This window comes from Pseudomonas sp. MWU12-2029 (genome assembly GCF_023242425.1).
GTDB classification, from domain to species: domain Bacteria; phylum Pseudomonadota; class Gammaproteobacteria; order Pseudomonadales; family Pseudomonadaceae; genus Aquipseudomonas; species Aquipseudomonas kribbensis.
The window spans coordinates 1-55,201 of the sequence record NZ_JALJDY010000018.1; the positions used below are offsets into that span (position 1 = coordinate 1).

General features: G+C 58.2%; 62 protein-coding genes, 1 tRNA gene and 2 pseudogenes (1 of these 65 cut by a window edge). 34 read left to right on the forward strand and 31 right to left on the reverse strand.

Annotated elements, in window-relative coordinates; all coding sequences use genetic code 11:
• A partial coding sequence (locus M5B44_RS28115) for an RHS repeat-associated core domain-containing protein (RefSeq protein ID WP_248741252.1) occupies positions 1-745 on the forward strand: 745 nt, incomplete at its 5' end.
• Positions 738-1,118 (forward strand): hypothetical protein, encoded by a 381-nt coding sequence (locus M5B44_RS28120; protein WP_248741253.1) that lies wholly within the window; start codon positions 738-740, stop codon positions 1,116-1,118. The genes M5B44_RS28115 and M5B44_RS28120, both read left to right, overlap by 8 nt.
• A 79-nt stretch (positions 1,119-1,197) precedes the next feature.
• On the opposite strand, the gene M5B44_RS28125 is transcribed toward M5B44_RS28120, so the two are convergent.
• From M5B44_RS28125 to M5B44_RS28140, 4 genes are all read right to left on the reverse strand, one after another.
• The gene (locus M5B44_RS28125) at positions 1,198-1,365 is read right to left on the reverse strand and encodes a hypothetical protein (RefSeq protein ID WP_248741254.1); all 168 of its coding nucleotides are present in this window, start codon (positions 1,363-1,365) and stop codon (positions 1,198-1,200) included.
• Between the two features lie 120 nt (positions 1,366-1,485).
• The gene (locus M5B44_RS28130) at positions 1,486-1,902 is read right to left on the reverse strand and encodes a hypothetical protein (RefSeq protein ID WP_085710667.1); all 417 of its coding nucleotides are present in this window, start codon (positions 1,900-1,902) and stop codon (positions 1,486-1,488) included.
• Positions 1,903-2,037: 135 nt separating this feature from the next.
• Positions 2,038-2,406 carry a bacteriocin gene (locus M5B44_RS28135; protein ID WP_085710666.1) on the reverse strand — a complete coding sequence of 123 codons (369 nt, stop codon included), beginning with the start codon at positions 2,404-2,406 and terminating at the stop codon, positions 2,038-2,040.
• Between the two features lie 310 nt (positions 2,407-2,716).
• A complete protein-coding gene (locus M5B44_RS28140) occupies positions 2,717-2,905 on the reverse strand; it encodes a hypothetical protein (RefSeq protein ID WP_085701198.1) in 189 nt (62 codons plus the stop codon).
• 243 nt (positions 2,906-3,148) lie between these two features.
• Between M5B44_RS28140 and M5B44_RS28145 the strand changes: the two genes are divergently transcribed.
• Positions 3,149-3,424, forward strand: coding sequence for a hypothetical protein (locus M5B44_RS28145; protein ID WP_169429541.1), 276 nt, complete (start codon positions 3,149-3,151; stop codon positions 3,422-3,424).
• 54 nt (positions 3,425-3,478) lie between these two features.
• Here M5B44_RS28145 and M5B44_RS28150 read toward each other — a convergent pair whose 3' ends face one another.
• From M5B44_RS28150 to M5B44_RS28870, 3 genes are all read right to left on the reverse strand, one after another.
• On the reverse strand, positions 3,479-3,799 hold the full coding sequence (locus M5B44_RS28150; protein WP_114882012.1) for a YbjQ family protein: 321 nt from the start codon (positions 3,797-3,799) through the stop codon (positions 3,479-3,481).
• A gap of 153 nt (positions 3,800-3,952) precedes the next feature.
• Positions 3,953-4,042 (reverse strand) — tRNA-Ser (locus M5B44_RS28155).
• A gap of 111 nt (positions 4,043-4,153) precedes the next feature.
• Positions 4,154-4,285, reverse strand: a complete 132-nt coding sequence (locus M5B44_RS28870) for a hypothetical protein (RefSeq protein ID WP_263860316.1) — start codon at positions 4,283-4,285, stop codon at positions 4,154-4,156.
• Between the two features lie 64 nt (positions 4,286-4,349).
• Here M5B44_RS28870 and M5B44_RS28160 point away from each other — a divergent pair, with 64 nt between their 5' ends.
• The 3 genes from M5B44_RS28160 to M5B44_RS28170 all read left to right on the forward strand — a co-directional run bounded on the left by M5B44_RS28160 (position 4,350) and on the right by M5B44_RS28170 (position 7,083).
• Complete coding sequence (locus M5B44_RS28160) at positions 4,350-5,039, forward strand: crotonase/enoyl-CoA hydratase family protein (RefSeq protein WP_085732367.1); 690 nt, start codon at positions 4,350-4,352, stop codon at positions 5,037-5,039.
• A gap of 215 nt (positions 5,040-5,254) precedes the next feature.
• Positions 5,255-5,977, forward strand: coding sequence for a 1-acylglycerol-3-phosphate O-acyltransferase (locus M5B44_RS28165; protein WP_085710663.1), 723 nt, complete (start codon positions 5,255-5,257; stop codon positions 5,975-5,977).
• Positions 5,978-6,111: 134 nt separating this feature from the next.
• Complete coding sequence (locus tag M5B44_RS28170) at positions 6,112-7,083, forward strand: magnesium and cobalt transport protein CorA (RefSeq protein WP_134825980.1); 972 nt, start codon at positions 6,112-6,114, stop codon at positions 7,081-7,083.
• A gap of 39 nt (positions 7,084-7,122) precedes the next feature.
• On the opposite strand, the gene M5B44_RS28175 is transcribed toward M5B44_RS28170, so the two are convergent.
• The 3 genes from M5B44_RS28175 to M5B44_RS28185 all read right to left on the reverse strand — a co-directional run bounded on the left by M5B44_RS28175 (position 7,123) and on the right by M5B44_RS28185 (position 11,308).
• Complete coding sequence (locus tag M5B44_RS28175) at positions 7,123-7,845, reverse strand: amidotransferase (RefSeq protein ID WP_248741255.1); 723 nt, start codon at positions 7,843-7,845, stop codon at positions 7,123-7,125.
• Between the two features lie 95 nt (positions 7,846-7,940).
• Positions 7,941-10,085: a 3-hydroxyacyl-CoA dehydrogenase NAD-binding domain-containing protein gene (locus M5B44_RS28180; RefSeq protein ID WP_248741256.1), complete on the reverse strand. Its 2,145-nt coding sequence runs from the start codon at positions 10,083-10,085 to the stop codon at positions 7,941-7,943.
• A gap of 17 nt (positions 10,086-10,102) precedes the next feature.
• Positions 10,103-11,308 (reverse strand): acetyl-CoA C-acetyltransferase, encoded by a 1,206-nt coding sequence (locus tag M5B44_RS28185; RefSeq protein ID WP_248741257.1) that lies wholly within the window; start codon positions 11,306-11,308, stop codon positions 10,103-10,105.
• 583 nt (positions 11,309-11,891) lie between these two features.
• Here M5B44_RS28185 and M5B44_RS28190 point away from each other — a divergent pair.
• On the forward strand, positions 11,892-12,719 hold the full coding sequence (locus tag M5B44_RS28190) for a c-type cytochrome (RefSeq protein WP_248741287.1): 828 nt from the start codon (positions 11,892-11,894) through the stop codon (positions 12,717-12,719).
• A gap of 14 nt (positions 12,720-12,733) precedes the next feature.
• Here M5B44_RS28190 and M5B44_RS28195 read toward each other — a convergent pair whose 3' ends face one another.
• The 10 genes from M5B44_RS28195 to M5B44_RS28240 all read right to left on the reverse strand — a co-directional run bounded on the left by M5B44_RS28195 (position 12,734) and on the right by M5B44_RS28240 (position 21,684).
• A complete protein-coding gene (locus M5B44_RS28195) occupies positions 12,734-13,543 on the reverse strand; it encodes a transglutaminase family protein (RefSeq protein ID WP_085705298.1) in 810 nt (269 codons plus the stop codon).
• The gene (locus M5B44_RS28200) at positions 13,540-14,490 is read right to left on the reverse strand and encodes an alpha-E domain-containing protein (protein WP_248741258.1); all 951 of its coding nucleotides are present in this window, start codon (positions 14,488-14,490) and stop codon (positions 13,540-13,542) included. The genes M5B44_RS28195 and M5B44_RS28200 overlap by 4 nt, the downstream gene beginning before the upstream one ends.
• 12 nt (positions 14,491-14,502) lie before the next feature.
• Positions 14,503-15,912 carry a circularly permuted type 2 ATP-grasp protein gene (locus M5B44_RS28205; RefSeq protein ID WP_025113343.1) on the reverse strand — a complete coding sequence of 470 codons (1,410 nt, stop codon included), beginning with the start codon at positions 15,910-15,912 and terminating at the stop codon, positions 14,503-14,505.
• Between the two features lie 476 nt (positions 15,913-16,388).
• Positions 16,389-16,736, reverse strand: a complete 348-nt coding sequence (locus M5B44_RS28210) for a ribonuclease E inhibitor RraB (RefSeq protein ID WP_007960698.1) — start codon at positions 16,734-16,736, stop codon at positions 16,389-16,391.
• A gap of 210 nt (positions 16,737-16,946) precedes the next feature.
• Positions 16,947-17,180 (reverse strand): hypothetical protein, encoded by a 234-nt coding sequence (locus tag M5B44_RS28215; protein ID WP_085710655.1) that lies wholly within the window; start codon positions 17,178-17,180, stop codon positions 16,947-16,949.
• A gap of 154 nt (positions 17,181-17,334) precedes the next feature.
• Positions 17,335-18,210: a polyamine aminopropyltransferase gene (gene speE / locus M5B44_RS28220; protein ID WP_085608797.1), complete on the reverse strand. Its 876-nt coding sequence runs from the start codon at positions 18,208-18,210 to the stop codon at positions 17,335-17,337.
• Between the two features lie 135 nt (positions 18,211-18,345).
• On the reverse strand, positions 18,346-18,537 hold the full coding sequence (locus tag M5B44_RS28225) for a PLDc N-terminal domain-containing protein (RefSeq protein WP_003223221.1): 192 nt from the start codon (positions 18,535-18,537) through the stop codon (positions 18,346-18,348).
• A 71-nt stretch (positions 18,538-18,608) separates the two neighbouring features.
• The gene (locus M5B44_RS28230; RefSeq protein ID WP_248741259.1) at positions 18,609-19,139 is read right to left on the reverse strand and encodes a hypothetical protein; all 531 of its coding nucleotides are present in this window, start codon (positions 19,137-19,139) and stop codon (positions 18,609-18,611) included.
• A 90-nt stretch (positions 19,140-19,229) separates the two neighbouring features.
• The gene (locus M5B44_RS28235) at positions 19,230-19,748 is read right to left on the reverse strand and encodes an ankyrin repeat domain-containing protein (RefSeq protein WP_248741260.1); all 519 of its coding nucleotides are present in this window, start codon (positions 19,746-19,748) and stop codon (positions 19,230-19,232) included.
• A gap of 97 nt (positions 19,749-19,845) precedes the next feature.
• Positions 19,846-21,684, reverse strand: coding sequence for a long-chain-acyl-CoA synthetase (locus M5B44_RS28240; RefSeq protein ID WP_248741261.1), 1,839 nt, complete (start codon positions 21,682-21,684; stop codon positions 19,846-19,848).
• 388 nt (positions 21,685-22,072) lie between these two features.
• Between M5B44_RS28240 and M5B44_RS28245 the strand changes: the two genes are divergently transcribed.
• The gene (locus M5B44_RS28245; RefSeq protein WP_085710651.1) at positions 22,073-22,351 is read left to right on the forward strand and encodes a DUF3509 domain-containing protein; all 279 of its coding nucleotides are present in this window, start codon (positions 22,073-22,075) and stop codon (positions 22,349-22,351) included.
• 77 nt (positions 22,352-22,428) lie between these two features.
• On the opposite strand, the gene mtnC is transcribed toward M5B44_RS28245, so the two are convergent.
• From mtnC to aroC, 5 genes are all read right to left on the reverse strand, one after another.
• A complete protein-coding gene (gene mtnC / locus M5B44_RS28250; RefSeq protein WP_248741262.1) occupies positions 22,429-23,112 on the reverse strand; it encodes an acireductone synthase in 684 nt (227 codons plus the stop codon).
• Between the two features lie 4 nt (positions 23,113-23,116).
• A complete protein-coding gene (locus tag M5B44_RS28255) occupies positions 23,117-23,662 on the reverse strand; it encodes a 1,2-dihydroxy-3-keto-5-methylthiopentene dioxygenase (RefSeq protein ID WP_085710649.1) in 546 nt (181 codons plus the stop codon).
• Between the two features lie 92 nt (positions 23,663-23,754).
• Positions 23,755-24,381, reverse strand: a complete 627-nt coding sequence (locus M5B44_RS28260; RefSeq protein ID WP_085710648.1) for a methylthioribulose 1-phosphate dehydratase — start codon at positions 24,379-24,381, stop codon at positions 23,755-23,757.
• Positions 24,378-25,523: an MFS transporter gene (locus M5B44_RS28265; RefSeq protein ID WP_248741263.1), complete on the reverse strand. Its 1,146-nt coding sequence runs from the start codon at positions 25,521-25,523 to the stop codon at positions 24,378-24,380. The genes M5B44_RS28260 and M5B44_RS28265 overlap by 4 nt, the downstream gene beginning before the upstream one ends.
• Before the next feature lie 31 nt (positions 25,524-25,554).
• Complete coding sequence (gene aroC / locus M5B44_RS28270) at positions 25,555-26,646, reverse strand: chorismate synthase (RefSeq protein ID WP_248741264.1); 1,092 nt, start codon at positions 26,644-26,646, stop codon at positions 25,555-25,557.
• 130 nt (positions 26,647-26,776) lie between these two features.
• Between aroC and M5B44_RS28275 the strand changes: the two genes are divergently transcribed.
• Both M5B44_RS28275 and M5B44_RS28280 read left to right on the forward strand, forming a co-directional pair.
• Positions 26,777-27,730 carry an alpha/beta hydrolase gene (locus tag M5B44_RS28275; RefSeq protein ID WP_248741265.1) on the forward strand — a complete coding sequence of 318 codons (954 nt, stop codon included), beginning with the start codon at positions 26,777-26,779 and terminating at the stop codon, positions 27,728-27,730.
• Positions 27,731-27,827: 97 nt separating this feature from the next.
• Positions 27,828-28,619: a hypothetical protein gene (locus tag M5B44_RS28280; protein ID WP_248741266.1), complete on the forward strand. Its 792-nt coding sequence runs from the start codon at positions 27,828-27,830 to the stop codon at positions 28,617-28,619.
• A gap of 42 nt (positions 28,620-28,661) precedes the next feature.
• Here the strand turns inward: M5B44_RS28280 and prmB are convergent, their stop codons facing one another.
• Entirely contained in the window at positions 28,662-29,570 is a 909-nt protein-coding gene (prmB, locus tag M5B44_RS28285; RefSeq protein ID WP_085710643.1) for a 50S ribosomal protein L3 N(5)-glutamine methyltransferase, read from the reverse strand.
• A 239-nt stretch (positions 29,571-29,809) separates the two neighbouring features.
• On the opposite strand from prmB, the gene M5B44_RS28290 reads away from it, so the two are divergent.
• The 6 genes from M5B44_RS28290 (at position 29,810) to M5B44_RS28315 (ending at position 35,099) form a co-directional block, all read left to right on the forward strand.
• On the forward strand, positions 29,810-30,400 hold the full coding sequence (locus M5B44_RS28290; RefSeq protein ID WP_248741267.1) for a cysteine hydrolase family protein: 591 nt from the start codon (positions 29,810-29,812) through the stop codon (positions 30,398-30,400).
• Positions 30,401-30,531: 131 nt separating this feature from the next.
• Positions 30,532-30,852 (forward strand): hypothetical protein, encoded by a 321-nt coding sequence (locus M5B44_RS28295; protein ID WP_085732350.1) that lies wholly within the window; start codon positions 30,532-30,534, stop codon positions 30,850-30,852.
• Between the two features lie 74 nt (positions 30,853-30,926).
• Positions 30,927-31,484, forward strand: a complete 558-nt coding sequence (locus M5B44_RS28300) for a Smr/MutS family protein (protein WP_248741268.1) — start codon at positions 30,927-30,929, stop codon at positions 31,482-31,484.
• A 366-nt stretch (positions 31,485-31,850) separates the two neighbouring features.
• The gene (locus tag M5B44_RS28305) at positions 31,851-33,530 is read left to right on the forward strand and encodes a tetratricopeptide repeat protein (RefSeq protein ID WP_248741269.1); all 1,680 of its coding nucleotides are present in this window, start codon (positions 31,851-31,853) and stop codon (positions 33,528-33,530) included.
• A 225-nt stretch (positions 33,531-33,755) separates the two neighbouring features.
• Positions 33,756-34,004 (forward strand): hypothetical protein, encoded by a 249-nt coding sequence (locus tag M5B44_RS28310; protein ID WP_248741270.1) that lies wholly within the window; start codon positions 33,756-33,758, stop codon positions 34,002-34,004.
• 510 nt (positions 34,005-34,514) lie between these two features.
• Positions 34,515-35,099 carry a LexA family protein gene (locus tag M5B44_RS28315; RefSeq protein WP_248741271.1) on the forward strand — a complete coding sequence of 195 codons (585 nt, stop codon included), beginning with the start codon at positions 34,515-34,517 and terminating at the stop codon, positions 35,097-35,099.
• On the opposite strand, the gene M5B44_RS28320 is transcribed toward M5B44_RS28315, so the two are convergent.
• Together M5B44_RS28320 and M5B44_RS28325 are read right to left on the reverse strand one after the other, a co-directional pair.
• A complete protein-coding gene (locus M5B44_RS28320; protein WP_248741272.1) occupies positions 35,094-35,561 on the reverse strand; it encodes an adenylyltransferase/cytidyltransferase family protein in 468 nt (155 codons plus the stop codon). The two genes, M5B44_RS28315 and M5B44_RS28320, sit on opposite strands and share 6 nt — an antisense overlap.
• Positions 35,552-36,496, reverse strand: a complete 945-nt coding sequence (locus tag M5B44_RS28325) for a hypothetical protein (protein ID WP_248741273.1) — start codon at positions 36,494-36,496, stop codon at positions 35,552-35,554. The genes M5B44_RS28320 and M5B44_RS28325 overlap by 10 nt, the downstream gene beginning before the upstream one ends.
• On the opposite strand from M5B44_RS28325, the gene M5B44_RS28330 reads away from it, so the two are divergent.
• The 6 genes and pseudogenes from M5B44_RS28330 (at position 36,495) to M5B44_RS28360 (ending at position 39,528) form a co-directional block, all read left to right on the forward strand.
• Positions 36,495-37,061: a hypothetical protein gene (locus M5B44_RS28330; RefSeq protein ID WP_248741274.1), complete on the forward strand. Its 567-nt coding sequence runs from the start codon at positions 36,495-36,497 to the stop codon at positions 37,059-37,061. The genes M5B44_RS28325 and M5B44_RS28330 overlap by 2 nt on opposite strands.
• 261 nt (positions 37,062-37,322) lie before the next feature.
• Positions 37,323-37,914 (forward strand): annotated as a pseudogene (locus M5B44_RS28335) (hypothetical protein).
• 9 nt (positions 37,915-37,923) lie between these two features.
• A pseudogene (locus M5B44_RS28340) lies at positions 37,924-38,070 on the forward strand (DNA-binding protein); the annotation flags it as partial.
• 4 nt (positions 38,071-38,074) lie between these two features.
• A complete protein-coding gene (locus M5B44_RS28345) occupies positions 38,075-38,326 on the forward strand; it encodes a hypothetical protein (protein WP_248741275.1) in 252 nt (83 codons plus the stop codon).
• 183 nt (positions 38,327-38,509) lie between these two features.
• Complete coding sequence (gene folE / locus M5B44_RS28355; RefSeq protein WP_010456659.1) at positions 38,510-39,055, forward strand: GTP cyclohydrolase I FolE; 546 nt, start codon at positions 38,510-38,512, stop codon at positions 39,053-39,055.
• 101 nt (positions 39,056-39,156) lie between these two features.
• Positions 39,157-39,528, forward strand: a complete 372-nt coding sequence (locus M5B44_RS28360; protein ID WP_007960011.1) for a glutathione S-transferase N-terminal domain-containing protein — start codon at positions 39,157-39,159, stop codon at positions 39,526-39,528.
• A gap of 32 nt (positions 39,529-39,560) precedes the next feature.
• On the opposite strand, the gene M5B44_RS28365 is transcribed toward M5B44_RS28360, so the two are convergent.
• Complete coding sequence (locus M5B44_RS28365) at positions 39,561-40,727, reverse strand: PLP-dependent aminotransferase family protein (RefSeq protein ID WP_248741276.1); 1,167 nt, start codon at positions 40,725-40,727, stop codon at positions 39,561-39,563.
• 82 nt (positions 40,728-40,809) lie between these two features.
• Here M5B44_RS28365 and M5B44_RS28370 point away from each other — a divergent pair, with 82 nt between their 5' ends.
• From M5B44_RS28370 to M5B44_RS28385, 4 genes are all read left to right on the forward strand, one after another.
• A complete protein-coding gene (locus M5B44_RS28370; RefSeq protein ID WP_114881998.1) occupies positions 40,810-41,253 on the forward strand; it encodes a MarR family transcriptional regulator in 444 nt (147 codons plus the stop codon).
• Positions 41,254-41,451: 198 nt separating this feature from the next.
• Positions 41,452-42,801, forward strand: coding sequence for an NCS2 family permease (locus M5B44_RS28375; RefSeq protein ID WP_248741277.1), 1,350 nt, complete (start codon positions 41,452-41,454; stop codon positions 42,799-42,801).
• Between the two features lie 87 nt (positions 42,802-42,888).
• Positions 42,889-43,518, forward strand: a complete 630-nt coding sequence (locus M5B44_RS28380) for a LysE family translocator (protein ID WP_134825967.1) — start codon at positions 42,889-42,891, stop codon at positions 43,516-43,518.
• A 140-nt stretch (positions 43,519-43,658) separates the two neighbouring features.
• Positions 43,659-45,251: a hypothetical protein gene (locus M5B44_RS28385; RefSeq protein ID WP_248741278.1), complete on the forward strand. Its 1,593-nt coding sequence runs from the start codon at positions 43,659-43,661 to the stop codon at positions 45,249-45,251.
• A gap of 107 nt (positions 45,252-45,358) precedes the next feature.
• Here M5B44_RS28385 and uraH read toward each other — a convergent pair whose 3' ends face one another.
• Complete coding sequence (uraH, locus tag M5B44_RS28390; RefSeq protein ID WP_011333195.1) at positions 45,359-45,712, reverse strand: hydroxyisourate hydrolase; 354 nt, start codon at positions 45,710-45,712, stop codon at positions 45,359-45,361.
• A 429-nt stretch (positions 45,713-46,141) separates the two neighbouring features.
• Here uraH and puuE point away from each other — a divergent pair, with 429 nt between their 5' ends.
• The 8 genes from puuE (at position 46,142) to M5B44_RS28430 (ending at position 54,171) form a co-directional block, all read left to right on the forward strand.
• Complete coding sequence (gene puuE / locus M5B44_RS28395) at positions 46,142-47,068, forward strand: allantoinase PuuE (protein WP_007960032.1); 927 nt, start codon at positions 46,142-46,144, stop codon at positions 47,066-47,068.
• Positions 47,065-47,580 (forward strand): 2-oxo-4-hydroxy-4-carboxy-5-ureidoimidazoline decarboxylase, encoded by a 516-nt coding sequence (gene uraD, locus M5B44_RS28400; RefSeq protein WP_085710634.1) that lies wholly within the window; start codon positions 47,065-47,067, stop codon positions 47,578-47,580. Before puuE ends, uraD begins: the two co-directional genes overlap by 4 nt.
• 87 nt (positions 47,581-47,667) lie before the next feature.
• Complete coding sequence (gene alc / locus M5B44_RS28405) at positions 47,668-48,663, forward strand: allantoicase (protein ID WP_085710633.1); 996 nt, start codon at positions 47,668-47,670, stop codon at positions 48,661-48,663.
• An 81-nt stretch (positions 48,664-48,744) separates the two neighbouring features.
• Complete coding sequence (locus M5B44_RS28410) at positions 48,745-49,248, forward strand: ureidoglycolate lyase (protein ID WP_027613342.1); 504 nt, start codon at positions 48,745-48,747, stop codon at positions 49,246-49,248.
• Between the two features lie 51 nt (positions 49,249-49,299).
• The gene (locus M5B44_RS28415) at positions 49,300-50,613 is read left to right on the forward strand and encodes a urate hydroxylase PuuD (RefSeq protein ID WP_248741279.1); all 1,314 of its coding nucleotides are present in this window, start codon (positions 49,300-49,302) and stop codon (positions 50,611-50,613) included.
• A 169-nt stretch (positions 50,614-50,782) separates the two neighbouring features.
• A complete protein-coding gene (locus tag M5B44_RS28420) occupies positions 50,783-52,141 on the forward strand; it encodes a nucleobase:cation symporter-2 family protein (protein ID WP_085608811.1) in 1,359 nt (452 codons plus the stop codon).
• A gap of 86 nt (positions 52,142-52,227) precedes the next feature.
• Positions 52,228-53,013, forward strand: coding sequence for an outer membrane protein OmpK (locus M5B44_RS28425; RefSeq protein WP_134825963.1), 786 nt, complete (start codon positions 52,228-52,230; stop codon positions 53,011-53,013).
• Between the two features lie 372 nt (positions 53,014-53,385).
• Positions 53,386-54,171 (forward strand): outer membrane protein OmpK, encoded by a 786-nt coding sequence (locus M5B44_RS28430; RefSeq protein WP_085710630.1) that lies wholly within the window; start codon positions 53,386-53,388, stop codon positions 54,169-54,171.
• A gap of 130 nt (positions 54,172-54,301) precedes the next feature.
• On the opposite strand, the gene M5B44_RS28435 is transcribed toward M5B44_RS28430, so the two are convergent.
• Positions 54,302-55,201: the 3' portion of a patatin-like phospholipase family protein gene (locus M5B44_RS28435; protein ID WP_134825962.1), read on the reverse strand. Its footprint extends 273 nt past the window's final position; the window shows 900 of its 1,173 coding nt (coding positions 274-1,173); its start codon lies off the right edge, out of view; it ends in the stop codon at positions 54,302-54,304.

A 55,201-nucleotide genomic window follows, 5' to 3' on the forward strand; every position in this document is an offset into this window, starting at 1 on the left:
GCTCGACCACCTCGGCACCCCACAGGAACTGACCGATTACAGCGGCGAGATCGTCTGGTCAGCCAAATACAGCGCCTACGGCAAGGTCACCTCGCTGCAGCTGGCGACCGACGATTACCTCGACCAGCCGCTGCGCTTTCAGGGGCAGTACTTCGATGCGGAAAGCGGACTGCACTACAACCGGCACCGGTACTACGACCCGGACGTTGGACGGTACCTGACGCCGGATCCGGTGAAGCTGGCGGGTGGGTTGAATCAGTACCGGTACGTGCCGAATCCGACGGGGTGGGTGGATCCGTTGGGGTTGATGTCCAATTGTCCGCCGCCGAACAGGCCGGGGTGTTCGGTTCCGGATGGGGTGGGTGGTTCGATTGTTGACGAAGGTGAACCGCTGACTCCAAAGCCCAAATCTCGACCGGAAAATTTTGGTAATGACGAAAAGCTTGCCGGGCATTTTGAAAAGCATGGCGCCGAATTCAAGGCGATGACCAACGAGGAGTACTTGCTCATCGCACGAGGAGTAGTGAATCAAGGCACACGTGTGGAGTATTTATACAAAGGAGAGATGCGAGCAGGGTATATCCAATTGATGGGGAATAACCGGAAAGGTGAAGCGAAATTTGCTTTCGTGGGCACCAACACAAATGATGAAATTACGACTCTACACACCAAAAGTGGAAAAGAGTTTTGGCGGACAATCAACGGTAATGCACAAGATAAAACAGTGAGGCCTGCTCATGACTAAGACACACAAAGCATTGGTCGTCGAAATAGACCCGTTTGTAGAAGACGCTATTTTGCTGGTTGTTGAGGGAGTTGAGGTCAGGTGCTTCGCAAGCTACAGCCCCTCGAAAATTGAGGTCGGAAAAACTTACGAAGCTGAGTTCGAAATGGTGTTGTCTGATGAGGAATTTGTATCACCTACACAATGCGAAAAAATGCAGATCAAGATGCTCGGTAGTGGATTCCACTGTGAAGTTTATGGCTACCTGGATGGCGAGGTTTTCCGGTCGTTTGTTGATTTTATGGATCAGGATATCCACTACGAATACCCACATCTGAATGGGCAGTTCGTCAAAATTAACGCGGACAGGATTGACGTCTCGTTTGTTCAATAGCGAATGGAGGGGTTAGCCCGCTGCTCACTCCCTTAACGCTCTACATAGAATTTCCAATATTCAAAGAAACAAGTGCCCATCACTCATCATCATCAAAATCCTCATACTCAAGCTCCTCCCCCTCATCCTCCCAAAGCGGAACCGTCGCATCATCCATCAACGACCCCGGGTCTTCATTCCCCGGATCATTGATAAACGGCAACCCGCTCGGGCCTTTTTCTTCCTTGCCTTCGGTTTCGGGAGTCATGGTGCACCTCGGAAGCTCAGCGTGTAGACGTTCGAAAAGTATGGTCGCTAAACGTTCCGGCGCATTACGTGCGAACACAAAAAACCCGGCACAAGGCCGGGTTTCAGTAACTCCGCTTGCTCAGCGGTGACGATATTTGTGTTTGTGCTTGTGGCCGCCACCGGAATGCGATTTTCCGCCATCGCCTCCCAGGCTGTTGCCCACTGCACCACCTGCCGCGCCGCCGAGTCCGGCACCGACAGCCGAGCCGGTAGATCCACCGACGCTGTTGCCCAGCACTGAACCACCCGCTGCGCCAAGACCGCCGCCAATCGCGGCCTCCGTACGATTACGCTTGTTCGCTCCGACGGCACTGCCAGCCGCACCGCCAACGCCCGCCCCCACTGCGGCGCCGGTGCTGCCGCCGAGTTGTCCGCCGACTACGTTCCCCAGCACACCACCCAGACCACCGCCAACCGCCGCGGAACCATCGCCGGCAGCCATGGCGCCTTGCGCCACAAGCAACCCTAAAACCAACGCAGTTAAAGTCGATCGCATACAGACCTCGCAGGTCCCGGATCGGGACGGTACGCCCGGAAGGGGCTATACGGAATTGGAGGCGCATTCGGGAAAAACGTTCAGCAACGAAAAGGCCCGGCATAAAGCCGGGCCTTTTCAGACATGCATTCGCAATCAGTGACGCTTGTGACCTTTGGACAGGTTGCTGCCCACCGCGCCGCCCGCTGCGCCGCCCAGGCCGGCGCCGATGGTCGCGCCGTTCTTGCCACCCAGGCTATTGCCGATGATCGAACCGCCTGCCGCGCCTACACCGCCGCCAATGGCCGCTTTGGTGCGAGCACCTTTCTTCGCTGCCAACGCACCGCCAGCCGCACCGGCCAGGCCAGCGCCGATGGCCGCACCGCTGCTGCCGCCCATTTTCTGGCCGACCACATTACCCAGCGCGCCACCCAGGCCACCACCCAGTGCGGCGGTGCCATCACCGGCCATTGCACCTTGAGCGACCAGAAGCCCCAGAACCAGAGCAGGCAGAGTTAAACGCATGACGAAAACCTCAAAAGAAGGAAGAAAAAGGGCGCAGATTGAATGCTGTTACCGCGGCAATGTCCAGTGCCACAGCGCACTTGGCGCCGATTGGACAGCGATTTTGGAAAAGGTTTTATCGCAGGCAAAAAAAAGCCCGCTGGGGAGACGGGCTGGAGACTTGCTTTCTAACGGATGGCTTCACCCTACGTAGACCGGTGTGAAAAGTTTGTGAAAGAAACCGGACGATTCCGCAATTTTCGTAGGACGCTTCTCTAGAAAATCAGCAATCAAAAACCCCGCTCAATGGCGGGGTTCTGTGGCATCCGGATTACTTCCTGGAACGTGTCGTCACCTTGGGCAGAAATTTTGCTTTCGGCCCCTTGGGTGCTGTCGACTTGATCTTGCCGGTCTGCACCGGATCTTCGCCAAAGCCCGCCTGATACTCGGTCTGGCCACAGCGCACGCAATTGTTGAATGGAAATTCAGCCCCGTCGTCTTCGATGTACGGATCAGTCATCTCTTCACCCCTTTCAAAAGCGGGCCGATACCGGCAAGACCCTATTGCCTGAAAAAATATCGACCTCCAAGGCTTTTGAGACTAGCCGGTCATTCCTGGACTTGTGATTCATATCGCCCGAAGCCCGACGAATGGCCTACAGAAATTAAACACAATGTTCAGACCACTGGTCCTACGGAGCTAAAGATTCCCAACCACAGGCCGTTGTCCTTTTTCCTACGCAATGAATCTCAAGGAGAGAACATGGAAATCAAAGGATTCCCACCGATGCCTGTTGTAAAGCTCACGGACGAGCAGATCGCCGCTGGTAAAGCCGGGGCGGAAAAATTCAAGGAGAAGCTTGCCTCAGGCGAGATCGTCATCAAGCCGCTCGACGGACCTAGTCCTGTACAGCCTGGTAAACCTGGCGTCATCTACCATCCAGACCCGGTCCAGCCTGGCGGTACGCCGATGGTTGCAATCGATACCCCCCTGACCTACGACTCTAAAGGCACTGTCGTACTCAAACCACAGGGCTGATTGTCAGCAACGAGCCCATTCCGTTGAATGGGCTCACACACGCTAAACCAACGATCAACGCAACTTGACCGCCGTGCCGGTCGCGAACACTACAACCATGCCGCCCTTCCCCGCCGGCATGCTGATCTCGAAATCCACCCCGACCACCGCATCCGCCTGCAAGGCCCGCGCACGCTCCTTGATCTCGTCGGTCGCCTGAACACGCGCCTCCTTCAACGCCCGCTCCAGCGTCTGCGAACGTCCACCGAAAAAGTCCCGCATCCCGGCGAACATATCGCGAATCACATTCACGCCCTGCACCGACTCGGCACTGACAACGTCCAGATACGCCGTGATTTGTCGGCCTTCGATGGAGTGAGTGGTGGAAATGATCATGGAAGTCGTCCTTTTACATACAGATAAAACCGCGATTGTACTGCCCCGGCAAAGTGAAGCCGAACCCAACTCTGTGAGCAAAAAAATCCGGACACCAGAATGCACAAAACCCCTGGCTTCTCTCGAAACCAGGGGTTCTGTTTACATCGAATTTGGCGGTGAAGGAGAGATTCGAACTCTCGATACAGTTTCCTGTATACACACTTTCCAGGCGTGCTCCTTAAGCCACTCGGACACTTCACCGTATCTCTTCAAACATGTTCTGTCTGTCGAGGCGCGCTAATGTAGTCGAAAGCTTTTCTGATGGCAAACTTTTTTTCAGAATTTTCATGCGGTTAAGAGAAAAAGTCGTTTCTACTGTCGATGGGCCATGGCGATCCGGCCAATCTCGGGTGGGCGCAGCCCTTCTATATAGGCGCGCAGGCGTTTGTCGTGGGGCACGTTGCAGCGGATCAGCCGGTCAAGGGTGACCGGCGGGTCAGTCACAGTGCTTTACCTGACCGACGACGGTGGGTAACGTCTGCCCATCTTTCTTATAAGGAATTGCGCCATGAGCGACCTGATTGCCTACCACCTCGAAGACGGTATCGCGACCCTGACCCTGAGCAACGGCAAGGTCAACGCCATTTCCCCGGACGTGATCGCGGCCTTCAACGCGGCGCTGGATCAGGCGGTGGCGGATCGTGCAATCGTGATCATTACCGGCCAGCCGGGCATTCTGTCCGGCGGCTACGATTTGAAAGTGATGACCGCCGGCCCTAAAGAAGCCGTGTCCCTGGTGACTGCCGGCTCTACCCTGGCCCGCCGTCTGCTGTCGCACCCGTTCCCGGTGATCGTGGCCTGCCCGGGTCATGCCGTGGCCAAAGGTGCGTTCATTCTGTTGTCTGCCGACTATCGTATCGGCGTCGACGGCCCGTTCAGCATTGGTCTGAACGAAGTGCAGATCGGCATGACCATGCACCACGCCGGCATCGAACTGGCTCGTGATCGTCTGCGCCGCTCGGCCTTTCACCGTTCGGTGATCAACGGCGAGATGTTCGATCCGCAAAGCGCTGTGGATGCCGGTTTCCTCGACAAGGTGGTTTCTGCCGAAGAACTGCAAGGTGCCGCCCTCGCCGCCGCGCGTCAGTTGAAGAAGATCAACATGACCGCGCACAAGAACACCAAGCTCAAAGTACGCAAGGCGCTGCTGGAAACCCTGGATAACGCGATCATTCAGGATCAGGAGCACCTGGGCTGAGTCCTCTTCGCTGCGAAACAGAAAAGCCCGACCGTCGTGTCGGGCTTTTTCTTACGCGCGCGGTTTAAAACTCTTCGGCAGCTCTAGGACGCCTCTGACCGACAAGTCGGAAACATGCGCTTAAACATCGCCCATCTCCTGACTCTATAGCGGCAATTGCCGAAAACAGTGCACATCCGTACACTGCGCCACCTTTTGTCCCGGTGGGCCTGAAAATGCTGTTCGTGTTTCGTATGTTATTGATGGGCCTGCACTTTATGCTGGCGGGTGTGCTCGGGGTGATTCTCGGGCTGTGCCGGCCATTCAATCCGGACAACAGTCGTCTGTGTGCCCGTCTCTATGCCCTGCCGGCCATGTGCATTCTGCGCCTGCGAGTGAAGGCCGACGTCGGTCAGCTGATGAACAAGCCCGATAGCTGCGTGATCATCGCCAACCACCAGTCCAACTATGACCTGTTCGTGTTCGGCAACGTAGTGCCGCGACGGACCGTGTGCATCGGCAAAAAAAGCCTGAAATGGGTGCCGCTGTTTGGCCAGTTGTTCTGGCTGGCGGGAAATGTGTTGATCGATCGTGGGAACGCGCACAAGGCGCGCCAGTCGATGCTGACAACCACCGACACCTTGCAGCACAAAGACACCTCGATCTGGGTCTTCCCGGAAGGCACCCGAAACCTGGGCGAAGAACTGCTACCGTTCAAGAAAGGCGCGTTCCAGATGGCCATTGCCGCCGGTGTGCCGATCGTTCCAGTCTGCGTCAGCAGCTACATCAAGCACATGCGCCTGAACCGCTGGCGCAGCGGGAAAATTCTCATACGCTCGCTGCCGGCGATTCCTACTGCCGGCCTGACCATGGACGACATGCCCATGCTTATCAGCCAGTGCCGCGAGCAGATGCGCGAGTGCATCGATGCGATGGATCGGCAGCTTCAAGCTGCGTGAAAAAGAAACCCGCCCTGTGCGGGTTTTCTTTTGCCCGGTGAACTGTGCAGATTTCACTGACTCTCAAGCAACGACACGGCTAAGCTGAAGCCATGTCTCCCCTGCCATCTGCCAAGAAGAAGTGAACCACCACCATGGGTCGAGTTGTTGCTGCTGCGGTTTACAGCGCCGGTAAGAAAGTCACCAATATTTCCCTCGATGAAGGCGCCGCCTGGGCCGCCAAGACCGGGCACTTTGTCTGGATCGGCCTCGAAGAGCCGAACGCCCAGGAGCTGGCCAACCTGCAGCGCCAGTTCAACCTGCACGAACTGGCCATCGAGGATGCCCTGGAAAAACACAGCCGTCCGAAACTGGAAACCTTCGGCGACGCTCTGTTCATCGTCACCTACTCCCCCGTTCGCGAACACGGCATCCTGCAGTTCATCGAAACTCATATCTTCGCCGGCAAGGGCTACATCATCACTGCCCGCAATGGTCATTCAGCGTCCTACGCCCATGTCCGTCAGCGCTGTGAGGCGCGGCCGCTGTTGCTGGAACACGGGGAAGATTTCGTACTGTATGCGCTGCTGGATTTCGTGATCGAAAACTATCAGCCGGTGGGTGAAGCGATCCACGCCGAGATCGATGAACTGGAGCGCAACGTGTTGTGCAGCGCGCTGAATGAGCACGACATCCAGAAGCTTCATGGCCTGCGCCGCGATGTATTGCGCTTGCGTCGATACGCGGCGCCGATGGTGGAGATCGGCGAAGAGTTGCAGAAGCTGAGCTTCCCTTTCATCGACAAGAACATGCGCCCTTACTTCCGCGATGTGCAGATCCATGTCACACGGCAGATGGAAGACCTGACCACCCTGGCCGACATCGCGAGCCAGACCATCGAGATCGGTGTACTGCTGGAGGCGTCACGGCAAAGCGTGGTGCAGCGCAAGTTTGCGGCATGGGCGGCGATTCTGGCGTTCCCGACGGCGGTCGCCGGGATCTACGGGATGAACTTCCAGAACATGCCGGAGCTGAGCTGGCATTACGGCTATTTCGCCGTGCTGGGCTTTATCACCGTGGGTTGCGTGGGGTTGTGGGCGAGCTTCAAGAAATCAGGCTGGCTGTAAGGGAAAAAGCCCCCGTGCAGGACACGGGGGCTTTCGGATTCAAGCGGCGTCTGGCTTGTGCGCCACAAAACGCATCATCCATTCCGCCACCGTGGTGCCGTGGTGATCACTCTCAAGGCTGGCCACGCCCTTGCTGTAGATCTGCTCGCCCAGCGCTTCCTGACGCAGATCCAGCAGCGCCCGCGAGTAATCGTGAATGAATTCCGGATGCCCCTGGAAGCACAGCACCTGATCATTGATGTGATACGCGGCGAACGGGCAGAAATCGCTGGAAGCAATCACCGTGGCGTTCTCCGGCAGCGCCGTGACCTGATCCTGGTGGCTGATCAACAGCGTCAGCTCTTCACGCACCGGGCTCATCCACGGAGCCTTGGCCGCCAGCTTGTAGTTGTGGGTGCCGACGCCCCAGCCCTGGGTTGCACGCTCGCTCTTGCCGCCCAGCAGCAGCGCCAGCAGTTGATGGCCGAAGCACACGCCAAGCAGTTTGTCGCCGCGCTCATAGCGGATCAGCAGGTATTGCTTGAGGGTCTGGATCCACGGGTCGGTGCCGAACGAGTCGGCCTTGCTGCCCGTGATCAGGTACGCATCGAAAGTCAGGTCATCACTCGGATAGTCGCCCTGCATCACGTTGTACACCGTGAACTCGGCGGCAATGGGCTGTTGCGAGAACAGGCGCTGGAACATCTGCCCGTATCCCTGATATTCATCGACCAGTTCCGGACGCAGGATGTCGGTTTCCAGAATGCAGATGCGTAGCGACATAAAAAATTCCTGACACGTGATGGGAATAATGCACACCCCAGAGCCTGCCCTGAAACCACCCGGCAAGGCAAGCCCCGGAATGCTTCCCCGACCCGCTAGAACAGCTCGCCGCTGGCAGCCTTTTGCAGTAGCAGCGCTGGCGGTGCGAAACGCTCGCCGTACTGTTCAGCCAGGTACTGCGCCCGCGCGACAAAGTCTTTCACGCCATATTGATTGATGAACTGCAACGCACCACCCGTCCACGCCGCGAAACCGATGCCGAAGATCGAGCCGACGTTGGCGTCTGCCGTCGATGTCAGTACGCCCTCCTCCACACAGCGCACGGTCTCGATGGCTTGCACGAACAGCAACCGGTCACGTACATCCTTCGGCGAAATCTGTCCGTCGGCTTTCTCGAAACGGGTTTTCAGCTCGGGCCACAGGTGTTTCTGGCCGCCCGCCGGGTACTCGTAAAAACCGCCTCCTGCCGCCTTGCCCGGCCGCTTGTATTCGTTGAGCAGCAAGTCAATCACGGCGAACGCCGGGTGCTCAATCAGCGGTTTCCCTTCTGCTTGCAGGTCTTTGGCCGTTTGTTGACGGATATGGCTCATCAGGCTGAGGGAAACTTCGTCGGAGATCGCCAGCGGCCCGATGGGCATGCCGGCCTTGCGCGCTTCGGTCTCGATCATCGGCGCGCTGACGCCCTCACCCAGCATGGCGATGCCTTCGTTGGTGAAAGTGCCGAACACCCGCGAGGTAAAAAAGCCACGGCTGTCGTTGACCACAATCGGGGTTTTCTTGATTTGCAGGACGAAATCGAACCCGCGCGCGAGGGTTTCGTCGCTGGTTTGCGCGCCTTTGATGATTTCTACCAACGGCATTTTTTCCACCGGACTGAAGAAGTGCAGGCCGATGAACTTGCTCTGATCCGGCACCGCAGCCGCCAGGCCGGTGATTGGCAAGGTCGAGGTGTTTGAAGCGATCACCGCTTCAGCGCCAACCACCTGCTGCGCCGCTGCCGAGACTTTCGCCTTGAGCTCACGATCCTCGAAGACCGCCTCGATGATCAGATCGCAACCCGCCAGATCGGCGTCGCTTTCAGTGGTCCGGATACGCGCCAGCACCGCTTCACGCTGCTGGGCGGTCATCTGCCCGCGAGCGACTTTCTTGTCCAGCAGTGCCGCCGAATGCGCCTTGCCCTTTTCGGCAGCCGCGAGGTTGATGTCCTTGAGCACCACGTCGATTCCGGCCACCGCGCTGACGTAGGCGATTCCCGCGCCCATCATCCCGGCGCCGAGGACGCCCACGCGCTTCGTCACGTAAGGCGCAAAACCCTGCGGGCGCGAACCGCCGGCATTGATTTCATTGAGCTGGAACCAGAACGTGCCGATCAGGTTTTTCGAGATCTGCCCGGTGGTCAATTCAGTGAAATAACGGGTTTCGATCAGGTGCGCGGTATCGAAATCGACCTGTGCGCCTTCCACCGCCGCACACAGAATCTTCTCCGGCGCCGGTAACGTGCCCTGGGTCTTGGTGCGCAGGATCGACGGCGCAATTGCCAGCATCTGCGCGACTTTCGGGTTCGACGGCGTGCCGCCGGGAATCTGATAGCCCTTCACGTCCCAACGCTGCACGGCCGCAGAGTTGGCCAGAATCCAGGCCCGGGCCTTGGCCAGCAAATCATCGCGATCCGCCGCCAGCTCATCGATCAGACCCGCCTGCAACGCCTGCTGCGGGCGGACTTTCTTGCCTTCGAGCAGATACGGCAGGGCCTTTTCGATGCCGAGCATGCGCACCATGCGCACCACTCCGCCGCCGCCCGGCAACAGACCAAGGGTCATTTCCGGCAGGCCGAGTTGCACCGACGCATCGTCCAGCGCCACGCGGTGGTGGCAGGCCAGGCAGATTTCCCAGCCGCCGCCAAGCGCCGCACCGTTGATCGCCGCGACCACCGGTTTGCCGAGGGTTTCCAAAGTGCGCAACTGGCCCTTGAGGGTCAGCACCATGTCGTAGAAGGCCTTGGCTTCGGGCTTGCCGACCTTGATCAGTTCATTCAGGTCGCCGCCGGCGAAGAAGGTCTTTTTGGCCGACGTGATGATCACCCCGGCGATGTCATCTTTTTCCGCGAGCAGTCGGGCGACGCTTTCGGCCATGGCCTCGCGGTACACCGCGTTCATGGTGTTGGCGCTCTGGCCCGGCATGTCGATGGTCAGGAGAACGATGCCGTCCTGGCCTTTTTCGTAACGAATGGCTTGGGTCATGACAGGTTTCCTTGAAATCAGAGGCGTTCGATGATGGTGGCGATACCCATGCCGCCGCCGACGCACAGCGTCGCCAGGCCGTAGCGCAGGCGCCGGGCTTCCAGTTCATCGAGCAAGGTGCCGAGGATCGCGCAACCGGTGGCGCCCAGCGGATGGCCCATCGCAATCGAACCGCCATTGACGTTGACCTTTTCGGGATCGACGGCCATGTCCTTGATGAATTTCAGCACCACCGAGGCAAACGCTTCGTTGACCTCGAACAGGTCAATGTCTTCGACCCGCAGCCCGGCCTTGGCCAATGCCTTGCGGGTGGCCGGCGCCGGGCCGGTGAGCATGATGGTCGGGTCGGTACTGGTGACCGCCGTGGCAACGATTCGCGCCCGGGGTTGCAGGCCCAGCTCGCGCCCCTTGGCTTCGGAGCCGATCAGCATCAGCGCCGCGCCATCAACGATTCCCGAACTGTTGCCCGGTGTGTGCACATGGTTGATGCGCTCGACATGGCTGTAGACCCGCAGCGCCGTGGCGTCGAAGCCCATCTGGCCGATCATTTCGAAACTCGGCTTGAGCTTGCCCAGACCTTCGAGGGTCGACTCGGCGCGAATGAACTCATCGTGATCGAGCAGGATGATGCCGTTCTGATCCTGCACCGGTACCAACGATTTGTTGAACGAACCGTCCGCCCGGGCCCGGGCAGCTTTCTGTTGCGAGTGCAGCGCGTAGGCATCGACGTCCTGCCGGCTGAAGCCTTCAAGGGTGGCGATCAGGTCGGCACCGACGCCTTGAGGGGTGAAATGGCTGTGCAGGTTGGTCTGCGGGTCCAGCGCCCAGGCGCCGCCGTCGCTTCCCATCGGTACACGGGACATGGATTCGACACCACCGACCACCACCAGCTCTTCGAACCCGGAACGCACTTTCATCGCCCCCAGGTTTACCGCTTCCAGCCCCGAAGCGCAGAAGCGGTTGATCTGCACGCCTGCGACGCTGACGTCCCAATCGGCCACCTGCACGGCGGTCTTGGCGATGTCCGAGCCTTGATCGCCAATCGGCGTGACACAACCGAGCACCACGTCATCGACCTGGCTGGTGTCCAGCGCCGTGCGAACCTGCAGCGCGGTCAGCAACCCGGCCACCAGGTTCACCGGTTTGACGCTGTGCAGCGAACCGTCGGCCTTGCCTCTGCCACGGGGCGTGCGTAATGCGTCGAAAATCAAAGCTTGGGTCATGGCGTTCTCGAACCTGTGCGGTGAGTGAAATTCGTGCCTCCACTCTTGGCCGGGACGGTCACGGATTCAATGACCACAGCGCTCAATGACGTTGACGTGCACGCTCAGACGGACGGTCATTCCCGGCCAGGTTAACCGGTTCAGGTCACCGAGCTGTCTAGCAAAAGGGCGGCAAAGAAGCTGGCAATGGGCCTCATGCCTTTTTAATCGCGACTGGTAGCAAATACATATGAAATGGATCTAAGCCAAGCGTGACGCGGGCCCTAAGGTGAACATGTACGTCGTTGTCGTCGGGTTTTGCCGAGGCAGGCGTTCTTCAACAGGAAGTGCAGCGCTTGCCGTCATGGATATGCAGGCAGGCATCAGGAAATAACAAAAAAGGCGGTCAAGCCATGTTCAAACAACCGAAAGTTCGTCAAGCAGGGCTCATTCTTTTCGCCACGACGCTGTTGTTGATTCTGCCGAATCTGACCAAGGTCATCGGCTGACTCAAGCGGCAGGTATTGCTCATCGCCACTGAAAATTTGACTGGCCCGCTACCCGGGCCAGCGTGGCTGTGCCAACCTTTGCGCACTTCCACGACATGGACGGCGATCACTTGAAAACGCTCATTCTGTTCGGGGCCATGCTGCTGAGCCTGCCCCTGTCTGCCGCACAGCTGAACCTGGAGCTGGGCACGAACAGCCGCACCTGGCAGACCGAGGAACTGCTCAAGCATCCTCAGGTGCAAACCCTCTCGATCAAGAACGATGTGTCCTACAAGAAGGACATGACTTATCGCGCCGTGCCGATTGCCGCGCTGTTGACCGGCATCAAACCGGAAGATCACCTGCAAGCCGTAGCGCTGGACGGTTTTGCCGCAGAACTGTCCGCCGCGCCGCTACTGAACAACAAAGGCTCACGCGCCTGGCTGGCCATTGAAGATCCGGCCCACCCCTGGCCGCCGCTGTCGGAAGGCAAGCACAGCGCCGGGCCGTTCTATCTGGTGTGGACCGATCCGCAGGCCGGCAATATCAGCCCGGAACAATGGCCATTCGAAGTCGCCAGCATCAAGCGTATGGCGCCGGTGGCCGAGCGTTTCCCTGCCCTGCTGCCGGACCCTGCGTTGAAGGCCGATGACCCGGTGAACCAGGGTTTTGCGCTGTTCCAGAAGAACTGCCTGGCCTGTCACCGCCTGAATGGCGCCGGGGATGCGCAGTTCGGGCCGGACCTGAATATTCCGTACAACCCGACCGAGTACTTCGGCGCGGACTTCCTCAAGCGCTACATCCGCGATCCGCAGAGTCTGCGTCAGTGGCCGCAGGCGAAAATGCCGGGATTCTCCGCCGAAGTGTTGCCGGACGCGGATCTGCAGAAGCTGATCGGGTATTTGCAGCACATGGCCGGGCGCAAGGTTGCGCCCGCCAAGTAACCCGACTACATCGTTTACTGCTGCTGCACCGAGATGACTGGCGCTGGTGTCGGCGACACCAGCACTTTCGCGTGCATCTGCTCACTCCCGCCGCCCCGGCGCATGCCCCGTACCGGGCAGGCGTCGAGGTAATCCAGTCCCACCGCCAGTTTCAAATGCCGCTCCGGCCGCGCCAGTTCATTGGTCACGTCGAAGCTGTACCAGGCGTCATCGATCCAGGCCTCGGCCCAGGCGTGACTGGCCAGGTGTTCGCAATCCTCGCTGTACAGATAACCCGACACATAGCGCGACGGCACCCCGAGACTGCGCGCGCAGGCCAGAAAAGCGTGGGCGTGATCCTGGCAAACACCCGCCCGCCCGGCGAAGGCTTCGGCGGCGCTGGTGTCCACTTCAGTGGAGCCCGGCGTATAGGTCATGTGCTGGTTCAAGCCGTGCATCAGATCGATCAGCGCATTGCGGTCCCGTCGTTGCTTGCAGGACTTCTCGGCAAACGCCCGCAATGCCTCGTCAGCCTCGGTCAGCCGGGTAAAACGCAGGAAAGGCAGCGCCGACTGGCTCTCATGCTCCGCTTCGCGCAATTCGTCGATATCGACCTGTCCACGGGCGCCGATGATGATCGCTTCGTGGGGCTCGTCCATGGTCAGCACATGCAGGATGTTGCCGAACGGATCGAGCTGGGCGCGTACCGGGCGCGGCAGGTCGAGCTGCCAGCTCAGCACATGCTGACGCTCGCTGTCGTGGGGTGTCAGGCGCAGGTACTGGATGCTCGCCCGCACCTGATCTTCATAGTGATAGGTGGTCTCGTGGCTGATGGAAAGTCTCATGCGGCCTCCAGGTAGGAACTGTGAATGGCGTTGCCCAGCTGGCGCACCAGCGGGATGAACTCGGTGAGCCAGGCGTGCAGCCCTTCCTCGAGGATTTCGTGGATGCCGGTGTAGCGCAGGCGTGCGTCCATTTCCGCCGCCAGCCGTTGCGCCGGACGACCGTTGGCCCCCGGCAGTTGCGCCAGGATCTGGTCGATCTCTTCGGTGCAGGCCCGCAGCGAACGCGGCACGTCGGCGCGCAAAAGCAGCAGTTCGGCCACATGCCGGGCGCCGGGCGCGTCGCGATAGATTTCGGTGTAGGCCTCGAACGAGGACAAGGCCCGCAACAAGGCGCTCCACTGGTAATAGGCGTGGGCGGTGCCGTCGCTGACCGCTTCCGCCTGATCGCCGGCCATTTCGTAACGGGCGTCGAGCAGGCGCAAGGTGTTGTCGGCCCGCTCGATGAACGTGCCCAGGCGAATGAAACGGAACGCGTCGTTGCGCATGATGGTGCCGTAGGACGCGCCCCGGAACAGGTGCGAACGCTCCTTGATCCACTCGCAGAATCGGCTCATGCCATAACGGCTGAGGCCCTGATTGGCGATCCCGCGAATCTCCAGCCAGGTGGCGTTGATGTTCTCCCACATGTCGGCGGTGATACGCCCGCGCACCGCATGGGCGCTGGCCCGCGCTGCGCCGAGGCAGCTGTAGATGCTCGCCGGGTTGGCGGCGTCGAGGGCGAAGAAATGCAGCAATCGCTCGGCATGCAGTTCGCCGTGGCGTTCAAGGTAATCATCCAGGGTGCCGGTGATCATCAGCGGCATCGCCAGTTCGTGCAGACCGTCGCCACGGCCGTCCTGCGGCATCAGCGACAGCGAATAGCTGACATCGAGCATGCGGGCGAGGTTTTCCGCCCGCTCCAGGTAACGCGACATCCAGTACAGATTCGAGGCAGTTCTACTTAACATGGCAGGCTTCCTTCAATCCTCGACCACCCAGGTGTCCTTGGTTCCGCCGCCCTGGGATGAATTCACCACCAGAGAGCCTTCACGCAGGGCGACACGGGTCAAACCGCCGGGCACGACCCGGGTTTCGCGGCCGGACAATACGAACGGGCGCAGGTCGATATGGCGCGGCGCAATGCCGTTTTCGACAAAGGTCGGACAGGTCGACAGCGACAGCGTCGGTTGCGCGATGTACGCGTGGGGCTTGGCCTTGATCCGCTCGCGGAACGCATCGATTTCCGCGGTCGTCGCTGCCGGCCCCACGAGCATTCCGTAACCGCCGGAGCCCTGGGTTTCCTTGACCACCAGATCCGGAAGATTGGCCAGCACATGGGAAAGTTCAGACGGATTGCGGCATTGCCAGGTCGGCACGTTCTTCAGGATCGGCTCTTCATCGAGGTAGAAACGGATCATCTCGGTGACGAACGGATACACCGACTTGTCGTCCGCCACCCCGGTGCCGATGGCATTGGCCAGCACCACGTTGCCGGAGCGATAGGACGACAGCAGCCCCGGCACGCCGAGCATCGAATCCGGGCGGAACGCCAATGGATCAAGAAACGCGTCGTCGAGTCGGCGGTAGATCACGTCCACCGCTTTCGGGCCGTCAGTGGTGCGCATGAAGACTTTGTCGTCGCGTACGAACAAGTCGGCGCCTTCGACCAGTTCCACGCCCATTTCCCGCGCAAGGAACGCATGCTCGAAAAACGCGCTGTTGAACCGCCCCGGAGTCAGCACCACGACACTCGGGTCGTCGATCGGGCTTGAGCTTTTCAGGGTGTCGAGCAACAGGTTCGGATAATGGTCGATGGGCGCGATGCGCTGGGCTGCGAACAGCTCGGGGAACAGACGCATCATCATCTTGCGGTCTTCGAGCATGTAGCTCACGCCGCTGGGCGTGCGCAGGTTGTCCTCGAGCACGTAATAGGTGCCGTCGCCGTCGCGCACCAGATCGACGCCGGAGATGTGCGAATAGATATCGCGGTGCAGATCCAGCCCCTGCATCGCCAACTGGTATTGCTCGTTGGCCAGCACCTGCTCGGCGGGAATGATCCCGGCCTTGATGATGCGCTGCTCGTGGTAAAGGTCGGCGAGGAACATGTTCAGCGCCTTGACCCGCTGGATGCAGCCGCGCTCGACGATCCGCCACTCGCTGGCGGGAATGCTGCGCGGAATGGTGTCGAAGGGAATCAGGCGTTCTGTCCCTTGCTCGTCCCCGTAGAGCGTGAAAGTGATCCCGGCACGATGGAACAGCAGATCGGCCTCGCGTCGCCGCTGGGCCAGCAGTTCGTCAGGCGTGTCCGCCAGCCAGCGGGCAAACTCCCGGTAATGCGGGCGGACCTGGCCGCCGGCATCGTACATTTCATCAAAATAGGTGCGGATCATGCCGTACTCCTTGTCACCCCGGACCTACAGGCCTTCGCAAGGCCCGTGCCATCGGCATAAACGCTTTGATTTCAATCGGTTGGATATTCACGCCACACGCACCGCACCATTCCTGTGCGGCAAATGCCCCAACCTGATCGCCCCCGCTTCATTGCGACGCAGTCCTGTCGCCTATCACCAGCATAGTCAGAGTTGATTTCACTGCCCGGCGGCGCCTGCGGATAATCCGCACATCCGCTGCAAAACGTCCCTGACGACGCACGCAGCCCAACTGACATGGCTTGCCCCGGCAGCCCTCCCGGCCGTAACCCTGACCGGTTTCCTCTCCTTCCGGTCTTCCCTTTCAGCCACCTCTCCTGGTGGCTTTTTTTTGCGCAGGATTCTTGTTTCAGGGTTTTGCCGTGCAATGTTCAAGGTGCAGAAACGACAACGGCCGACCCGAAGGTCAGCCGTTGCTCGACGTGTTGCGAGGGTGATCAGTTCAAACGATGGCGGTTGCGCACCTCCTGCTTCACGCCCCAGCCTTCGATGATGCCGCCCAGAGGCTCGACCACTGCCGAAAAGCCCTGTTCGAAATCGCCTATGTCGTCGTAGGTTGCGTACATCACCTTGCTCAATTCCAGGGACCACGCGCCGTCGTCGCGCGCACTGACCTGGGCATTGATGGATTCACCGCGAAACTTGCCTGCCGCCCTGCGCGCCCGCTCCTCGTCCGGGAAAATGGCGTAGAACTCGATGGGATGGAATCGGGAAAAATCAAAACCGCCTTCTTTCATGCGGCGCAGCACGTTGCTGCTGATGTCTTCTTGATAGGCTGTGCTCATGAACGTCCCCCTCGCATAGATGGATAGACTTTCCGTATTCCCTGCGCATGGCCGAACGGCTCAGGCGTTACGGCAACCGTGTTGCCGACGGGAAACAAGCATGTAGCTGACAAGACCAGACCTTAGCGATCCGTTCGCTGATCTCGCTTGCAGAGTAGCCCCAAGATAGAGCCGCTGCCAAGGCCTGGTGCGTTACTGACAAGAAGATTTTCAGATGGGTGTGATGCTGCGGATTTCGATGCTGTTCTGGGTTTTCAGGCTTTTGGCGCCTGCATCGGAGGTGCGCCCTTCCAGATCGTTCAGATCCAGTGCGGCGGCGACAGGAAGGAGTCGTTCCTTGATCAGTCGTGCGGCCTCATCATCGCTGGGGCATTCCGCACGCTCGAAGACTTCATCGACAATTTCACCGTGATCATCCACGAAAGTGACTTTCCACTTTTGCATTGGAGCCTCCTCGAACAAACCCGCAAATGGGCTTACATCTATCTCGACTTTTGTCAGGATTGATCGTTCAAAAGCTTTACACCGATGAAACATGAAAAACCTTTCATCTACGGGAGCGAATCGCCCCGCTCCCGCAGTGATGACGGCCGAGTGATCAGTCGTTGCTTGGCTTGTTCACTGCTTGCAGCACGTATTGCGGCAAGGCGAAGGCGCCGATGTGGATTTCCGGGTTGTAGTAACGGGTGACGATGCCGCTGCCGATGAAGCGCTGTTGCAGGACTTCACGGCTCAGCTTGCGGTAGGCCGGATTGGTCGAACCCCAGGCGAAAGTCATCGAGCCGCCGATGTAGGTCGGCACGGCCGCCTGGTAGAAGTGCCAGTCCGGGAACAGGCTGCGCAGGCGACCGGCGGTGGTCTTCACTTCGTCGATCTGCATGAACGGCGTGCCGTTCTGGGTCACGAGGATGCCGCCCTCGTTCAGGCAGCGGTGGCAGGCCTGGTAGAAATTTTCCGAGAACAGCACTTCGCCCGGGCCGATCGGGTCGGTGGAGTCGGAAATGATCACGTCGAACTTTTCAGTGGTGGTGGCGACGAAACGCATGCCGTCATCGATCACCAGGTTCAGGCGTGGATCGTCGTAGGCGCCCTTGGAGTGGTTCGGCAGGAATTCCTTGCACATGTCGACCACGGTGCCGTCGATCTCGACCATGGTGATGTGCTCGACGCTGGCGTGTTTGGTCACTTCGCGCAGCATGCCGCCGTCGCCGCCGCCGATGATCAGTACGCGCTTGGCAGTGCCGTGGGCGAGGATCGGCACGTGGGTGAGCATTTCGTGGTAGATGAATTCATCGGCTTCGGTGGTCTGGATCACGCCGTCCAGCGCCATCACCCGGCCCATGCGCGGGTTCTGGAAGATCACCAGGTGCTGGTGCTCGGTGCGCACTTCGTGCAGCAGTTTTTCCATGCGAAAACGCTGGCCGTAGCCTTCGTAGAGGGTTTCCAGGTATTCGCTGGTCTTGGTGACGGTCATGGTGAAGTGCTCCGATGAATGCGCGGGCGCCAATCGTCAGGTTCGATTGCCCGGGAAAGGCGCGCATTCTACGTTGCCGAAGATGACAGGTCGAACCTCAGTTCATCGGCCCCGCGCAATCCATAGTGCGAACGGTCAGATCCGCACATTGCCCCGCGGCCCGGCGATCGCCCAGATGATCAGGCCCAGCACCGGCAGGAGGATGATCAACAGCACCCAGAGGATTTTCATCCCGGTCTCGGCACCGCTTTTCAGCACGTTGATGATCGCCCAGATGTCGAGGGCAAGAATGATCAGGCCGATCAGGCCGTTGAACGTGGAACCCATGGTGTCGCTCCAGAATAGTGGCATGCACTTTTAGGATAGACGGTCGCGCGCAGGGTTCCCTTTTATTGCGTTCAGACGTGAACGGCGACCTTCAAGGCTTCCAGCGACGGCGCGGCGGCAATGCCGACTTTGGCGCACAGTTCCAGCACGCGCGGCACGTCGTTGCCGTAGACCAGCACCACTTGCAGCTCGTCGTCGAGCAACTGGCTGAAGTTCATCAGCGTGTAACCGCCGTTTTCCTTGTTCAGGCTGCTCATCTGCACCTGGATGCGGTTGAGCGCGGTCAGCGCTTCGGTCTTGGCCAGTTGCTTGGGCTTGAGGTTGAACTCCACGCCCGGGCCGAACGACGCCACGATCTGCGCGAACAGATCGACGTAGGTGTCAGCCTGGAACAGCACGGTCTCCGGCAGACTGCCGACCACCACCCATTCGCCCAGCGGAATCGGGAAGGTGTCGTCGTAGTTGATGTCCGGATTGGCGGTCAGAAAAGCGTCGGCATCGGCGTAGGCCTGCGCCGCTTCATCAGCGACCTTCTGAATCTCGTCGTCGCCCATGCAGCCGGAGCTGATTTTGCTGATGAGTTCGGCGAGTGCGGCTTTCATGGGGGCGGATCCTGTGGCGAAGAGAATTTTGAGGGCGCGAAGGATAGCGCATTCTCGCCTTCGCCACAGAGCGGGTTCCGGCCCGACGGTTCAGCCCAGCAGTTTTTCCAGCTGCGCGGTGGTGTCCACAGCGCCCATGGTGCGGGCCGCGTCCAGCGCGGTGATGCCGTTGGCGTCCTTGGCTTTCGGGTCGGCGCCCTGGTCGATCAGGAACTCGACGATTTCAACACGGTTGAACATCGCTGCCATCATCAGCGCCGTACGGCCATCGAAAGAGGCGCCTTCAATCTGCGCGCCGCCGGCCACCAACGCCTTGACCACCGCCAGATCACCCTTGAACGCCGCGCCGGCAATCGGGCTCTGACCGTTGCCATTGCGTTGTTCCGGATCGGCCTTGTGCTTGAGCAGCACTTGCACCGCGTCCACGTGCCCGTAGTAGCTGGCGAGCATCAGCAGGGTGTCGCCCTTGCTGTTGGTCAGGTTCACCGGCAGACCGGCGGTGATCAGGCGGTCCAGCATCACCGCATCGCCTTCGCGCGCCTTGTTGAATACCTGCTCGGTGAATTCGGCAGCTTCTTCGGGGGTCATCTGGCGGCTTTGGTCGGACATGGGGCAACTCCACTTTCGGTCAATCGGAAAGCCGCTAGTTTCCCGAGCGCGGCGATAGCTGTCATCCCCTTTTTTCCAAGCTTCGCGATAGCCAATATCAATAACGGAACTTGCCTGCCTGGATGTCCGCCAGGATTTCATCCGTGACTTGCACGTAGGTTTCGGTGCCCGGCAACCAGGCATAGATCGGGTCATCGCCTGTCTGGCCGGGGTCGAAACCTTCGTTTTTCAGGCGCGTCTTCTGGTATTTGAAGGTGCCGGTGGTTTCCATTTTCACCTTGACCCGCAAAAACAACGGCACCGCATAGGCCGGCATGCGTTGACGGGCGAAGGCCAGCAGCTCGGTGAAGTCCAGGGTCGCCAGAGACTCGGCCGGGGTGATCGCCGCCATGCCGGCGCGACCGTTGGTGTCGGGGATTTCCACGCCATAGGCCACGGCTTCGGAAATGTGCGGATGCTGGAGCAGCAGGTTCTCGACCTCGGTGGTCGAGACGTTCTCGCCCTTCCAGCGGTACGTATCTCCAAGGCGATCGACAAACTGCGCATGGCCGAAACCGATGTTGCGCAGCAGATCACCGGTATTGAAGAAGCGGTCGCCCTGGGTGAACACGTCTAGCAGCACGACTTTCGCGGTTTTCTGCGGGTCGGTGTAGCCGTCCAGCGGCGCCTTGTCGTCGATCCGCGCCAGCAACAGGCCGCGCTCGCCCCGGCCGACCTTGCGCATGAACCCGTCGTCACCGCGAATCGGTTCGCCGCTGTCCTGATCGTAGGCGACCAGTTCCCAGGCCATCAGCGAGAAGCCGATGGTGTTGTCGAAATTGAGAATGTTGGTGAAGCCGATGTTGCCGTCGCTGGCCGCATACAGTTCGCAGATGTGATCCACCGCAAACCGGGTCTTGAACTCGGCCCAGGCACCGGGCCGCAAACCGTTGCCGATCATCTTGCGCACGTCATGGCGGCTATCATCGCTGCTGACCGGTTGATCCACCAGATAACGGCACAACTCGCCGACGTAGCCGATGGTAGTGGCGCGGTAGCGACGCACATCGCTCCAGAACTGCCGGGCGCTGAACTTGCGGCGAATCGCGAAACCCGACGCGCCATTGACCGCCGAGCCCCAGCACACGCAAAGCCCGGTGGCGTGATACAGCGGCAAGGTGCAATAGACGATGTCGTCCGGGCGCATGTCGAGGGCGATCATGCCGAAGCTCGCCGAGCTGCGCATCCAGCGGCCGTGCTTGAACACCCCGGCCTTGGGCAAGCCGGTGGTGCCGGAGGTGTAGATGTAGAAGCACGGGTCATCGAAGAAAATCTGTCGGCTGCTGGCCGGGTTGTCGCTCGATGCATCGGCACTGGCGCTGATCAGGTTGGTGTAACCCTCCGGGGCGATGCCCGGATGGCTGAACGTATCCTGATCGGCCACGAACCAGGTACGGGCCGACGCAATCGTCACTTGTTCGCGCACCGCCGCGAAGGCTGGCAGCAGTTCCTCGCCGACGACAATCGCCACCGGCGCCACCAGATTGATGCTGTGAATCAGCGTGTCGCGGGTCTGTGAGGTATTGAGCAGCGCGCTGACGGCGCCGACCTTGGCCAGCGCCAGAATCGTCACCAGCAGTTCCGGACGGTTCTCGATGAACACCGCCACCACATCGCCTTTGCCGATGCCCTGCCCGATCAGATAGTGGGCGATGCGGTTGGCCCACTGGTTGACCTGTGAATAACTCAGCACCACCTCGCCCGACAGCAGCGCGGGGCCGTCCGGATTGCGCAGGGTCGCTTGCTCGAATGTCCAGCCCAGGCCACAGGTTTGGGTCGGATCCTTGACGTTGGCCACCTTCATGCCTTTCACCACCCGAGGGATGGCTTTGGCGATCATCGGCAGTTTGCGGAGCATCATGCCCCAGGTAATCGTGTCGCTAGGCGCGTGACTCATGGCAGCTCCCGTTCGACCTTGACGTGCAGGCCGGATTTTTATTGTCGGGCAATCGAGTGAGGCAACCGGCGCTTCTCGAGCGAGGGTCGAGGCCGAAAATACGTCAGGGCTTCTCGGGCTGTACACGCGGTTTTTGCAATGTTTTGTATCCGCCAGCGCTACAAGGCGAAAGGTGATTGCGGCCGCAGGGAATGGTTCCATCGGATCGACAGCGATCCCGCAAAATGCAGGATGCACGATGGCCATTCATGCAGAATGCACGACGAGCTGAATTTGCATAATTTATAACTTGTTGATTTATAAGGAATTTATAAAAACAAAATACTGGCACAATCGCTGCAACCTCCTCCGCATGCTTGCCATTCAAGTGCATACGGAGCTGAAAGACATGAGCCTGATCCAAGAAAAATTTACCTCCCTGTTCTCCAACTTCGCAGTTACCACCCAACCGCGTCCCGATGGCGGGATCCTGCTGACGCTGAAGAGCGCCGACGGCAAAGTGTTCAAACGTGCCCTCACCTATCAGCAATTGCATGCCGGCGACCAACTGTCGTGGGCGATCAGCGCGATTCGCCGTGACCTGGCGGAACAGGCCAGCGAGCTGCCGCAGATCGGCATGCTGCAAAGCCAGCAGCGTTTTGCCCTGCCGACTTATCACTCGATGTAATACGAACACCCCATAAACAAACAGGCCGTGGAGCTTTCGCTTCACGGCCTGTTTTTTTTGCGCGTCGATGGGTGGAATCAGAACGCTTCCGGTTCGATCCCGGTAAAGCTGTCGACGGTCACATGCCCTTCCAGCTCACCGCCCTCGCGGGCCAGACCGCAGGTTTGCAGGCCGGCGGTCTGAGCGGCGTCGAGTTCTTGCACGATGTCGGACAGGAACAGGATTTCCTGCGGCTCGACCCCGATGGCCTGCTGAATATTGCTGTAGGACTGCGCTTCGCGCTTGGGGCCCGACGTGGTGTCGAAGTAACCGCTGAACAGCGGCGTCAGATCCCCGGCTTCCGAGCAGCCGAAGATCAGCTTCTGGGCCTGGATCGAGCCGGACGAGTAAACAAACAGTTGATACCCGGCCTGATGCCAGTGCTGGAGCGCTTCGACAGCGTCCGGATAAACATGGCCTTTCAACTGCCCGGCCTGATATCCCTGTTCCCAGACCATGCCCTGCAACGCTTTCGGCGGCGTGGCTTTGCGGTCTTCGGCGATCCAGGCCAGCAAAATTTCCACGACCCGTTCAACGTCGGCCTGCGGTTCGTTGCTGTCGCGACGCACGGCGTCCAGTTGCTCGGCGACATCGGCGCGCGTGGCGTTCTGGCGAACGAAGTCTGGCAGGTGTTTCGCCGCATACGGGAACAGCACGTCAAACACAAAACTCACCGCGCTGGTGGTGCCTTCGATATCGGTGAGGATGACCTTGATCGACATCGGCTCAGTCCTCCAGACGCGGGAAGCGACCGGCAATGTCTTCGCCGGTGAAATTGGCAACCCAGCCTTCAGGGTTGTTGAACAGGCGGATTGCGACAAAGTGCGGGTTCTCGCCCATGTCGAACCAGTGTTTAGTGCCCGCCGGCACCGAAATCAGGTCGTTCTTCTCGCACAGCACGGCGTAGACGTAATCGTCGATGTGCAGGGTAAACAGGCCACGGCCGGCAACGAAAAAGCGTACTTCGTCTTCACCATGGCGATGTTCTTCGAGGAACTTGGCACGCAGCTCGGCTTTTTGCGGGTGATCGCTGTTGAGGCTGACCACATCGACGGTGATGTAACCGCGCTCGGTCATCAGTTTGTCGATCTGTTCTTTATAGGCGCCGATCACTTCTTCCTGGCTGGCACCGGGCTGGATCTTCGCGGCGGCTTGCCAGCGGTCGAAGCGCACGCCCTGCTCGGCCAGGGTCGAGGCGATGTCTTCGAAATGGGTCAGCACCTTGTTCGGAATTTCAGGGCTGGAAACGTGATAGACGGACAGGCTGCTCATGGGGCAATTCCTCGGTATCGGCCTTGCCGTCCGGTTCTTCGAGACCGGTCGGGCACTGCATTCATCAGGCAAATGGGCTGGTTCTGGTGAAGTCAGCCTTGGCGGTTCATGACGCTGCGGGTCTTCAACTCGCATTCAAACAGGAATTCAAAGGCTTCGATCTGGCGCAACGCGTCACTCATCTGTGCGCCCCAGGTGTAGAGGCCGTGGCCGCGAATCAGATAACCGACGCAATCGGGATGGGCGTCGAGCCAAGGCTGCACCTTGGCGGCGAGGCGTGCAATGTCCTGATCGTTGTCGAAGATCGGCACGCGCACCCGGGATTCGTGGGTCGAAATGCCGCTGAAGGCTTTTTGCAGTTCGTAGTCTTCGAACTCGATGAAGTCTTCCGGCGTCAGGCGTGACAGCACCGTGGCGTTCACCGAGTGGGTGTGCAGCACGGCGCCGATCTCCGGGCGCCAGCTATAAAGCTGGGTGTGCAGCAGGGTTTCGGCGGACGGCTTTTTGCCCGGCTCCAGGCTGTTGCCGGACAGGTCGGTGGCCAACACATCGTCCAGACCCAACTGGCCCTTGTGCTTGCCGGACACGGTCAGCAGCGCTTCGCTCGGCGACAGGCGCGTCGAATAGTTGCTGCTGGTGGCCGGCGACCAGCCGCGACCATAAAGAAAACGCCCGGCATCGACGATTTGCTGGGCAAGCTGTTCACGGGTAAGGCTCATGGCCTGTCCTCTTGCATTCGAATGGCAATGATAACGGCAGCGGCGAGCGCTGCGAGACTGGCAATACTAAAGGTCAATGTCGCGCCGAGGGCATTCCAGCTGTAGCCGGAATACAACGCGCCGAGCGCACCGCCGGTGCCGGCCAGCGCCGCGTACAACGCCTGGCCCTGCCCTTGCTGACGGGCGCCGAAGCTACGTTGCACGAACGCGATGGCAGATGCATGAAAGCTGCCGAATGTCGCGGCGTGCAGCACCTGGGCAAACAGCAGCACCCAGAGGAATTCGGCGAACGAACCTAGCAGCAACCAGCGCAGCGCCGCCAGCAGAAAACTCGCCATCAGCACGCGGCGCAGGGAAAACCGCGCAAGGATCCGGCTCATGGCAATGAACATCAGCACTTCCGCCACCACGCCAACGGCCCAGAGCATGCCGATCACGCCACGGCTGTAACCCAGTCGTTCGAGGTGCAAGGTCAGAAAGGTGTAATACGGCCCGTGGCTCATCTGCATCAGCGCCACGCAACCGTAGAACGCCAGCACTCCGGGACTGCGCAACTGCTTGAGAAACCCCTCCCCCGTCGGCCGGTTGCCCTGCGGCGGCTGCGCGTTCGGCACCCACAAACTGCTGAGCACGATTCCGGCCATGATCAACACCAGCGCCGCCGGGTAGATGTCGAGGCTCAGCCATTCGAACAATCGCCCGAGCGCGACCACGGTGATGATGAAACCGATGGAGCCCCATAGGCGGATCTGGCTGTAACGAGAGGTCTGGCCCTGCAAATGTGCAAGCGTGATGACTTCGAACTGCGGCAACACCGCGTGCCAGAAGAACGCATGCAGCGCCATGACCATCGCCAGCCAGGCGTAAGTCTTGCTGACGAAAATCAACGAGAAGGTCAGCAGCGTGCACACCGCGCCGAAGCGCACGATGGCCAGGCGTTTGCCGGTGTAGTCACCAAGCCAGCCCCAGATGTTCGGCGCCACGCAGCGCATCAGCATCGGAATCGCCACCAGCTCGCCGATGCGCGCGGCGCTGAATCCAAGGTGATCGAAGTACAGCGCCAGAAACGGCGCCGTCGAACCGAGCAAGGCGAAATAGAACAGATAGAAACTGGACAGCCGCCAGTACGGGAGCGCCGCCACGGTCAGACCGCAGCGGCTGTGAGTTGACCCATCAGAGCTGGCCCAGAACCGGGGTCTTCACGCGCACATCGGCGTTCTGGCCACGGTGACGCAGCAGGTGATCCATCAGCACGATGGCCATCATCGCCTCGGCAATCGGCGTGGCGCGGATGCCGACGCACGGATCGTGACGGCCCTTGGTGATCACTTCGACCGGGTTGCCGTCGATGTCGATCGAACGGCCCGGGGTGGTGATGCTCGAGGTCGGTTTCAGCGCCAGATGGGCGACGATCGGCTGACCGGACGAGATGCCGCCGAGGATGCCGCCGGCGTTGTTGCTGAGGAAACCTTCCGGGGTCATTTCATCGCGGTGTTCGGTGCCACGCTGGGCGACCGAAGCGAAACCGGCGCCGATTTCCACACCTTTGACCGCGTTGATGCTCATCAGCGCGTGGGCCAGTTCGGCGTCAAGACGGTCGAAGATCGGCTCGCCCAGCCCCGGCATCACGCCTTCGGCGACCACGGTGATCTTGGCCCCGACCGAGTCCTGATCGCGGCGCAACTGGTCCATGTAGGCTTCCAGCTCCGGAACCTTGTCCGGGTCCGGGCTGAAGAAGGCGTTCTGCTCGACCGAGTCCCAGGTCTTGAACGGGATTTCGATCGGGCCGAGCTGGCTCATGTAGCCGCGAATGACGATGCCCTGGGTCGCCAGGTATTTCTTGGCAATCGCACCGGCGGCCACGCGCATGGCGGTTTCTCGCGCGGAGCTGCGACCGCCGCCGCGGTAATCACGCTCGCCGTATTTGTGGTGGTAGGTGTAGTCGGCGTGGGCCGGACGGAACAGATCCTTGATCGCCGAGTAGTCCTTCGACTTCTGGTCGGTGTTGCGGATCAGCAGGCCGATGGAGCAGCCGGTGGTGCGGCCCTCGAACACGCCGGAGAGGATTTCGACTTCGTCGGCTTCCTGACGCTGGGTGGTGTGGCGGCTGGTGCCCGGCTTGCGGCGATCGAGGTCGCGCTGCAGGTCCTCAAGGGAGATCTCCAGGCCCGGCGGGCAGCCGTCGACAATGGCGACCAACGCCGGACCATGGCTTTCGCCCGCGGTGGTGACAGTGAACAACTTGCCGTAGGTATTGCCGGACATGCAGGACGCTCCGTGAAATCAAACCCAAATTCATGATGCGCGCCAGTATACGCAGGCTAACCGAGTAGTTCATCCTCGAACCTTGGCGGTGTTGGTGAGTCCAACCGGCACCTTTGCAAATGATGGCGTGATGATGCTGCGAGTTTTGATCTTGAGCCTTACCCTGTTTACTGGCTACGTCCAGGCAACTGTCCTGCAACGTCCGGTCACTCTGGACACCGGCAGCGGCGAACTTTTCGGCTCGCTGTTGCTGCCAAAGTCTGACAACCCGGTGCCGGTTGTCCTCATTCTTTCTGGCTCGGGTCCTACGGATCGTGACGGAAACAACCCCGACGGCGGGCGCAACGACAGCCTCAAGCGGCTGGCCTGGGTGCTGGCCAAACACAATATCGCCAGCGTGCGTTTCGACAAGCGCGGGGTGGCCGCGAGCCTGGCCGCGACACCGGATGAGCGCAATCTGTCGGTGGACGCCTACGTGGCGGACGCCGTGGCCTGGGGCCAGAAGCTCAAGGCTGATCCGCGTTTCGGCCCGTTGATCCTGCTCGGCCACAGCGAGGGCGCACTGATTGCCAGCCTGGCCGCACCGAAAGTCGACGCCGCCGCAGTCATTTCGCTGTCCGGCACCGCCCGACCGATCGATCAGGTCTTGCGCCGGCAACTGGCCCGCAGCCTGCCGCCACCGTTGATGCTGCGCAGCAATGAACTGCTCGACAGCCTCAAGGCCGGCCACACCGATGACAATGTTCCACCGCCGTTGCAGGCAATTTTCCGCCCGAGCGTGCAGCCGTATCTGATTTCGCTGTTCCGGCAGGATCCGTCCGCCGCCTTCGCTCACCTGAAAATGCCGGCCCTGATCGTCCAGGGCAGCAACGACATTCAGGTGCAGGTCGATGACGCCAACCTGCTCAAGGCGGCAAAACCCGACGCGACCCTGGCATTGATCGAAGGCATGAACCACGTGATGCGCATTGTGCCCAACGACGTGAAGCGGCAAATGGCCTCCTACAAGGACCCGAATTTGCCCCTGGCGGCGGAACTGGGGACCCGGATCCTCGAATTTATTGACGGACTTCGCACCCGTTAAGGTCTTTTCACCCTCCAGTCCTGAAAAAAACGGCCGATAAGCCTTTGTCGCCAGCGTACTGGCTGGCGACAAGCAGCTTGGACAGGATCTCGCCGTTATGACTGATACCCAGACTTCACCCGACACCACCGCTGAAAAAGACGCACCGCCAGCGGTCGAGCTGCCATGGGCGGATGTCCACGTCGAGCACCACAAGATGCTCCGCCTGGCGCCGTTGCAGACCGATCGCAACACCGGCGGGCGGCCGTTGCGCTTCGTCGAATTCGGTTACGCCGAGCGCAACAGCAAAGAACACAGCCTGATGCGCATGTCGATCAAACTACCCGCGCATCGTGTGCGCAAAGAGCAGAACCAGCTCGACGTATGGGTCGACCACAAGACCAAACGCGTGCACTTCGGCCCGGACAGCGGCTTGCAGATCGAACCGCTGAACCGTGGCATCGGCCGTTTCATGGCCGCCCAGGGCATCAACTGGGCGAAAAAACGCTGGCCCACCTACACCGTCGACGGCATGGACTTGAACAACAAGGACGCGCTGAACGAAGACACCCGCCTGCGCCGCGATCACTTTCTGCGCGTGCATGGCTTTGATGTGGTGTACGCCGACGCCCAGCATTTGAAGGGCAGCGTCAAGGAAGTCCAGGTCGGGGATTTGCTGGGCGACTGGAACAGTGAAAAGCTGCAGATCGTCGAGATTCTCGAAGCTGCGCAGATGTTGCAGCAGGCCGAGCAGAACCTGGCCGAGCAGGAAGTGAAGCTGAAGAAACAGGAAGACAAGGTCAGCAAGTTCAAGCGTGAAGACGCGGGTTTGCGCTTCACCATTACGTGTCTGGTGGCGTTTGCGGTGTTTCAGGCTGGGTTGCTGATCTGGATTGCCACGCACCGCTAAGCCAATGATCGTTCCCACCGAGGTGGGAACGATCGGTTCAGGTCAGACGCGGGAAGCGAACAGCGCCTGATGATCGCGGCACTGTTCAGCAGTCAGCATGAACACGCCATGCCCGCCACGCTGGAATTCCAGCCAGGCGAAATCGACTTCCGGGTACAGCGCTTCGACGTGTACCTGGCTGTTGCCCACCTCGACGATCAGCAAACCTTTCTCGGTCAGGTGATCTGCCGCTTCGGCGAGCATCCGGCGCACCAGATTCAAACCATCGTCCCCACAGGCCAGGCCCAGCTCGGGTTCGTGCTGGTATTCGTCCGGCATGTCGGCGAAATCTTCCGCATCGACGTAGGGCGGGTTCGACACGATCAGGTCGAAACGTTGACCCGGCAGGCCATCAAAACCATCGCCCTGCACAGTGAACACGCGCTCATCGACGCCATGGCGCTCGATGTTCTGGTTCGCCACTTCCAGGGCTTCGAACGACAGGTCCGCCAGCACCACTTCGGCGTTCTGGAACTCGTAGGCGCAGGCGATGCCGATGCAGCCGGAGCCGGTGCACAGGTCGAGAATCCGCGCCGGTTCGTCGCCGATCCACGGTGCAAAACGGTTTTCGATCAACTCGCCAATCGGCGAACGCGGGATCAGCACACGCTCATCGACGATGAACGACATGCCGCAGAACCACGCCTCACCCAACAGGTAAGCGGTCGGAATGCGTTCTTCGATGCGGCGCTTGAGCAGGCGTTGCAGGTTGACCAGTTCGTCGTCTTCCAGCGCGCAGTCCAGATAGCTGTCGGCGATTTCCCATGGCAGGTGCAAGGCGCCGAGCACTAGCTGCCGGGCTTCGTCCCAGGCATTGTCGGTGCCATGGCCGAAAAACAGATCCTCCCCATGGAAGCGGCTGACGGCCCAACGGATGTGGTCGCGCAGGGTACGAAGTCGGGAAGTGATCACGGGGCAGAACTCCAGAAAAAACGACTGGCGATTCTACCAGCCAAAACGCGCCACGACGACGCAGGAAAAATCCCGGGGCGACGGTAGGAGTGTTCCGAATTCCTTATCGGCTATTGAACAGAACGTGTAACTTGACGAGGCTGCAGGCCAGTAACGACGGTGCCTACGATGGTAGCGATTCACAGAACCGCTCAGCCAGAGGACAATGTCGCAAAAGCCCCACCCCAAGGAGCCCCAGAATGTCCGTTCCAAAAACGATGTTTCAACTCAGCGGTCGCGGTTACGCAGCGGCCACGTTGAGCCATGCCACCGTGGTCATCATCGATGCCCAGAAAGAGTACCTCAGCGGCCCGCTGGCCCTGAGCGGCATGGACGCGGCTGTCGCGAACATCAAACAACTGGTTGCCGCCGCCCGCGCAGCCGGCCGTCCGATCGTGCACGTACGCCACCTCGGCACCGTCGGCGGTCTGTTCGACCCGCAGGGCGAACGCGGCGAATTCATCCCCGGCCTGGAACCCCAGGGCGATGAAACCATCATCGGCAAACTGCTGCCGAGCGCTTTCCACGGCACCGAACTCTACGATCGTCTGCAAACCCTCGGCTCGCTCGACCTGATCGTCTGCGGTTTCATGAGCCACTCCAGCGTCAGCACCACCGTACGTGCCGCGAAAAACCTGGGTTTCCGTTGCACCCTGGTCGAAGACGCCTGCGCCACCCGTGATCTGCCGTTCAAGGGCCGCGTGCTCAATGCCGAACAGGTTCAGGAGGCGGAAATGGCGATCATGGCCGACAACTTCGCCACCCTCGCGCTGACCCAGGATCTGATCTGATCGAGCGTAAATGAGCGGCTCAACCCGCCGCTCATCCGCAAAAGCCTCGCATTTGCTTCAATTACCCTAGCCTCAGGAACAACCCGGTCAACTCCCGGTCGAAGGGCCGATACCCATTGAGGAAGGTCGGAATGAAGTTATCCGATGGATTTGACGCACGCCGCTTGCGGCCCAAAGGCCAAAGCAACTGGCGTTTTCGATTCGGCGCAGCGATCGCCGCCATTCTGGCGACGTTCGGTGTGCTGTTGGCGATGGCCGGGGCTGCCAGCCTGATCGGGCATCCGCCGGCACTCGGCGACTTGAATGCGACGCCGATGGGCTCGGCGATCATTCTGGCCGTCGGCCTGTTGTTCCTGTATTTCGGCGTGGCCCTGTGGCGTCGTTGCCGGCGGCGCGCACGGCAATCGCGGGAACTGAACATGTCCCCGCACCTGATGAAAAAACACGACTGAATCGACGGCCTGGCTTTTTGCCGGGCCGTTTTGTGTCTGTTTGGGTAAACTGGCCGCCCTTCGCGGAGGCTGATATGCAAGACGACGATTTTTCCCTGTTCAAAAGTGCGATCCAAGGCGTCAAGCCGATCAAGCACGACCGCGCCGACACCGGCAAACCCAAGACTGACCGCGCACAAATCGCCAAGCTGCGCCAGTCCGCGACCATCCGCACCGAAACCACCACCGTTGACGGTCTGTCCGATCAGTTCGTGATCGACGTCGGGCCGGAAGACGAACTGATGTGGGCCCGCGACGGCGTGCAGGAAAGCCAGATGCGCAAGCTCAAGGTCGGGCAGATCCCGTTCGAGGGCAGCCTCGACCTGCACGGCATGAGCGTCGAAAAGGCCCGGGAAACCCTCTGGGCGTTTCTGGCCGAAGCGACCAAGTTCGAAATCCGCTGCGTGCGCGTCACCCACGGCAAGGCTGTGCGACTGGATGGCAAGCGGCCGATGATCAAGAGCCACGTCAACACCTGGCTGCGCCAGCATCCGCAAGTGCTCGGTTTCTGCTCGTGCCAGGCCAGACACGGCGGTGCCGGCGCGGTTTACGTGATGCTCAAACGCACCATGATGGAAGGCCGCGACGAATAATCCCGTCACACCGAACTTGCAGGGTCGTGTCCGCCGCCGTACCCTTGCCCTTTGCGAAAATCCCCACAGGTAGTTTCATGTCCCTGGAACAGAATTACACCGCAATGTGAAGAAGGGTACAGTCGGTAGTTAGGGCTAATAAAATCTAATAGTTAGCCCCAAGCGTAACTCGGGATTAAGCGCTCCAACACAGCTATTGGTACAAGAATTGGTACGAGATGGACGTCAAAACCATAGTGAAATCCTCGCATCGCGCACGACGATTCGAGGATTTTTTATTGCTGAATGGCGGCGTGACTGTGTACATCTGACACAAGCAGCCAATAACATTACTAAGCTCATGTACTTGTTTTTCAGAAAATCATCATGGGGTTAAGAGCAATGCAGCTTAATTCATCTTCTACCATTAATCGATTTTCTTTAAGATTTTTTTTGATCTTAATTTTCTTTACAAGTTCATTTTCCACTTGCAGCAGCGCTGCAACAGAAAAAGAAAAACTAGAACTATCTAATTACAAAGAGATTACTCAGATCCGTCTAGACACCACTCGCGACCTTATTCAAAAAGACATCCAAGCTATTAACTCCCGCCTTGATATTCAAGATAAGAAACTTGACACCCAAAACTCGCATATAGACCAGAGTCTTAATCTCTTAGGAATAATTTTATCTGCATTAGGAGTAGCACTTCCATTAGCCGGCTTAGCTGGTTATTTTACGGTATCGCGAAAAGCTCAAAGGGAGGCGCAGGTGGAAGCTCAAAAAGAGGCTAAAGCTACGGCCAATCTTTGGTTTGGAAATAATGCCAATGAACTGCGAAATCGCTTGGATGAGTTGCAATTAAAACTGCAACAACTCGAAGGGCAGGCAGAGGCTGACATTAGCTCGCATATCCAGCGCGTACAAGATGGTGCAGATTTAGCGATCAAAGAAATACAAATTTCAGTTACTGCTCCACATAGTAACAAATCTAATATTTCTGAGAAAGCTTCGACAGCTCTCACTAAAGCGGCAATAGCGGCAAAAAACAAACCAGAATCGGAATACACTTTTAAAGACTGGAACAATCGTGCATTCGATGCATATAGGAAGGACGATAAAGAACGGGCCGCGCTATTTTGGCGCGACGCAGCGAACGATAGCTCTGCGTCTGCTGAAGAGGTGGCATTAGCCCTATTTAATGCCGGCTCGGCATTGTCTGACTTGAACCGTTACGAACAAGCAATTGAAATCTTTGACGAAGTTATTAGGCGCTTTGAAAAATCCAACAGCAAGTCATTGAAAGAACGAGTCGCAAGCGCACTAAACGGCAAAGCAAGCTGCCTTAGTTTTCTTGACCGAAACAATGAAGCCATTTTGCTTTTGGACAAAATCATTGAAAACCTAAAAGACAACGAAGAACTTTCAAATAGCGAAGATATGGCGCTTGCAATCACCAACAAAATCATCAACCTATCAATTAAAAAACAAAATTCGGAAGCGCTTAAACTATGCGATGATTTTATTAAACGATTTGATAAAACCACCGACGAGCGCATCGCGGGCCATCTCATCACTGTACGAAGCCGTAAAATCGCATTATTGTGGCCGCTCAATAAAATAGAAGAAGCAAAAACGCTCTACGAAAAGACGCTCGAACAATACGGCAACCTTGAAGATCTAGATATCAAGCAAGAAATTGCAAAGATGAAAAATACTATGGGCTTTGTTTTGCTATGCCAAGCAAAAGAAAAATGGCCCGACAGTCAATTTCGAAACAACAACCTAAAAAGAGCAATGGTTCTTTTTGAGGAAGCAATTCTCGAGTTCCCTGGAAAATACGTTATTTTGGGCAATCAAGCTTACTGTGGTTTTCTTTTAGGAGAAACTGATGATTCGGCTCTGGCGAAATTAAAATATGCATTAAGCTTAGGTGGGCAAGACTTATATACTGAAACTCAGAAAGACCTTAAAATAAACCCCGTACCTGAAAAAGATAATTTTTTCCAAACTTTATTAGATAAAGCATGGATTGAGGTCCAGTCTTTCAAAAAAACCAAAGAGTAAGCCGCGGGTAGACTTTTTTGATTGATGCCCGTCTTGGGCGAGAAGCAAGCATTGGGTAGTTCCGAAGATGGATTGGGCATAGCCGACGACATGCATCCCCGGACTACCTGGCTTAATGTTGTGTTTCACATTGCTCTGTAGCAATTTTTAAGCATTTCGTGATTACTGCCTACCAATAGCACTACCAGTACTATGCTTGTTCTTTTCTCGAAAGGAGTCGGCGCCATGGCAGACGAGTATTCTTTATCGGACGTGCTGGAAAGGATGTACGTGAATCAACTCGCGCTGAAGGCCGCCCTAATGGAGCTGACACTCAATGCCGAAGAGCAAGGTTTGTCCCGGCTTGGGGAAAACGTTCGCGGGGCATTGTGGGCTATTGGAGAGAACGCTGGCCATATTAAGCAAGGATTGGCCAGGTTGAAGGAAAAAAGACCGATTAGAGTCGAATCGGGAACTGTCACTTATAATCTGTAATGGATCGCGACAGCGGGGAGAGGGCGTTATGAGGCACTGCTCAAGCCCACAAGAGGTGATAGCTGCAATCTGCGAAATGAACGCTGTAAGGATCGACATTGATGGTATAGATGGTTCTGATAAGTCAACGCTCGCCGGAGAGATTTCGAAAGCTCTTGCTCTTCCCTGCATCAGTTTAGACGCCTTCCTCAAAGAGGACCCGGACAAGTAATTATGTGGAACTGAGAGCAGCGCTGGAAGGCCTGGATGACTATGTGGTGGAAGGAATTTACCTGATTCAGGTATTGCAAAAAATTCAGCTCACGCCAAGAGAGCGTCGGAATCAAGGGCGTTGATGTATTCGCGTAGTGTCATGGTTAGCTCCTTCTAACCAAATTAACCTATAAGGTTATTTTTCAACACCAAAGAGGGAATTCACCAATAAGGTTAATCGCGCCACAATCGATCGATGAAAATCTCAGAAACTCGCCTTCAAAATTTCCGAAGAGTCCTAGCTGAAAAAAGCTTAGGTTGACCGACATCGCGGATCTTTTGGGTAAAACGCCTGCCCAAGTGAGCGCGTTTGGAGGAAAGAACCCCACGAAGGGGATCGGTGATCAAATTGCCCGGGAAATTGAGAAAGCGCTTGATCTGCACAGCGGCTATCTGGATATGCCTTACGGATTAGGTGAGTTCAACAACGCTACGATACTCAGCCATACAGAACGTAAGCTACCGGTGATTAGCTCGATTGCAGCAGGAGTATGGTGTGAAGGTCACGGCAGTTTCGACTCAAGAGACGCGGAAGAGTGGATCGATGCTCCTGGCCCAGTAGGTCCACGCGCATTCATACTCCGGGTTGAAGGTGTGAGCATGGAGCCGAAATTTACAGAGGGAGATAAAATCGTTATAGACCCCTCGCTCGAAGCATTACCAGGGCACTTTGTCGCAGCTAAAAGAAGTAGAGATCAAGCAGCCACGTTGAAACAACTAAAACAGGAAGGAAACGAACAATATCTTTATGCACCTAATCCAGACTGGCCTGATCGAATAATTCAAATGAGTGAAGAGTGGAGCATTTGTGGAAGAGCTCGCTGGAAAATCACCGAGTTATAATTTCTCCTGATCTACCAACTCTTTAATCCGTAGCGTGGTAGAGACACCTGAAGTATATGCAATCTTCACAACCCCTATAAATCTCGAAATATCTGAAAGTCTGCGGCACTTCTGTCTATTGATATTTTTATTATCAGGAAAAAAATGATAATGAGGTTTAATCAAGGACGCATAAAATATCGAAGCATCTTTCTTTTCGAAGCAAAAATCCGCTCGCCGCCTTACCCTTGACATTCTTTTAGGAAAACTATCAATTGGTCTATTAACCCCCTTATTTATCTTTACCACCGCATCTGAGTCCACCCCCACAATCAAAATATCGCAAAATTCACGACATTTATTTAAGTAATTAGCATGCCCTTCGTGAAACAAATCAAACACACCAGAAGTATAGCCGATACGTAAACTCGGCCGCCTCTCAATTAGAGCCTCAACTTCTTCATAGATAGATTCTATTTCCATCTTCCGAGCATCGCCCCCAACTTTATAACATCCATCAAACGATGAACCCCAACATAAACCTCCAAACTTTCAGATCGACCTTTCAATTCATTACGGATTGCGCCCAAAGTATATTCTATAGCCTCAGCTCGAGCAGCGTTCCCCTTCCCCAACCCGAATACAGGAATAAATACTGTTTTAAATCCATGAGTTATGCAGTGATTCACTGAGAATTTAACTATATCTTGAATTGCTGTTTTTTCGATAAAAGCTATACCAGTATCATTTTTTTTAATCGCTATCGCGAAAATTATTTGCTTAATCCCATATCTTACCGCCTCAAAAGGCTCTTCACATACGATACACAGACCTAAATTAAAATCTCTCTTTTTGCCATTTTTATCCTTCCAAGCTCTCATCCATTCTTCGAGATTGTCATGAGAAACCGCATTTAAATTATCCCTGCTAGCAGCCATAGACCTTAGTCTTGCTGAAACGGAGACGTCCTTAAGTCCACCCAATTCAAAGTCAGTATTTTCCGACGTGACCACAACATCGACGCCACTGATAAAATTAATACTTCCACAATAACAATATACCCTTGATGCTGACACGTTCGCAGCAGTTGAAATCCATTTATCATTGATAAGCTTTTCTTGATCTGGCTGCTTAGATTCAAAACATGCCCAAACCCAAAATCCGACTCCGGCCAAAACTAAAAAACAACCAGCAATCACCGAAAAATCCAGACCACTATCCTGTGCCTTAGGACCTAGAATCGCCAAACCAAAAACATTATCCACGAGAATTTCTTGCCAAGAAACTGACAAGAGACTACCACCAATCAAAAGAGTTGAGGCAGCTGCCTTCGCTGGTGTACTCTTCTTCCTCCAGCGCTCGGCTAGTCTTACAAAATATTCAAACAGAACAAACACTAAAAACTCATTCTTGATCATGCTAAAACTCGATAAAAAAATAGTAATTACCGGCTTTCATGGCACCTCAAGCGAGTACGCAAGCCGGATAACTGATGAAAATTTCATAATCCAGTACGGGCCCGAGGACTGGCTAGGGCACGGTGCTTACTTCTTCATCGATGGTATATCCTGCCCCATACAGAGCGCTAACGAGTGGGCAAAAAACACGTATAAAAACCATGCCACAAGCGTTATCAGATCCACGATTGAAGTTAGCGAAAGCAGTATATTAGACCTGAGAAAAATAGAAAACCTAAAAAGATACAACCTTATTAGGGAGCAGAAAATTCAAGAATTTTATTCAACGCTCGCGTCTAGAAGAGATCTCGGTATAAAAAAAAGAAAGGACATAAGAGTTGATGATCGAATAATTACCAACCTGGTGGTTAGGCAACTAAACACGAGCGTTCTCATTCACAATGTATACATCAAAACTGGACAACAGAGAGAGCTTGTATTGGAGTCGAGCTACCCAAACGCGACTGTCTGCAGCGTCAATGACATTAATCTGATCGTCCGCAATGAACGCATAGAAGATGCATAGGCAAAAATTCTGTGCTTGCAAAGGACTGACAACTTAACCTTAAAGGTTAAGTTTACCTCACTCTTCACCACAGAGCGAGGCTAAACCATGCACACCACAGCTACCCTGCACGTTCACCCGGCCGCTGCTAACCCCTTTCAAATCTTCGAGATTCGCCGCCTAGCACCGCGAGTGCGGCTGTGTGTTTGTCACTACCGAAACGAAGCTGAAAGCAAGCGCCGCTCCCGTTCCGTTCGTTCCGAACGGCGGAGGGTACGCAGCATGGTCAAATACAAAATTGATAACCGCACCCTGGAGTTACTCAATGCCCAAGTAAACCTGACGGAGACTTTCAACCACGTTCTACGAACCGCGCCCACGCGCGAATGTCTGGCGTTTCGCCTCAAGGTCGAACGTGGCATCTTGGAAAGCACCTTCGTCGTGGAGCTGGGCAGCGAACGCCACACGCTGACCCTGCAGAACGACAAGAAGATGCACCTCAAGCTAACCGATTTCATCGAAGAGATCGCCAACGGTCCGTTCGACGCCAGCAATACCACCGACCTGCTGCCCCGTCCCCACGCCAGCCGCGAATACGGCCGCTTCGAGGTCTCGGACAAACAAGGCGTGCTGGAACTAGTACGCACCGGCATCGTGCTGAGCCTCGACATGGGCTTTCGACTACCCCCCACAGATTGCGCTGCACCGCACACAATCGCGCTCAGGTGTCACCACCATCCTGAGCATCGGCAACACAAGCCCGCGCACCCGCTGCTTCACCGTGTACGGCAGCGATTTCGAGATCTACGGCAAGGTCACCGAGTCCATCAACCACCTCGCTGCAGCGGCCACCCCAGCTGCACACGCGGCATGAGGGGGCGCCATGGAACGCACCCTCGCCCAGGCCGCAACTCAACTCGGCCTAACCCGGCCCAAGCTCATCGCACGCATGCGGGAAAAAGGGTTGCTCACCGAGCAGAACCTGCCGGCTTACCCCAACCGTAACCGCGACTACCTGCGGATCAAGGACGGCCATGCTCAATAGCCGCGCGCTGCACGCCCTCGATCAGGCCGAGCTGGAGGCGCAACAACGCGCTTTGCAGAGCCGCCGCAAACGCGCCGAATCGCCCTATGTATTCCCGCCCACCAAGAACTTCGAGTTTATTCAACAATCCAGTGTGACTGACAAACACTTCCAGCAGCACCGACCGAATTGGGTATTCGCGCCCGCCGGCAATACAACTGCCGACACACATACGCTACCATGTGCCTCATGGCGGGTATGAACCCTGCGTTTATTGCCACTCAGCTCGGTCATAGCGTTCAGATGTTGCTATCGACTTACGCCCGATGGATAAACTCCAGCACTGACTGGGGTGAACTCGGTAAGCTCGAAAACAGCTTGATTGGTACAAAATTGGTACAGACAGAAACAGTACCCCTCTGAAACCCTTATGGAATCAGCCCCTGTGACACTGGAACAGAACTACACCGCGATTCTCGGCCAACTGGGCGAGGACGTGTCCCGCGAGGGCCTGCTCGACACGCCAAAGCGTGCCGCCAAAGCCATGCAGTACCTCTGCCGCGGTTATGAACAGACGCTTGAAGAGGTCACCAACGGTGCCCTGTTCAGCTCCGACAACAGCGAAATGGTGCTGGTCAAGGACATCGAGCTCTACTCGTTGTGCGAACACCACCTGCTGCCGTTCATCGGCAAGGCCCACGTCGCGTATATCCCGAGCGGCAAAGTGCTGGGCCTGTCGAAGGTCGCGCGGATCGTCGACATGTACGCCCGCCGCCTGCAGATCCAGGAAAACCTCAGCCGCCAGATCGCCGATGCGGTCCAGCAGGTTACCGGCGCGCTGGGCGTGGCCGTGGTGATCGAGGCCAAGCACATGTGCATGATGATGCGCGGTGTGGAGAAACAGAATTCGTCGATGATCACTTCGGTGATGCTCGGTGAGTTCCGTGAAAACGCGGCGACCCGCAGCGAGTTTCTCAGCCTGATCAAGTAATTGATGGCAGAAAAAACCGGCGTTGATCGCCGGTTTTTTTTCGTCCGTGAAAAATCGGGTAAGCTGCGCGCCTTCTTCAATGTCCCTGTGAGGCTTGTAACGTGTTCGTCAAAGCGCTTCGTGTCGGCCTCGGCCAACTGATCATCTTCGTTGACTTCCTGACCCGCCCGGGCAAGAAGCAGCGCCCCGCCGCTGCCCAGGCCCAGGTCGACGCCGCCGCCAAGGACCTGACCCTGTATCAGTTCCACGCCTGCCCGTTCTGCGTGAAGACCCGCCGCAGCCTGCGTCGCCTGAATGTGCCGGTGGCCCTGAAGGATGCGAAGAACAATGAACAGGATCGCCAGACCCTGCTGGAACAGGGCGGCAAGATCAAGGTGCCGTGCCTGCGCATCGAAGAGAACGGACAGACCACCTGGATGTATGAGTCCAACACGATCATCGAATACCTGAACAAGCGGTTCGCCGCCGTCTGAATCAAAAAAAACCGGCCTGATGGCCGGTTTTTTCATGCGGCCTGCGCGGCCTGTGCCTGGCGCACCACCGCTGCCAGACGTTTGAGGCCTTCGTCCAGGCGAGCCGGGTCGATGTGGCTGAAATTCAGGCGTAGGTGACCGTGATTTCGATCCGGCTCGGGGAAGAACGGCTCGCCCGGCATGAACGCCACATCGTTGGCCAGCGCAGTATTGAGCAAGGTGCGCGTGTCCAGCGGCTGTTTAAGAGTCAGCCAGAAAAACAGCCCGCCCTGCGGCGTGTTCCAGTCCGCCAGATCGGCGAAGTGAGCTTCCAGCGCTGATTGAAAAGCATCGCGACGCTGACGGTAGAAAGCGCGCAGTTCACTCAAGTGCTGCTGATATTTGTCGCTGCCGATCCACTGCAATGCCTGCCACTGACCGATGCGGTTAGTGTGCAGATCCGCCGACTGCTTGAGTTTGAGCAGGTGCGGGAACAGATCCGGGCTGGCAATCAGGTAGCCGACACGCAGGCCCGGCAACAGGGTTTTCGACACGGTGCCAGTGTAGATCCAGCTGGATTTCTTCAGACGCCCGGCAATCGGCTGGGCGCTGCCGCCGTCGAACGTCAGCTCGCGGTAGGGTTCGTCTTCGATCAGGGTCACGCCGAACTCGTCGAGCAACGCCGCAACAGCTTCGCGCTTGGCTTCGCTGTAGCGCACGGCGGATGGGTTCTGGAAGGTCGGGATCAGGTAGATGAACGCTGGACGATGTTGCTCCAGACGCTGGCGTAACTGCGCCAGGTTCGGGCCGTCAGCCTCCAGCGGCACAGTCAGGCAATCAGCGCCAAACAGCTGGAAAATCTGCAACGCTGCCAGATAGGTCGGTGCTTCCAGCAGGATTTCGGTGCCCTTGTCGATGTACAGCTTGGCGGCCAGATCGAGTGTTTGCTGGGAACCACTGACCACCAGCACCTGACTCGCCTCACACGGCAAACCCAGCGCCCTCGCCTCTGCCGCCAGGGCTTCGCGCAATGCAGGCTCACCTTCGCTCATGCCGTACTGGCCGAGAGTCAGCGGCATGTCGGCCCACTCGACCTTCGGCAGCATCGCTTCAGCCGGCAGGCCGCCAGCGAAAGACATGACTTCCGGGCGCTGGGCCGCAGCAAGGATTTCACGGATCAGAGAACTTTTGAGACGCGACACACGTTCGGAAAAAGCCATGGAAGTCACCGCTAGCGAGGCATGAGAAAAATGAGTCAAACTTATTGACTGAAATTACGACACCCTCTCTGGAAACGTCAATATGCTTGACCTTAAAAACTGCGCCAGCCAACAACAAGCCATGGAAGCGTTCTTCTTCGGTTACCAGGCGTTTACCGCCAAGGCTGACGAAATGCTTGAGCGCCGTGGCCTGTCCCGCGTGCATCAGCGCATCGTGTTTTTTATTGCCCGTTATCCGAATTTGAGCGTCAAGGAGTTGCTCGCGCTGCTCGGTGTGAGCAAACAGGCATTGAACATGCCGTTGCGTCAGTTGCAGGAAATGCACCTGGTGGACAGCGTGGCGTCTGAAGAAGACAAACGTAAACGGCTTCTGACGTTGACCGTCGAAGGCGCGAAGTTTGAACAGGCATTGCGCCGCGAGCAGGTGAAATTACTGGAGCGGGTGTTTGCCGAGGCCGGCGAAACCGCGGTGAATGGCTGGCTCGCGGTGAATATGGCGCTGGGGAAAAACCGCTCGGCCGATTGATATAGCGCGATCCTCAAAACTTTCGTCAACAAAACCAAAAACATTATTTGCTTTATTTGTATACAAAAGCATAATCCACTGCGTGCGAGTTCCTGACCGCATGGTCAACAAATTCGCGTATGCCTCAAAGGGCCGCTGCCACCCCCTCATAGGGTCCGGCCCTGGAAATAACAATAAAACTCTTGAGGAGTACTCGCTGTGGAAAGCCGCAAATCCGAAGCATCGACGCTGGAACTCTCGCCGCCGTTACGCAATGGCCTGCTGGAGCGCCTCTTTAAACTCAGCTTGCATGGCACCACGGTGAAGACCGAGCTGATCGCCGGTCTGACAACCTTCATCACCATGGCCTACATCATTTTCGTCAACCCGAACATCATGGCCGATGCCGGGATCGATCACGGTGCAGCCTTCGTCGCCACCTGTATCGCCGCTGCGCTGGGCTGCCTGTTGATGGGCCTGTACGCCAACTGGCCGGTGGGCCTGGCGCCGGGCATGGGCCTCAACGCGTTTTTCACTTACACCGTGGTCGGCACCATGGGCTACAACTGGGAAACCGCCCTCGGTGCGGTGTTCGTCTCGGGCGTGCTGTTCATGATCCTGACCTTTTCGCGGATTCGCGAATGGCTGCTCAACAGCATCCCGGTCAGCCTGCGCTTTGCGATGGGTGCCGGTGTGGGTCTGTTCCTCGGGCTGATCGGTCTGAAAACCGCCGGTATCGTCGTCGACAGCCCGGCCACGCTGATCAAGCTCGGCTCGCTGCGTGAGCCCGGCCCTCTGCTCGCCGCCATCTGCTTCCTGATGATCGCGATCCTCAGCTACCACAAGGTGTTCGGCGCAATTCTCATCAGCATCATCACCGTGACCCTGGCAGGCTGGGGCCTGGGCATCGTGCACTACTCAGGGATCATGTCGACTCCGCCAAGCCTGGCGCCGACCTTCATGGCCATGAACGTCGCCGGCGTGTTCAACGTCAGCATGATCAGCGTGGTGCTCGCCTTCCTTTTCGTACACATGTTCGACACCGCTGGTACTTTGATGGGCGTTGCTCAGCGCGCCAATCTGGTAGGCGCTGACGGCCGTATCGAAAACCTGTCCCGCGCCATGAAAGCCGACTCCGCCTCCAGCGTATTCGGTGCAGTGGTGGGCGTACCGCCGGTCACCAGCTACGTGGAAAGTGCCGCCGGTGTAGCCGCTGGTGGTCGGACTGGTCTTACCGCAGTGACCGTTGGTGTGCTATTTATAGCCGCGATGTTCTTTGCCCCCCTGGCCGGCATGATTCCCGCCTACGCCACCGCCGGCGCGCTGATTTATGTAGCGATGCTGATGATGGGCGGCATGGCGCACATCGAATGGGACGAAGCGACCGACAGCATTCCGGCCATCGTCACCGCGATCATGATGCCGCTGACCTTCTCGGTCGCCGACGGCATCGCGCTGGGCTTCATTACCTATGTCGCGCTGAAGGCCGGCACCGGTAAGTACAAAGAGATTTCGGTCAGCCTGTGGGTGCTCTGCGCGATCTTCATCGCCAAGTTCATCTTCCTGTAAGCAACACGCGGTTCGAGCGTCAAAACAGCCTCACCCTTGCGGGTGGGGCTTTTGCACATTCTTGATAACGATAAAAAGGAGAAAGTGATGAGTCTGGAAACCTGGCTGCTGTTCAGCGGCGCTGCGCTGGTGGTGATCCTGATTCCGGGGCCACTGTCGTTGCTGATGATCAGCAACAGTCTGAATTACGGTCTGCGTCGTTCTTACCCGGCGTTTCTGGGTGGTGTCAGTGCGTCGATCTGCCTGCTCAGCGCTTCGGCACTGGGGCTGGGCGCCCTGCTGCTGGCGTCGGAAAAACTCTTCAGCGCGCTGAAGATCGTCGGTGCAATTTACCTGTTCTACCTCGCCTGGCAGAGCTGGCAGCAATCGCGTCAGCCATCGGTTGGCGCAGAAGTGCCGCAGGCGGCACCGGTTCCACGCTTTCGTGCACTCTTCGGACGTGCATTCATGCTGGGCGCCAGCAATCCGAAAGATATCCTGTTCTTCGCCGCGTTTCTGCCGCAATTCCTCAGCGCCGAACAGCCGTTTCTGCCACAACTGCTGGTGATGATCGCGACCTGGACCGTGCTTGATCTGCTGTGCAAATTGACCTACGGCCTCGGCGCCCACGGTGCCGCGCGTTACCTGCGCAGCGGCAAGGGCCAGAGCTGGTTCAACCGCATCAGTGCCGGACTGTTTGGCGGCGCAGGCGCAGCCTCATTGTTGAGCAGTCACTGAGGCCATCGAGAGCGGGCAACACCCGGCAATATTTCGCCTGGCGCATAGATATATGTACCGCACCTCGCAGCGTTGATTCACCGAACATCCAGCCTCTTCTGGCCAGATCAACGTGAATCGACCTTGCGAGTGAAATACCCATGAGCCCCAAACGCCCAATAAAACCCGGTGCATCGACCACCTCCCCCGAAACGCCTTTCACCCTTCCCGACGTCGGGCCTCCGGCACTCCACAGATTGCCGCTGAACATCGCGCCCCATGGCGAAGACCGAGTATCTGTCGATCACCTGAGGACGTCGGATCAATCAAGCGCCTCCCGGCATGCACCTCTGGAGATCGTCGACCTTCCGGCCGAGACCCATATCACCCCTGTCGTAATCCATGCGCCGATCGAGCACTTTTTCCTTGCGCCCAATCAGCTATCCCGACTTCCGGAGCCGAATGCGCTTTCCGGCATTCGGGAACTCGGGACGCAGAGGCACTTCGTGGATCTTCAGGAGGGGGGAACCGTGTTGCTGGGCATTGATTCGGAAAACCATTTCCGGGCCAGATTGAACAGCGACTACAGACCTTCCGGTCCGCGACTCGAACGGGTGGAAGGTACCCTCACCTGGCGCGTGAAACCCAGCGACGAGAGTGCCGGCGGCGGCGATTCCAGATTGACGCTCAAGCGCCTGCGAAACCCGGATGATGATCCGCAAGACGTTGTCGCGCCCAAACGCTCTTCCACCGCGACGGGTGAGGAATGGTCCGACCCGTGGAAGAAATGGGATGCGCCACCCCAGCAGGCATCCATCGGCAGCATTGAAGTCGATGGCATCCGGTTTCTGCTTGTGCCGCGCGGTACCGACCCGGATCACCCGATCGTCTACATCAAGAATCCGGAACACTGGGTGTATGACTTCGACTACATGGAACGCATCCTCGGCACTGACCTGATGCAGCAACCCAGAGGTGCGATCCGTGTTCCGCCTGCCAATCAGTGGGAGATCGATCCAAACCTGCCCTTTCAACACCCGCTGAAGCAGTACATCGCGACTTATTTTCCACTGTTGTCGGAGACCTCGGTGAACAAGGTGGCCAGACATCAATTCGCACTGGCCAACGATGGGGATATTGCAACCGGCGTGGGTCTGACTCGCCTCAGGCAAACGTTCAACGATTGGAAAAGTGGCAACAGCGCGCCTCGACCTCAGTTGGCCGATCCGTTGCTGATGCTCCCGACTCTCCCGACGTCCAGCAGCAGTCCGGGACTCGCCCGGACCCTGAACCTGCCAGCCCTGACCCCGGAAGGCCCCCTTGAACGACTGGACTTCGACCTGACGAAGCAGGAATGGGACTATTTCAAAACGACACAGACCGGCCTCGAACTCAAACGGCTCATGGCAGACATTCTGAAACGTCAGGGCTATGACGTTTTCACGCCCACGCCTTCGAATGCCTTTCCGGCCCTGGTGTTTCGTCGGAAGAATCATCCCTTGGTCTTTTTCATCAGCCTGCATCGCGTCAGGGGCAAGAAAATTCATCAACCTTTGAATTCCGGCCCCGATGCTGCCGACGCCCGGTTGAACACCCAGGTCGGGTACCCGGCATTGCAGGAAATCCTCCAGGCGCACGCCGAAAAAAGGCTTGCGTGGCTCAAGGGTGGATCTCAGATTCATGCTTCGCAACCGGACAGCATTTTCATCGTCAGGGATGATGAGTCGAGGCTCGGAACGCTTGCGAACCTGTGATCCGGAACGCTTTTGACGAGGCGAAAAAAAGCCCGCAGTGTGAGCGGGCGAAAGACCAAAGAAGCTATATGCGCAGTCGCTTCCCGGCAGGGGCAGCTGCTTGGGGGTCAGCTGCCCCGGTACGTGGAATAGCTGTAAGGCGAGATCAGCAACGGTACGTGGTAGTGATCCTGTTCGGCAGAAATGCCGAACCGCAGCACCACCACGTCCAGGAATGCCGGCTCAGGCAACTGGACGCCACGGGCGCGGTAGTAATCGCCAGCGTGGAACTGAACCTGATAGACACCGGTACGGTAGTCATCGCCTTGCAGCAGCGGCGCATCGACCCGGCCATCGCTGTTGGTAAGCGCACTGGCGACCAATTCCAGGTGCGAACCTTCAACGCGGTACAGCTCGACCTTGATCGAGCTGCCCGGGCAACCGTGTGCAGCGTCCAAAACGTGTGTTGTCAAACGTCCCATTGATTCTGCGCGCCTGCCTGCGTGGAGCAGTCAGACTTCGCGCCTCCCGAAGTCAGTTGAAAGGAGACCGCACCGTTTCGGAGCACGAAAAGCTGCGGCGAGCGACTGATTAAGACACTTTTCAAAAAAATTGTACACAATAAAAACGACATTTTTCCGCTCACCTCCGCCATCCCGCGATTTCCCGGGGATCTGCCCGAGAAGCAAGCATTCATTGAACCCCTGAACCATTAGCTGACTGGTCAGGCAGGTTTCTTGCAGGTTCACGCCGTTAACAGCAAAAGATGACAGCCGGTGAAAAATGCGAAAATTCAGGCTTACAAATTGAGAATAAAGTTGTATACAATCAGCCCATCGCTGTGACGCCAGCCTGCCATCCAAACTTCAGGGCGCCACACAATCTGTCAACGAATAAGAAGGAAGACTGCAGTGAGCGCTGACTACCCACGCGACCTGATCGGTTACGGCAGTAACCCTCCTCACCCACACTGGCCGGGCAATGCCCGCATCGCCCTGTCGTTCGTACTCAATTACGAAGAAGGCGGCGAGCGCAACATCCTGCACGGCGACAAAGAGTCGGAAGCCTTCCTCTCGGAAATGGTTGCCGCTCAACCGCTGCAAGGCGCGCGCAACATGAGCATGGAATCGCTTTACGAGTATGGCAGCCGTGCCGGCGTCTGGCGGATCCTGAAACTGTTCAAGGAATTCGACATTCCGCTGACCATCTTTGCCGTGGCCATGGCCGCCCAGCGTCACCCGGACGTGATCCGCGCGATGGTCGAGGCCGGTCACGAGATCTGCAGCCACGGCTACCGCTGGATCGACTATCAGTACATGGACGAAGCGCAGGAACGCGAGCACATGCTCGAGGCGATCCGCATCCTCACCGAACTCACTGGCGAACGCCCGCTGGGCTGGTACACCGGTCGCACCGGCCCGAACACCCGTCGTCTGGTGATGGAAGAAGGCGGTTTCCTCTACGACTGCGACACCTACGACGACGACCTGCCCTACTGGGAACCGAACAACCCGACCGGCAAGCCGCACCTGGTGATCCCGTACACACTGGACACCAACGACATGCGCTTCACCCAGGTCCAGGGTTTCAACAAGGGCGACGATTTCTTCGAATACCTCAAAGACGCGTTCGACGTGCTTTATGCCGAAGGCGCCGAAGCACCGAAGATGCTGTCGATCGGCCTGCACTGCCGTCTGGTGGGCCGTCCGGCGCGTCTGGCTTCGCTCAAGCGCTTTATCGAATACGCTAAAAGTCATGAACAGGTGTGGTTCAGCCGTCGCGTCGACATCGCCCGTCACTGGCACGAAACCCACCCGTACCAAGGGGCTGCCAAATGAGCACCTTTCAAACCCTGAAACCGTCGACCCTGAGCCGCGACGCCTTCGTCAAAGCCTTCGCCGACATCTACGAACATTCGCCATGGGTGGCCGAGAAGGCCTTCGACCTGGGCCAGGACGCCTCGATCGACCAGATCGAAACCCTGCACCAGCGCATGAGCGACATCCTGTTGAGCGCCGATCACGCCAGTCAGCTGGCACTGATCAACGCTCACCCGGACCTGGCCGGCAAAGCCGCTGTCCAGGGCCAACTGACCGAAGCCAGCACCAATGAACAGGCTGGCGCCGGTATTCACCAATGCACGGCCGAAGAGTTTTCTCGCTTCACCGAGCTGAACGACGCCTACAAGGCCAAGTTCAAGTTTCCCTTCATCATGGCGGTAAAAGGCAGCAACCGGCATCAGATCCTCGCGGCGTTCGAAACGCGCATTCACAACCCGGTCGACACCGAGTTCAAATGCGCGCTGGCGGAGATCAACAAGATCGCCCTGTTCCGTTTACTGACTCTTTAGCGAGCATGGCCCGAGCGTGTCAGACGCGGAGAACGCCCAGGGCCTCGCAAGCATCCCAAGCCACTTATTTAAAGGCAGACAAGAAGAATGAAAGCTTACGCCGTACCTTTCGAGAAGTTCGTCAACCTGGCCGATGCCCGTCTGGGCACCAAAATCATCTCGGTCACCGATGACTGGTTCGCAGACGCCAATCGTCTGTTTCAGCCGACCCCGGCCGTGTGGAAGGAGGGCGTGTTCGACGATAACGGCAAGTGGATGGACGGCTGGGAATCGCGCCGCAAGCGCTTCGAAGGCTACGACAGCGCGGTAATCCGCCTGGGCGTACCGGGTTCGATCAAAGGCGTGGACATCGACACTTCATTCTTCACCGGCAACTTCCCGCCATCGGCCTCGCTGGAAGCGTGCTTCCTGGCCTCGGGCGAGCCGGACGAAAACACCCAGTGGACCGAAGTGCTGTCGGCCGTCGAGCTGCAAGGCAACAGCCACCACTACCACGAAATCAGCAACGACAAGGCATTCAGCCACCTGCGCTTCAACATCTACCCGGATGGCGGCGTGGCCCGTCTGCGCGTGTACGGCATTCCGTTCCGCGACTGGTCGGCAGTTGGCGACAACGAGCAAGTCGACCTGGCTGCAGCCCTCAACGGTGGCCGCGCCCTCGCCTGCTCCGACGAACACTTCGGCCGTATGAGCAACATCCTCAACCCGGGCCGTGGCATCAACATGGGCGACGGCTGGGAAACCGCACGTCGTCGCACGCCAGGCAATGACTGGGTGATCGTCGCACTAGGCCACCCGGGCGAGATCGAGAAAATCGTCGTCGACACCCTGCACTTCAAGGGCAACTACCCGGACAGCTGCTCGATCCAGGGCGCGTTCGTAAAAGGCGGCACCGACAGCCAGATCGAAACCCAGTCGCTGTTCTGGCGCGAACTGCTGCCGAGCCAGAAGCTGGAAATGCACGCCGAACACACCTTCGTCGAGCAGATCAAGGCACTGGGCCCGATCACCCACATCCGTCTGAACGTATTCCCGGACGGTGGTGTGAGCCGCCTGCGCCTGTTCGGCAAGGTCGCCAAGTAAGCGTTGAATCCTGTAAGGGGGGAGCTTGCTCCCTCCTTACACAAAGCAGAACCAACAACACAGAATTCGGAAAAGAACAGCATGCGCACATTGACGATTGAACCGCTGACCAAAGAAGCCTTCGCCCCGTTCGGTGACGTGATCGAAACCGACGGCAGCGATCACTTCATGATCAACAACGGTTCGACCATGCGCTTCCACAAACTGGCGACGGTCGAAACCGCTACGCCCGAGGACAACGCGATCATCAGCATCTTCCGCGCCGACGCGCAGGACATGCCGCTGACCGTAAGCATGCTGGAACGCCATCCGCTGGGCAGCCAGGCTTTCATTCCGCTGCTCGGCAACCCCTTTCTGATCGTGGTCGCGCCACTTGGCGATGTACCTGTATCAGGCTTGGTCCGCGCCTTCGTCACCAACGGCAGGCAGGGCATCAATTACCATCGCGGCGTCTGGCACCACCCGGTGCTGACGATCGAAAAGCGGGATGACTTCCTGGTGGTTGATCGCAGTGGCACAGGCAATAACTGCGATGAGCATTTTTTCAAAGAGGATGAGCGTTTGATCCTCGCCCCCCACCAATAAGAGAAGGTCCGATCACTCGACAACAAGAGTGACGGGCGAGAGGTAAAGACTGTGGAAGCACATCTGTTGGAATGGCTGAACCTGAGCGTGCGCTGGGTTCACATGATCACTGGCGTGGCCTGGATCGGCGCGTCGTTCTACTTCGTCTGGCTGGAGAACAACCTCAACCGCGTCAACCCGAAAACCGGTCTTGCCGGTGATCTGTGGGCGATCCACGGCGGCGGTATCTATCACCTGGAAAAATACAAACTGGCCCCTCCGTCGATGCCGGAGAACCTGCACTGGTTCAAATGGGAAGCCTATTTCACCTGGATGTCGGGGATCGCGCTGCTTTGCGTGGTGTTCTACTCCAACCCCGTGCTCTACCTCGTGGCACCCGGCAGCGGCCTGACCGGCCCTGAAGGCGTGGCTATCGGCATCGGTTCGCTGATCGCCGGCTGGTTCATCTACGACTTCCTCTGCGATTCGCCCCTCGGCAAAAAACCTGCCCTGCTCGGCTTCATCCTGTTCGTGCTGATCATCGGCGCGGCGTATGGCTTCAGCAAGGTGTTCAGCGGTCGTGGTGCGTACCTGCACGTCGGCGCGATCATCGGCACCATCATGGTCGGCAACGTGTTCCGCATCATCATGCCGGCACAGCGCGCACTGGTGGCTGCGATCGCCGAGAACCGCACGCCGGATCCGGCGCTGCCGGCCAAAGGCCTGTTGCGTTCGCGTCACAACAACTACTTCACCCTGCCGGTGCTGTTCATCATGATCAGCAACCACTTCCCGAGCACTTACGGCAGCCAGTACAACTGGCTGATCCTGGCCGGGATCGCGGTGCTGGCGGTGTTGGTGCGTCACTACTTCAACACCCGTCACGACAGCCACAAGTTTGCCTGGACCCTGCCGGTGGCAGCGGTGGGCATGATCACCCTGGCTTACGTCACCGGCCCTGCGCCGATGCCGACCGCGCCGGAAGTGGCCAAGGCTCCTGCGACAATCGAGTACCAGCCGCTGCCGGAAACGGCCCTGGGTGGTGGCGCGAAACCGGCTGAAGCGGCACAACCGGCCGCACCTGCTGCACCGGCCGCTGCTCCGGCTCAGGCGTCCAACGCCGGGCCTGCGTTCGACAAGGTGCACAACGTGATCCAGGAACGCTGCGCGGTCTGCCATTCGGCCAAACCGACCAGCCCGCTGTTCAGCGCTGCCCCGGCCGGTGTGATGTTCGACACCCCCGAGCAGATTCGCCAGAACGCGGCGCGGATCCAGGCGCAAGCCATCACCACGCAGATCATGCCACTGGGCAACATCACGCAGATGACCCAGCAGGAACGTGACCTGATCGGTGCATGGATCGCCCAGGGAGCCCAGACCAACTAAGCAGTAAAAGCATCGCTGGCAAGCCAGCTCCCACAGGGTTTTGCACTGCCTGTGTGGGAGCTGGCTTGCCGGCGAATTGCCGCAACGCGGTTTACCTGATGCAAAGAAACAGCTGTGAGCAACCCGGCAGCTGTTCAATCACAAGAATAAAAAAGATCCGAGGTGTTGCATGTCCGAGCTGTCCAAAGCGCGCATCCCCGACGCACCCGCCATTCAGCGTTTGCCCCTTTTGCAACTGATCCTGGTCGGTTTGCAACATGTTCTGCTGATGTACGGCGGCGCCATCGCGGTACCGCTGATCATCGGACAGGCCGCTGGCCTGAGTCGTGAAGAAATCGCCTTCCTGATCAACGCCGACCTGCTGGTCGCCGGCATCGCCACCATCGTGCAGTCCCTGGGGATAGGCCCGATGGGCATTCGCATGCCGGTGATGATGGGCGCCAGTTTCGCCGCCGTCGGCAGCATGGTCGCCATGGCTGGCATGCCCGGCATCGGTCTGCAGGGAATCTTCGGCGCGACCATCGCCGCCGGGTTCTTCGGCATGATCATCGCGCCGTTCATGTCCAAGGTCGTGCGCTTCTTTCCTCCTCTGGTGACCGGCACGGTCATCACCTCGATCGGTCTGTCGCTGTTCCCCGTGGCCGTGAACTGGGCCGGTGGCGGCGCTGGCGCCGCACAATTCGGTTCGCCGATTTATCTGGCCATCGCCGCTTTGGTGCTGGCGACCATTCTGCTGATCCACCGCTTCATGCGCGGTTTCTGGGTCAACATTTCCGTGCTGATCGGCATGTGCCTGGGCTACGTGCTCTGCGGTGCCATCGGCATGGTCGATCTGAGCGGCATGGCCAACGCGCCATGGGTTCAGTTCGTCACCCCGCTGCATTTCGGCATGCCGAAGTTCGAACTGGCGCCGATCCTGTCGATGTGTCTGGTGGTGGTGATCATCTTTGTCGAGTCCACCGGGATGTTCCTCGCGCTGGGCAAGATCACCGGCCAGGAAGTCTGCCCGCGCATGCTGCGTCGCGGCTTGTTGTGTGATGCCGGCGCATCGTTCGTTGCCGGTTTCTTCAACACTTTCACCCACTCCTCCTTCGCGCAGAACATCGGCCTGGTGCAAATGACCGGCGTGCGCTGCCGTTCGGTGACCATCGTTGCCGGCGGTCTGCTGATCGTCCTCAGCCTGCTGCCGAAAGCGGCGTTCCTGGTGGCGTCGATTCCACCAGCCGTACTTGGTGGTGCGGCGATTGCGATGTTCGGCATGGTGGCAGCCACCGGTATCAAGATCCTCCAGGAAGCCGACATCGGTGACCGACGCAATCAGTTGCTGGTGGCGGTGAGCATCGGCATGGGCCTGATCCCGGTGGTACGCCCGGAATTCTTCGCCCACCTGCCGTTGTGGATGAGCCCGATCACCCACAGCGGGATCGCCATGGCCACCCTCAGCGCGCTGACGCTGAACCTGTTGTTCAACATCCTGGGCGGCGCCGAGCGCGCGGCCATCAACGACTGTCACGCACACCCGCACTGATCCGAAGAGTAAAAAAGGGGGCTCGCCCAAGCCTGCCCCCTCGCGACAGCTTTGCCTCAAACAATAAAAACAAGAGGGAGCAACAGATGACCCGGACTCAAACCAACGTGTTGTTGAGCGGCGGCCTGCTGGCCGCAACACAAGCCATGGCCGGCGATTTATTGCTGTGGCAGACCAACAGCCTGAGCTACCTGTACGGCAAGAACTTCGCGATCAACCCGTCGATCCAGCAGACGGTGACGTTCGAGCATGCCGACAAGTGGAAGTACGGCGACAACTTCCTGTTCGTCGACAAGATCTTCTACAACGGCAAGGAAGACCGCAACAAAGGCCCGCACACCTACTACGGCGAATTCACCCCGCGCTTCTCCTTCGGCAAGATCTTCGACCAGAAGATCGAATTCGGCCCGATCAAGGACGTGCTGCTGGCGATGACCTACGAGTACGGCGAAGGCGAGAGCGAGGCCTATCTGATCGGCCCCGGTTTCGACCTGAAAGTGCCGGGCTTCAACTACGTCACCCTGAACATCTTCCGCCGCCAGACCGAAGGCCCGCGCCCGGGCGATGGTGTCTGGCAGATCACTCCGGGCTGGTCCTACAGCTTTCCTCTGGGCAATTCCGACGTGCTGATCGACGGCTATCTCGACTGGGTCGTCGACAACGACGAGAACTCCCGCGGCACCTATCACGCCAACCTGCACATCAATCCGCAGATCAAATACGACCTGGGCAAAGCTCTCGGCTGGCGCCAGAAGCAGCTGTATGTCGGCACCGAATACAGCTACTGGAAGAACAAATACGGGGTCGAAAGCAGCCACAACCTCGACACCAATCAGAACACCGCCAGCCTGCTGGTGAAGGTGCACTTCTAAGATGACCCGCAACCGTGCCGCCTACCTGTCGTCGGTGCTCTGTTGCGGGGCACTTGAGGCCTGGCCGTTGAGTCAGTATTCTCCGCGGCCTCCTGAATTCGGTCTAAAAAAAAGCCCGGATTTAATTCCTGACCGACGGGCCAACTTATCCCGGCCCCGGTTAGTACCGAGGCGTCCCGAAAACACGCTCAATCGACTGTTTTTCAGCAGCCGACGGGCGTTTTTTTGCTTTTCGAAAAGCCTTGGCTCAGCTCTTGCTAACAGCATTAAAGCTGACCGAATGGATGATTTTTGCGGCAACGAAAAAAGGCGCCACACCAGAGCGCCGACTCAAAAAAATAAACGTGGAATACCTACTTTGGGAGCAACCGAATGAAACGTATGAGCACCAGCCTGATGCTTGCGGGAACCATGCTGGCGGGGGGCCAGGCCATGGCCGACGGCCTGCTGCAATGGCAGAACAACAGCCTGACCTACCTGTACGGCAAAGACTTCAAGGTCAACCCGGCCATCCAGCAGACCGTCACCTTCGAGCACGCCGATGCGTGGAAGTACGGCGACAACTTCCTGTTCGTCGACAAGATTTTCTACAACGGCAAGCCTGACGGCGGCGTCGGCAACAACACCTATTACGGTGAGTTCCAGCCACGTATCTCGCTGGGCAAGGTGCTCGACCAGAAGATCGAATTCGGCCCGATCAAAGACGTGCTGCTGGCCATGACCTACGAGTTCGGCGAAGGCGACGTCGAGTCCTACCTGATCGGTCCAGGCTTCGACCTGGCGATTCCGGGCTTCGACTACTTCCAGCTGAACTTCTACCAGCGTCACACCGAAGGTTCGCGTCCGGGTGACAACGTCTGGCAGATTACGCCGGTCTGGTCCTACACCATTCCGGTCGGCAACTCGAACGTGCTGATCGACGGCTACATGGACTGGGTGGTCGACAACGACGTCAACAGCAAAGGCGAATACCACGCCAACCTGCACTTCAACCCACAGGTCAAATACGATCTGGGCAAGGCGCTGAATTTCGGCGAGAAGCAGCTGTACGTCGGTGTGGAATACGACTACTGGAAAGACAAGTACGGGATCGACGACACCCGTGCTTTCACCACCAATCAGAACGTGACCAGCTTCCTGGTGAAGTTCCACTTCTGATTCGGCGGCGTCCTCACGGACGCCATCGCGAGCAAGCTCGCTCCCACAGGGTCATGGGTCGTTCACAGCTGTTGTGTACACCAAAGAACCTGTGGGAGCTGGCTTGCCAGCGATTGCTGCACCGCAAATTTCAGGCCGGAACCACCGCCTCGCCAATCCCGAGAAACCGGCACAGCTCATCGCGCTTGGCCAGTGCATCGCGCCGCCCAAGATCGATCAATTCGCTGCAATACCCCGCCTCGAACAGCAAGTAACTCAACACCCCTGCCCCGCTCGTTTTAGTCGCCCCCGGCCCGCGCAAGAACAGCCGCAACGCCGCCGGCAGCTCCTGACGATGCCTTGCTGCGATTTCATCGATCGGCTGACTTGGCGAGATCACCAACACTTCCACCGGCGCCACACCCAGCGTGCGTATCGGCGTGCCTTCAGGCATCAGATGGCTGAACTGGTTCAGACGCTGGAGCAGTTCAATATCGCTTTCCAGGCTGTCAATGAAGGTGCTGTTGAGCATGTGCCCGCCGATCTGCGCCAGCGTCGGCTGCTGACCGGTGTAAGTGCGCTCCAGCGGTTGTGCCGGATCGAAACCGCGCGGGTTGCCGCTGACGCCCACCACCAGCACCCGGCTCGCGCCCAGGTGCAGCGCCGGGCTGATCGGTGCCGATTGCCGCACCGCGCCATCGCCGAAGTATTCCTCGCCGATTTTCACCGGGGCGAACAACAGCGGGATCGCCGAACTGGCGAGCAAATGCTCCACGGTCAATTGCGTCGGCACACCAATGCGTCGATGGCGCAGCCAGGCATCGATGCTGCCGCCGCCCTGATAGAAGGTCACCGCTTGCCCCGACTCGTAGCCGAATGCAGTCACCGCCACCGCATGCAACTGCTTGCGGGCGATGGATTCGGCGATGCCGGGCATGTGCAGTTTTTCATTGAGCAGATGGCGCAGCGGCGAGCTGTTGAGCAGCGCCACCGGCAATTGCCGGCCCATGCCCAGCAGGCTGTGACTGACGAAACGGCTGGCCTGGCGGAT

Bases quoted from the DNA above. Each gene is read 5' to 3' on its own strand.
- M5B44_RS28205 (WP_025113343.1), bottom strand. From the start codon at position 15,912: ATGATCCGCACCTATTTTGATGAAATGTACGATGCCGGCGGCCAGGTC.
- M5B44_RS28300 (WP_248741268.1), top strand. From the start codon at position 30,927: ATGCAAGACGACGATTTTTCCCTGTTCAAAAGTGCGATCCAAGGCGTC.
- M5B44_RS28310 (WP_248741270.1), top strand. From the start codon at position 33,756: ATGGCAGACGAGTATTCTTTATCGGACGTGCTGGAAAGGATGTACGTG.
- uraD (WP_085710634.1), top strand. From the start codon at position 47,065: ATGAGCACCTTTCAAACCCTGAAACCGTCGACCCTGAGCCGCGACGCC.
- M5B44_RS28190 (WP_248741287.1), top strand. From the start codon at position 11,892: ATGGACGGCGATCACTTGAAAACGCTCATTCTGTTCGGGGCCATGCTG.
- M5B44_RS28170 (WP_134825980.1), top strand. From the start codon at position 6,112: ATGGGTCGAGTTGTTGCTGCTGCGGTTTACAGCGCCGGTAAGAAAGTC.
- M5B44_RS28125 (WP_248741254.1), bottom strand. From the start codon at position 1,365: ATGACTCCCGAAACCGAAGGCAAGGAAGAAAAAGGCCCGAGCGGGTTG.
- M5B44_RS28180 (WP_248741256.1), bottom strand. From the start codon at position 10,085: ATGACCCAAGCCATTCGTTACGAAAAAGGCCAGGACGGCATCGTTCTC.
- M5B44_RS28425 (WP_134825963.1), top strand. From the start codon at position 52,228: ATGACCCGGACTCAAACCAACGTGTTGTTGAGCGGCGGCCTGCTGGCC.
- M5B44_RS28130 (WP_085710667.1), bottom strand. From the start codon at position 1,902: ATGCGATCGACTTTAACTGCGTTGGTTTTAGGGTTGCTTGTGGCGCAA.
- speE (WP_085608797.1), bottom strand. From the start codon at position 18,210: ATGACCGTCACCAAGACCAGCGAATACCTGGAAACCCTCTACGAAGGC.
- mtnC (WP_248741262.1), bottom strand. From the start codon at position 23,112: ATGTCGATCAAGGTCATCCTCACCGATATCGAAGGCACCACCAGCGCG.
- M5B44_RS28275 (WP_248741265.1), top strand. From the start codon at position 26,777: ATGATGCTGCGAGTTTTGATCTTGAGCCTTACCCTGTTTACTGGCTAC.
- M5B44_RS28135 (WP_085710666.1), bottom strand. From the start codon at position 2,406: ATGCGTTTAACTCTGCCTGCTCTGGTTCTGGGGCTTCTGGTCGCTCAA.
- M5B44_RS28380 (WP_134825967.1), top strand. From the start codon at position 42,889: ATGAGTCTGGAAACCTGGCTGCTGTTCAGCGGCGCTGCGCTGGTGGTG.
- M5B44_RS28150 (WP_114882012.1), bottom strand. From the start codon at position 3,799: ATGATCATTTCCACCACTCACTCCATCGAAGGCCGACAAATCACGGCG.
- M5B44_RS28365 (WP_248741276.1), bottom strand. From the start codon at position 40,727: ATGGCTTTTTCCGAACGTGTGTCGCGTCTCAAAAGTTCTCTGATCCGT.
- M5B44_RS28145 (WP_169429541.1), top strand. From the start codon at position 3,149: ATGGAAATCAAAGGATTCCCACCGATGCCTGTTGTAAAGCTCACGGAC.
- M5B44_RS28370 (WP_114881998.1), top strand. From the start codon at position 40,810: ATGCTTGACCTTAAAAACTGCGCCAGCCAACAACAAGCCATGGAAGCG.
- M5B44_RS28410 (WP_027613342.1), top strand. From the start codon at position 48,745: ATGCGCACATTGACGATTGAACCGCTGACCAAAGAAGCCTTCGCCCCG.
- M5B44_RS28325 (WP_248741273.1), bottom strand. From the start codon at position 36,496: ATGATCAAGAATGAGTTTTTAGTGTTTGTTCTGTTTGAATATTTTGTA.
- M5B44_RS28230 (WP_248741259.1), bottom strand. From the start codon at position 19,139: ATGAAAGCCGCACTCGCCGAACTCATCAGCAAAATCAGCTCCGGCTGC.
- M5B44_RS28210 (WP_007960698.1), bottom strand. From the start codon at position 16,736: ATGAGCACAGCCTATCAAGAAGACATCAGCAGCAACGTGCTGCGCCGC.
- M5B44_RS28345 (WP_248741275.1), top strand. From the start codon at position 38,075: ATGCTCAATAGCCGCGCGCTGCACGCCCTCGATCAGGCCGAGCTGGAG.
- M5B44_RS28195 (WP_085705298.1), bottom strand. From the start codon at position 13,543: ATGAGACTTTCCATCAGCCACGAGACCACCTATCACTATGAAGATCAG.
- M5B44_RS28165 (WP_085710663.1), top strand. From the start codon at position 5,255: ATGCTGTTCGTGTTTCGTATGTTATTGATGGGCCTGCACTTTATGCTG.
- M5B44_RS28290 (WP_248741267.1), top strand. From the start codon at position 29,810: ATGTCCGTTCCAAAAACGATGTTTCAACTCAGCGGTCGCGGTTACGCA.
- M5B44_RS28430 (WP_085710630.1), top strand. From the start codon at position 53,386: ATGAAACGTATGAGCACCAGCCTGATGCTTGCGGGAACCATGCTGGCG.
- M5B44_RS28385 (WP_248741278.1), top strand. From the start codon at position 43,659: ATGAGCCCCAAACGCCCAATAAAACCCGGTGCATCGACCACCTCCCCC.
- M5B44_RS28330 (WP_248741274.1), top strand. From the start codon at position 36,495: ATGCTAAAACTCGATAAAAAAATAGTAATTACCGGCTTTCATGGCACC.
- M5B44_RS28420 (WP_085608811.1), top strand. From the start codon at position 50,783: ATGTCCGAGCTGTCCAAAGCGCGCATCCCCGACGCACCCGCCATTCAG.
- M5B44_RS28305 (WP_248741269.1), top strand. From the start codon at position 31,851: ATGGGGTTAAGAGCAATGCAGCTTAATTCATCTTCTACCATTAATCGA.
- M5B44_RS28175 (WP_248741255.1), bottom strand. From the start codon at position 7,845: ATGTCGCTACGCATCTGCATTCTGGAAACCGACATCCTGCGTCCGGAA.
- alc (WP_085710633.1), top strand. From the start codon at position 47,668: ATGAAAGCTTACGCCGTACCTTTCGAGAAGTTCGTCAACCTGGCCGAT.
- M5B44_RS28160 (WP_085732367.1), top strand. From the start codon at position 4,350: ATGAGCGACCTGATTGCCTACCACCTCGAAGACGGTATCGCGACCCTG.
- aroC (WP_248741264.1), bottom strand. From the start codon at position 26,646: ATGTCCGGCAATACCTACGGCAAGTTGTTCACTGTCACCACCGCGGGC.
- M5B44_RS28215 (WP_085710655.1), bottom strand. From the start codon at position 17,180: ATGCAAAAGTGGAAAGTCACTTTCGTGGATGATCACGGTGAAATTGTC.
- M5B44_RS28245 (WP_085710651.1), top strand. From the start codon at position 22,073: ATGAGCCTGATCCAAGAAAAATTTACCTCCCTGTTCTCCAACTTCGCA.
- M5B44_RS28140 (WP_085701198.1), bottom strand. From the start codon at position 2,905: ATGACTGATCCGTACATCGAAGACGACGGGGCTGAATTTCCATTCAAC.
- M5B44_RS28200 (WP_248741258.1), bottom strand. From the start codon at position 14,490: ATGTTAAGTAGAACTGCCTCGAATCTGTACTGGATGTCGCGTTACCTG.
- M5B44_RS28320 (WP_248741272.1), bottom strand. From the start codon at position 35,561: ATGGAAATAGAATCTATCTATGAAGAAGTTGAGGCTCTAATTGAGAGG.
- M5B44_RS28225 (WP_003223221.1), bottom strand. From the start codon at position 18,537: ATGGGTTCCACGTTCAACGGCCTGATCGGCCTGATCATTCTTGCCCTC.
- M5B44_RS28185 (WP_248741257.1), bottom strand. From the start codon at position 11,308: ATGACCCAAGCTTTGATTTTCGACGCATTACGCACGCCCCGTGGCAGA.
- uraH (WP_011333195.1), bottom strand. From the start codon at position 45,712: ATGGGACGTTTGACAACACACGTTTTGGACGCTGCACACGGTTGCCCG.
- M5B44_RS28295 (WP_085732350.1), top strand. From the start codon at position 30,532: ATGAAGTTATCCGATGGATTTGACGCACGCCGCTTGCGGCCCAAAGGC.
- M5B44_RS28280 (WP_248741266.1), top strand. From the start codon at position 27,828: ATGACTGATACCCAGACTTCACCCGACACCACCGCTGAAAAAGACGCA.
- M5B44_RS28240 (WP_248741261.1), bottom strand. From the start codon at position 21,684: ATGAGTCACGCGCCTAGCGACACGATTACCTGGGGCATGATGCTCCGC.
- M5B44_RS28235 (WP_248741260.1), bottom strand. From the start codon at position 19,748: ATGTCCGACCAAAGCCGCCAGATGACCCCCGAAGAAGCTGCCGAATTC.
- M5B44_RS28120 (WP_248741253.1), top strand. From the start codon at position 738: ATGACTAAGACACACAAAGCATTGGTCGTCGAAATAGACCCGTTTGTA.
- M5B44_RS28260 (WP_085710648.1), bottom strand. From the start codon at position 24,381: ATGAGCCTTACCCGTGAACAGCTTGCCCAGCAAATCGTCGATGCCGGG.
- M5B44_RS28255 (WP_085710649.1), bottom strand. From the start codon at position 23,662: ATGAGCAGCCTGTCCGTCTATCACGTTTCCAGCCCTGAAATTCCGAAC.